The sequence below is a fragment of the Nocardia sp. NPDC059240 genome, assembly GCF_042753865.1.
In the GTDB taxonomy this organism is placed as follows: Bacteria; Actinomycetota; Actinomycetes; order Mycobacteriales; family Mycobacteriaceae; genus Nocardia.
In genome coordinates this window covers 57,479-112,411 of sequence record NZ_JBHZAC010000018.1, presented here as the reverse complement: position 1 = coordinate 112,411, position 54,933 = coordinate 57,479, and the positions used below count along the sequence as shown (strand labels likewise).

Genomic DNA, 54,933 nt, shown 5'->3' with positions numbered 1-54,933 from the left:
CAGCAGCCAGGTACCGCCGACGTCGGGGATGAAGCCGATGCCGGTCTCGGGCATGCCGACCATGGACCGCTCGGTCACGATGCGGTGCGAGGCGTGGCCGGACAGGCCGACGCCGCCGCCCATCACGATGCCGTCCATCACCGCGACGTACGGCTTGGGGTAGTTCTCGATCAGCGCGTTCAGGATGTACTCGTCGCGCCAGAACTTGCCGCTGGGCGAGTCTGCCGAGACTTCCGGCGAATCACCCTGGGCGACAGCGTGCTTGGCGTCGTTGTGGATGGCGACGATATCGCCGCCCGCGCACAGCCCGCGCTCGCCCGCGCCGGTGAGGACCACCGTGCGCACCTCGTCGTCGTCCGCCCAGGCCCGCAGCGCGTCCAGGATGGTCAGCGCCATCGGGTGGTTGAGCGCGTTGATGGCGCGGGGCCGGTTGAGCGTGATCAGGCCGAGCCCGTCCCGCTTCTCGACCAGAACCTCAGGTTCGTTCACACCTTCGCTCATGCTGCTCCTACCACCGAGCGGGCGACGACCACCCGCATGATTTCGTTCGTCCCCTCGAGAATCTGATGCACCCGCAGGTCGCGAACGATCTTCTCGATGCCGTATTCGGCCAGGTAACCGTAGCCACCGTGCAGTTGCAGGGCCTTGTTGGCCACCTCGAACCCGGCGTCGGTGGCGAACCGCTTGGCCATGGCGCAGAGTTCGACCTTGTCGTCGGCGTCGGCGTCCAGGGCGGCGGCCGCACGCCACAGCAGGGTGCGGGCCGCCTCCAGCGAGGTGCGCATATCCGCGAGTTCGAACTGCAGGGCGGTGTTGTCCAGCAGTCGCGACCCGAACGCCTTGCGCTGCGCCAGATACGACACGGTCCGATCCAGCGCCGCCTGCGCACCACCGAGCGAGCAGGCGGCGATATTGAGCCGCCCGCCGTTGAGCCCGTTCATGGCGATGCGGAAGCCGTCGCCCTCGTTGCCGAGCAGGTTGGCGGCCGGCACCCGGGCGTCCTCGAGAATGACCTGGCGAGTGGGCTGCGCGTTCCAGCCCATCTTGCGTTCGTTCGGCCCCACCGAGAGTCCGGGAGTGTCGGCCGGGACGATGAGCGCCGAGATGCCGCGCGCCCCGGCGTCTCCGGTGCGGACCATCATGACGTACACGTCATTGGCTCCGGCCCCGGAGATGAACTGCTTTGCGCCATTGAGGATGTAGTCCTCGCCGTCGCGAACGGCCTTGGTGCTCAACGCCGCCGCGTCCGAGCCCACCGAGGGTTCGGTGAGCGCGTAGGACGCGAGCAGATCCATCGAGGTCAGGCCCGGCAGCCAGCGATCACGCTGGGCCGCATTGCCGTACGTGTCGATCATCCACGTCGCCATATTGTGGATGGAGATGTAGGCGGCGATGGCCGGGCAGCCGGTGGAGAGCTGCTCGAAGATGCGCACGGCGTCGAGCCGTCGCAGCTCCGAGCCGCCCACATCCTCGCGCACGTAGATGCCGCCCATGCCGAGCTGACCCGCCTTGCGCAGCACGTCGACCGGGAAGTGCTTGCGCTCATCCCATTCCAGGGCATTGGGCGCGAGCAGTTCGTCGGCGAAGGAGCGGGCGGTCTCGACGATCGCCTTCTCGTCCTCGTCTAGTACGAACATGGTCAGTCCATGGTCGGGATCACGAAGGCGTTGGATTCCTTCTGTCCCGCGGGCCAGCGCTGCGTCACCGTCTTGGTCTTGGTGTAGAAGCGGATCGAGTCCGGGCCGTGCTGGTTGAGATCGCCGAAGCCGGAACGCTTCCAGCCGCCGAAGGTGTGGTACGCGATCGGCACCGGGATCGGGACGTTGATGCCGACCATGCCGACCTGCACGCGGGCGGCGAAATCGCGGGCGGTGTCGCCATCGCGGGTGAAGATGGCGACGCCGTTGCCGTACTCGTGCTCATTGGCCAGACGCAGGCCCTCTTCGTAGTCCTTGGCGCGCACGATGGCCAGCACCGGACCGAAGATCTCTTCCTTGTAGATGCGCATGTCCGCGGTCACATTGTCGAACAGCGTTGCGCCCGCGAAGAATCCGTCCTCGCCGCCCTCGACCACCAGGCCGCGACCGTCGATGACGAGTTCCGCGCCCTCGTCGACGCCGATCTGCACGTAGTTGTTCACGCGGTCCACGCCGTCGCGGCCGACCAGTGGGCCGAAGTCCGCGCCCGGGTCGTCGGAGACGCCGACATTGAGCTTGCCGATGCGCTCGATCAGCTTGGCGCGCAAGCGATCCGCGGTCTCCGCGCCGACCGGCACCGCCACCGAGATGGCCATGCAGCGCTCACCGGCCGAGCCGTAACCCGCACCGATCAGCTGGTCGGCGACATCGTCGAGGTCGGCGTCGGGCATGACGATGGCGTGGTTCTTGGCCCCGCCGAAGCACTGGGCGCGCTTGCCGTTCGCGGACGCGGTCTCGTAGATGTACTGCGCGATCGGGGTGGAGCCGACGAAGCCGACGGCCTTGATCCGGTCGTCGTGCAGCAGGGTGTCGACGGCGGTCTTGTCGCCGTGCACGACATTGAAGATGCCCGCGGGCAGTCCGGCCTCGAGGAACAGTTCGGCCAGGCGCAGCGGCACCGAGGGGTCACGCTCGGAAGGCTTGAGCACGAAGGCATTACCGCAGGCCAGCGCGGGCCCGGCCTTCCACAGCGGGATCATGGCCGGGAAGTTGAAGGGGGTGATGCCCGCGACGACGCCGAGCGGCTGCCGCATGGAGTACACGTCGATGCCGGTGCCGGCGCTCTCGGTGTACTCGCCCTTGAGCAGATGCGGGATGCCGCAGGCGAATTCGATGACCTCGAGGCCGCGCTGGATATCGCCCTTGGCGTCGGGGATGGTCTTGCCGTGCTCGCTGGACAGCAACGCGGCGAGGGAATCCATCTCGTCCTGCACCAGGGTCAGGAACTTCATCAGAATTCGCGCACGGCGCTGCGGGTTCATGGCGGCCCAGGCGGGCTGTGCGGCGGCGGCGTTGGCGATGACCGCCTCGACCTCACTCTTGCTCGCCAGCGGCACCTTGGCCTGAACCTGCCCGGTGCTCGGGTTGAACACATCGCCGAAGTTGCCGGAGGTTCCCGGAACGTGCTTGCCACCGACGAAATGAGTGAGTTCGCGAACCATGCCAGTCCTGTCTCGAAGCTGTCGACGCTTGCGCACGATTTGCGCGGTCTGTGGCGATCCTATAGTTGGACATCCAAGTATTGGGTGTGTGATAATTCACAGCAACTAACAGGCTCTCCGTGCGGAGGATGGCATGCCCGATTTGCATGTCCCGGTCAATCCAGTGCGGTTCGTTACCGCTGCTGCGCTCTTCGATGGCCATGACGCGGCCATCAACATCATGCGCAGAATCCTGCAGGCCCAAGGGGCCGAGGTGATTCATCTAGGGCATAACCGGGCCGTGCGCGAGGTCGTGGATGCGGCCGTGACCGAGGATGTGCAGGGCATCGCGGTCAGCTCGTATCAGGGCGGGCACATCGAGTACTTCGAGTACTTGGCGAAGGCATTGAAAGAGGCCGGGGCCGAGCACGTGAAGATCTTCGGCGGGGGCGGCGGGGTGATCATTCCCGAGGAGATCGCGCGGCTGGCGGCGTCCGGGGTGACCATCTTCTCCCCCGAGGATGGGCAGCGGCTCGGGTTACCCGGGATGATCAATCAGCTGATTTCCGCTTGTGACGTGGATCTTTCGCTGCAGCCCGCGCCCGTCGAAGCAGTGCTGAGCGGGGATCGTGCGGCCTTGGCGCGGACGCTGACCTGCCTGCAACAGGGCACCCTGCCGGACGAGGATCGGGCGACGCTGGCGGCCGCGGCCGCCGCTCGCCGCGTGCCCGTGCTGGGTATTACCGGCACCGGTGGATCCGGAAAGTCTTCTCTCACAGATGAACTCATTCGCCGACTGCGCACCGATCAGCAGGACAAACTGCGGGTCGCGGTGCTGGCGGTGGATCCGACCCGGCGGCGCGGCGGCGGCGCACTGCTGGGTGACCGGATCCGGATGAATGCGCTCGACGGTGAGCGGGTGTATTTCCGTTCGCTGGCCACGCGGGGCGAGCGGGAGTTGCCGAACGATATCGACACCATGGTGATCGCCTGCAAGGCAGCGGGATTCGATCTGGTGATCCTGGAGACCCCCGGCATCGGGCAGGGCGATGCAGCCGTCGCCGAGCACGTGGATGTCTCGCTGTATGTGATGACGCCGGAGTTCGGCGCCGCTTCCCAGCTCGAGAAGATCGACATGCTCGATTACGCGGATGTCGTGGCCATCAACAAGTTCGAGCGACGCGGAGCCGAGGACGCGCTGCGCGACGTCTCCCGGCAGTTGGTGCGCAATCGCGAGGACTTCCACGCCATGCCGGAGGACATGCCGGTATTCGGCACCAGCGCGGCCACTTTCAACGATGACGGGGTGACCGCGCTCTACCAGCACCTGGCCGGACTTCTCGGCGCTGCGGGGCTGCCACTGCAAGAGGGCGTGCTGCCACGTGTGGACACCCGCGCCTCGACCCGATTCGCCCAGATCATTCCGCCGCAGCGCGTGCGGTACCTGGCCGAGATCGCCGAGGCGGTACGGGACTACCACGCGGACACGGAACGACAGGTTGTTGCCGCGCAGCGCGTGCAGCGATTGGAGCAGGTCCTCGATGAATTGACCCCATCCGGAATGACGGAGGTGGCGGCACTGCTGGAAACCGCCCGCGCCGGCCTTGCGCCGGAAAACACTGCGTTGCTGGCAGAGTGGCCGTCGGTTGCCGAGTCGTACCGGGGTGACGAGCAGGTCGTTCGAGTGCGCGACCGTGAGCTGCGCACTGCTCTGCGCCGGGAGACCTTGTCCGGCAGTTCGATTCCCCGCGTCGCGCTCCCCCGGTTCACCGATCACGGTGAGCTGCTGCGGTTCCTGCGGGCGGAGAACCTGCCCGGCCGGTTCCCGTTCACGGCCGGGGTGTTCCCGTTCAAACGGGACAATGAGGATCCGGCCCGGATGTTCGCCGGTGAAGGGGATGCGTTCCGGACCAATCGGCGGTTCCAGGTGTTGTCGGAACATGCCGAGGCCAAGCGGCTTTCGACGGCGTTCGATTCGGTGACGCTGTACGGGCACGACCCGGCGGAGCGGCCGGACATCTACGGGAAGGTGGGGACTTCGGGGGTTTCCATCGCTTCGCTCGACGATATGAAGGTGCTCTACGACGGGTTCGATCTGGACTCGCCGACCACCTCGGTGTCGATGACGATCAACGGACCCGCGCCGACAATCCTCGCCTACTACCTGAATGCCGCGATCGATCAAGCAGTGCAACAGTTCTCGGACGCGGAGGGGCGGGAGCCGACCGCCGAGGAAGCCGCCGAGCTGCGGGCTCGCACGCTCGCCACCGTGCGCGGGACCGTGCAGGCCGACATTCTCAAAGAGGATCAGGGGCAGAACACCTGCATTTTCTCCACCGAGTTCAGCTTGCGCATGATGGCCGATATCCAGGAATGGTTCGTGCGCAACGGTGTTCGCAACTTCTACTCGGTGTCGATCTCCGGCTATCACATCGCGGAGGCCGGGGCGAACCCGATCAGCCAGCTGGCCTTCACGCTGGCCAACGGGTTCACCTACGTGGAGGCGTATCTGGCGCGCGGTATGGACATCGATGATTTCGCGCCCAACCTCTCGTTCTTCTTCTCCAATGGCATGGATGCCGAATACTCGGTGATCGGGCGGGTGGCGCGGCGGATCTGGGCGATCGCCATGCGCGACAAGTACGGCGCCAATGACCGTTCCCAGAAACTGAAGTACCACGTTCAGACTTCAGGGCGGTCGCTGCACGCACAGGAGATGAGCTTCAACGACATTCGCACCACCTTGCAGGCGCTGATCGCCGTCTACGACAACTGCAACAGCCTGCACACCAACGCCTATGACGAGGCCGTCACCACGCCCACCGAGGAATCGGTGCGCCGCGCCCTGGCGATTCAGCTCATCATCAACCGCGAGTGGGGTTTGGCGATGAACGAGAATCCGCTGCAGGGCAGCTTCATCATCGACGAGCTCACCGACCTGGTCGAAGAGGCCGTGCTGCGCGAATTCGAGCGCATCAGCGAACGCGGCGGCGTCCTGGGCGCGATGGAGACCGGCTATCAGCGCGGCCGCATTCAGGACGAGTCCATGCTCTACGAGCGCCGCAAGCACGACGGCAGTCTTCCGATCATCGGTGTCAACACCTTCCGCAATCCGCACGAGGAAGAACACCGCGTTCTGGAATTGGCGCGCGGCACCGAATCCGAAAAACAGTCTCAGCTGCAACGAGTCCGCGAATTCACCGATCGCCATCGCGACGAGGCACCCGCCGCGCTGGCTCGTCTCGCCGCGGCCGCATCCAGCGACGAGAACGTCTTCGAAGTTCTGATGGATGCCGCGCGAGTCTGCACCCTGCAACAGGTCACCGACACCTTCTTCACCGTAGGCGGTCAGTATCGACGCAACGTCTGAATAGACATAGCGAACAGCTATTAATTGTCTTGCGGGCGTGGGCAATTCACAGAATTCAAGTGCGCGCCAATTTCAGAAGGGCAGCAATTTCACAGCTATACCTGAATGATGATGCGCCAAACCACCCTCAGAACCACCGCAAAGCTGGCGGCCGCGGCCGTATCCCTCACCGCGGCAGCCACTCTCTTCGCAGGCACGGCGTCCGCCGAGGCACCGGACACCGCCGCCGTGCCGGTGCAGGTCACTCCGGTCGCCGGCGGCCTCCCGCTCGATGTGACCACCAACCCCAACGCCCAGTTCCCCGACCCCGCCCTCAACGGCGCAGCCGCGGGCGCGCTCACCGGTAGCGCGGGCGGAGCCGCCCTCGGCTCGGTCGTCGCCTCCGTCCCCGGCATGCTGGGCGGCTCGGCCCTGGGCGCGCTGATCGGCGGCGGTCTCGGCGCCCTGATCGGCCTGCTGAACCCCGACGCCATCCCCCAGATCCTGCCCTGACCCGGTCGGCCCCATCGGCCGCCGCCTGTGCCGCGCCCTCCTCGCCGGGGCGCGGCACAGCCGTTTCCGAAGGCCGAGTCGCCGGTGCGGCATGTCCGATTTCATGGCTGCGGCGGGGTGAGCGTGGAACAATCCGGACAGGCTGAACCCGACGGAAGAGACCTCATGGACCTTGCGGGAATGACTGTCGTGGACGCACACATTCATCAGTTCGATCCGCTGACGACGCCGCGCGAGTTCAGCGCGCTGGCGCGCCTGTTCCGGTATGTGCCGGTGCCGATCGACCTGGTCAAACGGATCGCGCCGCGGAAGGACCGGGAGTTCGTCGGGGATCCAACGCCGTTCGTTCATCCCTACCTGCCGCGCGACTATCAGGCCGATGCCGGAGAGGTGCCGGTCGAGGCGATCGTGCACATCGAGATGGAGTGGAGCGGGAAGGGGCCGCTGGCTTCCGCCGAGGAGACGCGGTGGGTGGCGAGTCTGCCGTTCGGCGTGGATACGCCCGCCCTCGGCGCGATCATGGGCGCGGGTGATCCCACGGCTCCCGATTTCGCCGCACTGCTGGACGCGCATCGGGCGGCCTCGCCGCGGTTCCGGGGCATTCGCGCCCGGGTGGAACAGCATCCGGATCCCGCCGTGCGCGCCATGGGCAAGGCTCCCGGCATTCTCACCTCGCCGGCCTTCCTCGACGGCTTCGGCGCGCTCGCGGATCGCGGGCTCGCCTTCGAAGCCTGGGTGTACTCGGGACAGCTGCCGGAGGTGGCGGCCTTGGCCGAGCGGTACCCCGAGACCACGATCGTGCTCAACCATCTCGGCACGCCCGCAGGGATTTTCGGGCCGGTCGGACGGAATACCGGGCAGCATCCGGGGCAGCGGCGGGAGTTGTTCGTGCGCTGGCGCGACGATCTCGCGGCGGTGGCCGCGCACACTCATGTGGTGGCCAAGGTCAGCGGGCTGATGATGCCGATCCTCGGGCATCCCGTGCCGAAGCGCGGCGAGCCGACTCCGGTTCCGGTACTGCTGGACCGGATTTCGCCGATGCTCGAGCACGCACTGGACGTGTTCGGGGCAGACCGGCTGGTCTGGGGCTCGAATTTTCCGGTGGACAAACCGATTACGAGCATCCCGAACGCGGCGGAGGCGGTGGCGACGGCGCTGGCCGGGCACGGGGCCGACGACAAGGCCATCGAGCAGATCTTCCGCCGCAATGCCGAACGGGTGTATCGGATCGACGTGCTCTGATTTGCCTTTGCCGGAGGGTCGCTGTGGCTATCGTGAAGCGCCATGGAGCGGATCCTGCGGATCGGCATGGGTTTCTGGGAGTCCCGGACCCTGCTCAGTGCCGTCGAACTCGGCGTGTTCACGGTGCTCGGGCATCGGCAGCTGACCGCCGAGCAATTGCGGCGGGAACTGGGTCTGCACCCGCGCTCCACGCGCGACTTCCTCGACGCGCTGGTTGCCATGGACATGCTGCGGCGCACCGACGATCGGTACGCGAACACCGCCGATACCGCCACCTACCTGGACAGCACCGGGAGCGAATACATCGGCGGCTTCCTCGAGATGGCGGCGGCCCGGCTGTATCCGTTCTGGGGTGGGCTCACCGAGGCGCTGCGCAGCGGGCAGCCGCAGAACGAGGCCAAGTACGGCGGCGACTTCTTCACCACCCTGTACCGGGATCCCCGGCGGCTCTACGACTTCCAGCGCGCCATGACCGGTCTGACGCTGCCCAGCGCGCACCCCATCGCCGAGCAGTTCCCGTGGCATCGCTGGAAGACGGTGGCCGATATCGGCACCGCGCAGGGGGCGCTGCTGCGCACCGTCCTGGAAACCAACCCGCACCTGTACGGCATCGGTTACGACCTGCCGCCGGTCGAGCCCATTTTCGCCGATTACAGTGCGCCGGTGGAGGATCGGATCAGCTTCCAGCCCGGCGACTTCTTCGAAGACGACCTCCCCGAGGCCGACGTCCTGGTTTTCGGGCACATCCTGCACGACTGGGATCTGCCCACCAAGCGGATGCTGCTGGAGAAGGCGTACCGCGCGCTGCCCGAGGGCGGCGCGGTCCTCGTCTACGAGTCCTTCATCGACGACGACCGCCGAAGCAATCTGCCCGGCCTCTTGATGAGCCTCAACATGCTCATCGAAACCCCTGGCGGCTTCGACTACACCGCCGCCGACCTGCGAACCTGGCTGGCCGACACCGGGTTTCAGGAACCGGTCACCGAGCATCTGGCCGGGCCGGAGTCGATGGTCTGGGCGGTGAAGTAGCTCAGTCCGGGAAGGCCAGGTACAGCGTTCCCAGGGCGTCGGCGGTGCGGCTCACGTGGTCGACGATGCGGGCCGGGTCGGCGTCGATGGCACCGGTACGCCAGGCCGTGAGCAGTTCGATGAAGCCGCCGATGCCCATGAGAACGCCCATGCGCAGGTCGGATTCGTCGACGCCCGGGCGGAGGTAGGGGCGGGCGGTGGCGATCAGCAGGTCCGTGGACTCCGTGAGCAGGGCGGTGCGGCGTTGCTCCAGCACCCGGCTGCCGGCGTGATCGCCGAACAGGATGCGGGCCGGTCCTTCCGTCTGCAGGGCGACGGCACGCGCGATGGCCAGGTGCAGGATGCCGAGCGCGGGGGACTCGAGATTCTCCGCGACCACGGCCGAGAGTTCGGCCAACGTCTGGAAACCGACCTCGTCGAAGACCGCGCCCAGCAGGTCGTCACGGTCGGTGAAGTGCTCGTAGAAGTAGCGGTCGTTGAGGCCCGCCCGGGTGCAGACCCCGCGCATGGTCACGGCGGCCCAGCCGCTTTCGAGCCAGATCTCCAGGGCGGCCGTGATCAGGCGCTCACGCCGTTCCGCGCGGCGCTCTTCCTGGGTGCGTCCACCCCAGGTTCCGCCGCGCCGGGCAGGCGGCGCGGTCACCTTCGCGGCCGTGCGTGCGGTCCCGTCCATAGTTGACAAAGTAGCGCACCGGGAGCCTAATTGGTGGCAGGTGCGGCCAGTGGTGGCATACGCCACCAATTGATCGCCCGGACGGCACGGCCCCGGGAGTTCCCATGCGACTCAACCCCTTCGGCGGATCCCGCCGCACCCAGCAGGCGGATGCGGTGGTGACCGGTGCGGGCAGCGGTATCGGCCGCGGTTTCGCCCTCGAGATCGGTCGGCGGGGCGGACGCGTCGTCTGCTCCGATATCGACGCCGAGCGCGCCCGCGAAACCGTCGAATTGGTCGCCGCCGCAGGCGGAAAGGCGTTCGACACGGTCTGCGATGTGCGCAGCCTCGACGATGTCAGCACGCTGGCGCACACCGCCGGGGAATGGTTCGGCAAGAGCCCGGACCTGGTGGTCAACAATGCCGGTATCGGGCGCGGCGGAGCCGTGATCGGCGAGGCACCGCCCGCCGAATGGCATCAGGTGCTCGACGTGAACCTGTGGGGAGTCATCCACGGCTGCCACGTCTTCACGCCGCTGCTGCGCGAGGCCGGGCACGGATCGATCGTGAATGTCGCCTCGGCCGCCGCCTTCGGTTCGGCACCGCGGATGGCCGCCTACAACGTGAGCAAGGCGGGGGTGCTGGCACTGTCGGAGACCCTCGCGGCGGAACTGTCCGGCACCGGCGTGACCGTCACCGTGCTGTGCCCGACCGGGGTGCGAACCAACATCCTGGAAGGCGTTTCGATCGGCGACGAGAACGTCCAGCAGTGGGGTGACCGCCTGCTGCGCTGGACCGGACGCCCGCCGGCCGCCATCGCCCGCACCACCCTCGACGCCGTGGACCGCGGCCAGCTGTACGTGGTCCCGCAAATCGAGGCCAAGGCCATCTGGCAGGCCAAACGACTGCTACCCGAGCCCTACACGCGCGCCGCCGGACTGTTGGAGCGGCTGGTGCGATAGTCACCGCAAGGAGTTGAACAATGGCGTTCACATACCCCGACATGCTCACCGTCATCCAGGAACGACAGTGGGCGCTGGCCGATATCGACTGGGACGCACCGGGAGCCGAGCTCATCACCGATGAGCAGCGGCCCGCACTGGCGAAATTCATGGCCGACCTGGTGTGGATCGAACACGTGGGCGCCCGGGGCTTCGCCGCGCTCACCCTGCACGCGCCAGACGGGCCGCTCAAGGAGATCTACCGGTACTTCCACGCCGAGGAGCAGAAGCACGCCAACGCCGAGCTGGCGTTGATGCGGCGCTGGGGCATGCTCGACGGGGACGAGATGCCGGTGCCCAACAAGAACATTCGGCTCGTCATCGAATGGTTGGACAAGTACGGGGACGGGCTGACCCTGCCGGTGCTGGGCACGGTGATCCCCTCGCTGGAGTGCGCGCTCGACGGCGCACTGGTGAAGTTCCTCCTGGACGAGGTGCGGGATCCGCTGTGCCACGAGGTGTTCCGGCACATCAACAGCGACGAGTCCCGGCATCTGGCCGTCGGCTTCCAGGTGCTCGAACAACTGGGCGCGGGACCGATGCGGCGCATCGCCATCGAGACGGCCGGATACGCACTGCGGCCCACCCTGCTGATGGGTGCGCTGCTGTACACACCGCTGCTGTCGCGCATGTCGACCAACATCATGGCGATGGGGCTGGACGAGGAGAAGCTCTGGAATGCCGTGCGGCGCTACGAGAAAGCCGGGGAACGCAGTCCCGACATCAAACGCGTTCCGCTGTTCCATGTGGTCCGGTTGCACGGCCGCGCCACCATCAACCGCCTGCAACCCATCCAGGGCATCAACGACGCGCTGAACAAGGCCATCGACCGCTTCCCGGTCCGCGTACTCGGCCGCACCCCATCCTGGTCCAAGGCCCTGACCTACGAGCCGGTGGCGAAATGACCTCCCCGATCCGCCGGAGCGACTCCCGCAGAGTCCGCGAAACCTACACCGGCCCAACGATTCACTGCACCCATTGGCGCGATCAGCACGAACTCGACCGGTTGCACGTCGCGGTCGTCGGCGGCGGCACCGCACTGGCCCGGATCGTGCCCCCGGTGGTCGAACAAGCCCGCCGGGTGACGGTCTTCCAGCACGACCCGATCTGGATCCTGCCGACCCCGCCGCTCCCGGGTGCCGGACTACTGCTGCGCCGGTTCCCGGCCGATGTCCTGGGCGCGCTGCCGAGCCCGACCTCATCCACCGATCCCGCCCTGCCCGCCGACGACCGAGCGCAGCACGGCGTGCTGCATCGGCTCGCCGCGGAGGTGCTTCGCCGCGCCGCCCTGGTGAATCTCCGCGCGCAGGTTGGCGATTCGTGGCAGCGGCGGCTGCTCACTCCGGACCGGGCCGCCGGGGTGCGGGTGCACGGCCGCTACTACCACGCCCTGCGGCAGCAGAACTGCACGCTCATCGCCTGGCCCATCGCCCGGCTCGCTCCGCTCGGGATTCGCACCGTGGACGGGGTCGAGCATCGGGTGGACTGCATCATCTACGCGGAGGACAAGCTGTGACCAGCACCGTGGTGAACCATGAGATCGTCATTGTGGGAGCGGGATTCTCCGGGATCGGGACCGCTATCGCCCTGCGCAAGGCGGGCTTCGACGATTTCATCATGATCGACGAGGCCGACGGGGTGGGCGGCACCTGGCATTGGAACACCTATCCCGGTATCGCCGTTGATATTCCGTCGTTCAGCTACCAGTACTCGTTCGAGAAGCAGCGGTCCTGGTCGCGGGTGTACGCGCCCGGCCGGGAGCTGAAGGCGTATGCCGAGCACTGCGTCAAGAAGTACGGGCTGCGGCCACGCATCCGCTTCGGGACCACCATCGAGCGCGCGGATTTCGATGACGACCTGCACCTGTGGCGGGTGCGGACCACCGACGGCGAGGAACTCACCTGCCGGTTCCTGATCGGCGCGACCGGCGTGCTGACTCGGCCGAAGCTGCCGGAAATCACTGGCGCGGAACGGTTCCGTGGCCTCACCATGCATACCGCGCGCTGGGATCACGACGTCGATCTGCGCGGCAAGCGGGTCGGCATCATCGGCACCGGCGCGTCGGCCATCCAGATCATTCCCGAGATCGCGAAGCAGGTGTCGGAACTCGTTGTCTTCCAGCGCACTCCGATCTGGTGCCTGCCCCGGCCGGACGCGCCCATGCCGCCCCCGGTCCAAGCGCTGATGCGGCTGCCCGGCGGGCAGTTCCTGACCCGGTGGCTGAGCCAGGCGTTCGTGGAGATCACGTTCCCGCTGTCGGCGCACTACTACAAGGTGCTGCCGGTGGTGAAGGTCGGCGAGCGGCAGGGGCTGGCGCATCTGCGTAATCAGGTGCACGACCCGGAGATTCGCGAGAAGCTCACGCCGAAGTACGCGCTGGGCTGCAAGCGACCGTCGTTCTCCAACGACTATCTGAAGACCTTCAATCGCGAGAACGTCACCCTGGACACCGATCCCATCACCGAGATCACCGCCAGTGGCCTGCGCACCACGAGCGGCCACCATCAGGTCGACGTGCTGATCATGGCCACCGGCTTCAAGGTCATGGAGTCGGGCAATATGCCGACCTTCGATCTGCACGGCAGTGGTGGTGTGCGACTGGAGGATTGGTGGGACACGCACCGCCTGCAGGCCTACGAAGGGGTGAGCGTCCCCGGCTTCCCCAACTTCTTCACCATCATCGGCCCCTACGGCTACAACGGCGCGTCCTACTTCACCCTCATCGAAATGCAGACCACCCATATCCTGCGCCTGCTCCGTAATGTCCGCCGCCGCACCGCGACTCGCATCGAGGTCACGCCCGAAGCGAATGACCGCTACTTCCAGGAGATGCTGTCGCGGCGCGGCACCCAGGTCTTCTGGCAGGACAGCTGCGCGCTGGCCAACTCCTACTACTTCGACAAGAACGGCGACGTCCCGCTGCGGGCCATGAGCACTCCCGAAGCCTCTTGGCGCGCAGCGCATTTCGACCTGAAGGACTACCGGTTCTCAGGGCCGTTCGTAGAACCCGTCGATCCGTCCGCGAGCGCTCGCCCGGGCGGCGGCGAGCACCTCGCGCGGCTTGGCGGACTCGAGTGATCTACCGCCACTGAGCGCGAGCGGCTCGGTCAGCGCGAAGAGCTCGAAGACGTAGCGGTGCGGGCCGTGACTCTTGATCGGGGACGGCCCCATGTACCCACGCCCCCAACCGGATCGCAGGACGGTCACGCCCTCGGCGGGTGCGTCGGCGGCGAGACCACCACGCGGCACCCCGGTGAGCGCCGGGTCCACCAGGGCCACACAGTGCACGAACGGGGTGGAGCCCGGGGCGTCGGGATCCTCGATCACCAGCAGCAGTCGCTCGGTGCCGGCGGGCACCTCCGCCCAGCTGAGTTCCGGCGAAAGATCCTCCCCGCCGATCCTCTTACCGGCATGCCGCAGAGCCAGCGTGCTCTCGTGCGCGAAGTCCGGGCTGGTGACCCGGAGGCTTTCGGCCCCCGCCAGGTTCGGCAGATTCCAGGCCAGCCCCTCCTCCCCTGCCCGCCAGTTCGACAGCAGCTTGCCGACGATTCCCATCGAATCTCCTTGATACGCCGCGAGATATACAGGTTGACTGCGCAGTCATGCTGTACTTTAGGGAGTTATGACCGGATCGACAAGTGACAACGAGAAGATCGCCGAAGAATTGCAGACCGTGGTCAGCGGCCTGGTCCGGCGCATGCGCGCGGTTTCCCCGTCCCGGGACGTCTCGCCCTCGCAGGTGTCGATCCTCAAACGCCTCGACCGCGACGGTCCGGCCACCGTCGCGGATCTGGCTCGCGCGGACCGGATCCGGCATCAATCGGTCGCGACCGCCGTGGCCGCCCTGGTCGAGCGCGGCCTGCTCAGCCGGACCGCCGACGAGCACGACCTGCGGCGGAAACTGCTGACCATCACCGAGACCGGGCGCACCCTGCTGTCGGAGCGCCGCGACGCGGGCCACGGACACATCGCCGAACTCATCGGCGAGCGGCTCAACGGCGAGGAACGCCGACAACTGTCGGACTCGCTGCCGCTGCTGCACCGGCTGATCCGCTGACGCCGCTCAGTCCTCCAGGGAGCGGTAGACGGCGCGCAAACGACGCAGCCCGGCCGCGACGGATTGCTCGTCCTCGGCGGTCATACGCAGGGCCTGACGCAGCAGGACAGCGTCGAGATCGTCGGGGGCCGGATGGAAATCGGGCTTCGGCAAGGCGGGGAGGGTGAGCTCGTCGCCGTACAGATCGGCGGAATCCGGTGGCAGACCCTGACTCTGGACATTGCCGATCAGGTCGTCGAGTTCGATGCCGCGCAGGGTCAGCAGATCGTTGGGGTGTTCGTCGAGGCGCTCGGCGATCACGTAGCAGACGGCGGCCACATGCTTGCAGGGCCAACCGGAATCGGGGCAACTACAGGAGAAGTCGAGCTCGGAGGCCGTCGTGGGGAGCAGCAGCGGCCCGAGCGCCTGGGGCAGCGTGCCCGCGGCGATCTCGCCCAGCATGCCCGGGGTGGCACGGACCTGGTCGACCAGTTCGTCGAGACGGTCGTCACGCAACTGGCGCAGCGTGAGCACGGCGACGAACGGACGCGGCTGGCTGCCTTGGACTTCCGCGCTCACCATGCCGGGTTCGAGGCGGTAGTTCACCACCTGGCCGGTGCGGGCGTACGAACGTCCCCGGGCCAGCCGACCCTGATCGGCGACCCCTTCGACCGCCTCCAGAAACGCGCGGCCCCACCAGGTCCGGGCGAACGCGGTGCCGCGCTGACTGCGGGCCCGCACTCCGCCGCGCACCGGCCGCCGCTCACCGAACTCGCCGAAATCGAGGTAGGTGTTCATTCGCCGACCGCCTCCGCGCCCAGCGCGAACAGCTCGCGCAGTTCGGCATCGCCGAGTTCGGTGATCCAGTTCTCGCCGGTCCCCACCGTCAGGTCCGCGAGTTGGCTCTTGCCCTTCAGCATGTCGTCCACCCGCTCCTCGATGGTGTCCACGCAAACCAGCTTGCGGACCTGGACATCACGGCGCTGTCCGATCCGGTAGGCGCGGTCGGTGGCCTGGTTCTCGACCGCCGGATTCCACCAGCGGTCCAGGTGCACCACATGATTGGCGGCGGTCAGATTGAGCCCGGTGCCACCGGCCTTGAGCGACAACAACAGCAGCGGCGGTCCTTCCTCGGACTGGAAGGTGGTGACCATATCGTCGCGCCGCTGCTTGCTCACCCCGCCGTGCAGGAACGGCGTCTCGGTGCCGAAACGCTCGGTCAGGTACGGGGCCAACAGGTTTCCGAACTCGGCGAACTGGGTGAACAACAGCGCACGCTCACCGTCGGCGATCACGGACTCCAGAATGTCCTCCACCAGCCCCAGCTTCCCGGAACGATGGTGGCCACGGCGCAGCACTCCGGAACCGTCGTTGAGGAAGTGCGCGGGATGGTTGCACACCTGCTTGAGCCGGGTCAGCGCGGCCAGCACCGCACCCTTGCGCTCCATCCCCTTCGCGTTCTTCAGTTTGGCCGACATATCGTCCAGCACAGCCTGATACAGCGCGGCCTGCTCGGCGGTGAGGTTGGCCCGCACCGTCATCTCGATCTTCTCCGGCAGATCCGAGATCACCGCCGGATCGGTCTTCACCCGGCGCAGCACGAACGGTGAGGTGATGGCGCGCAGGCGGGTGACGGCGTTCTCGTCGCGCTCGCGCTCGATCGGTACCGCGAAGCGGGCATGGAATTCCGACGCCTTGCCCAACAGCTTGGGATTGGCGAAGTCCAGGATCGAGCGCAGCTCCTCCAGGCGGTTCTCCACCGGGGTTCCGGTGAGCGCCAGGCGATGTCGCGCCGGTAGCAGTCGCGCCGCCCGCGCCTGCCGGGTCCCGGCATTCTTGATGTGCTGCGCCTCGTCCAGCGCCACCCGCTGCCAGTCCTGCCGCTTCAGCTCCTCCACATCCCGGGCCAGCAGCGCGTAGGTGGTGACCACCAGATCCGAATCCGCCACCGCCGCATCGAATTCCGCGCCCGACCGCCGCCCCGGCCCATGATGCACGAGGACCCGCAGGTCGGGCGCGAAGCGTTCGGTCTCGCGCTGCCAGTTACCGACCACCGACATCGGGCATACCAGCAGGGTCGGTCCGACGGATTCCGAATCGCCTGCGGCGGCGGCCTTTTCGCGCTCGTGCACCAGCAACGCCAGCACCTGCACCGTCTTGCCCAACCCCATGTCGTCGGCGAGGATCGCGCCACAGCCCAGCCTGCTCATGGTCGCGAGCCAGGTCAGCCCGCGCTGCTGATACGGGCGCAGCTGCGCTTTCAGCCCGACCGGGTCCGGCACCGGTTCGGTGTGCCGTTCACCGTCGAAAAGCTCTGCGGCCCAACCTGTCGCGCTGATCTCCTCCAGCGGCACCCCGATCACCGGGTGCGCGGAGAGTTCCGCGAACAGGCCGCCGATCGTCGTCTCGGTGGCATCGGTGCGGCCCGACACGTAGTCGGCGGCCGCGGCCAGCATGCGGCGATCGGCCTGCACCCATTCTCCGCGCAGCCGCACCAGATCCGATTTCGCGTCCACCAGCCGCGCCATCTCGGCGGGCGAGAGCACGGTGTCGCCGAGTGCCAGCTCCCACCGGAAGGACACCAAACCCTTGAGCCCGACCGCGGTTTCGGTCGCGGCCGGACTCTGCACCTGCAGCTTCATCGTCGGTGCGGCGACGCGCCAGGCGCGCGGCAGCATCAGCCGCACCCCCGTCGAGCGCAGCACGCCCGCCCCGTGCGCGACCAGATCCATCACCACCTCGGTGGGCAGGAACATGTCCATGCTGCGGGTATCGCCCGGCAGGTCACGCAGCCGCGGATAGGCGTGCTTGGCCGCGGTGAGCTTCTCCCCCGCGAGCCGCACCAATTGCGGATCACCGGGCAGCAGCACCGGTTGCGGCGCTTCACCTTCCGTGCGCAGGCAGACCTCGAGCCGCCACAGCTCGCCCGGCTCGTCACCGTCCGGTTCCAGCAGCCGCAGCACCAGTTCCGGCTCGTCCGCGGTCAGGCTGGTACGCCAATCCTCCAGCACCGCGGACACTCGATGCGAGCCCGACTCCAGCGGCTCGGCCGCGAGCAGGGCGGTGAGCAGTGGATGCGATCCGGTCTCGTCGTCCGGCTGCGCGGGGATGTGCAGGCGCGCGATCGGATCGGTCAGCTCCGCATTCAGATTCTCGAGCACTTCCGTCGGCCGCCCGCCCGCCTGCAACGCGGCGGGCATGGCCACCGCCAGTTCCGCGAGCCAGGCCCGCTGCCGCTGCCCGCCCAGCAGCCGCCACCGCGCCCACCATCGACCGTCATCGCGCCAGACCTCCGGCACGATCCGGCCCGCCCGCACCCAGCGCTCGATCCCGCGCGCGACATGCCCCAGGAATCGCAGATCCCCGGCGACCTCCCGGGCCGGAAGCTCCTGCAGCAGTACCCGGGCGGCCGACTCCGGGGCCAGCGCGTGCGCCCGGACCTGCAGTTGTTCGGGACCATAAGGTCCGGGCACCACGACCTGCGCCCGATGCCGCCATTTGGACGCCGCGAGGATCGAGCCCAATGGTTCGGGCAGCCGCACGGCAGCGGCGGCCGCGTCGGCGTCGCCCGGGTCGTGCCACAGCACCAACCCGGACCCCGGAGACCACAGTCCGTGCAGCATCCGACCATCCAACCAGCCCGCCCCGACAACACGGGATCGCGCGGACCTACTCGAGAGTCGGTTACCCCTTTATTTCTGTCCGGATACGGAACATACTGGATAAATCCGCAGGTCACCGCATAGGTCGGTGTCGGCTGTGTCCAGCGCACAACGGTGTCGTGCCCGGACCGCAGCCATGCGGGGCGCACCCGACAAATCACCGCGACTCAATCCGGAGCCGTGGCATTTTCGAGACCGTAGGGAGGCCGTGCAGATGACGATTCTGCTCCAAGTGCTCGAGCAGAGCTTCACGCCCACCACACCGTGGGAACGGCGGAAATTCACCTTCGTGGACACGACCAAGATCGTGGGGATGCGCCTGGACGGGCAGTCCGGAGTGTGGCTGGACCTGTCCCGGCCCGGCGAGTCACAGCGCCTCGCCCGCACCGCCGACCCGCGCGATTCCATCACCTTCCTGCTCACGGTGTTCGCGAAGATCGCCGAATGCGAAGAACGCGGTGGTGCGTGGCTCATCGGCCATGACGGCGCGCACGTGGATTCCATTGCCGCCACCCGCTATCCACCACAACTCACGGAGACCAACGCGGACGACATCCTGGCCCACGCCTGGCTTTGACCCTCGGTTCGGGGGTGCGAAGTTCGCATGATTGCGCGCCACCCGGGTGGCGCGCGGTACATGTATTGCCGTGTGGCCCAGGGGTGCAAGGTTGCTCGGTCTGCTCGGCGTTGTTGTCGTCCTGTTCGTGGTTCCGGGGTGCGAGTCCCTCGGGCGGGTGACACCGGCGCCGGGCAGCCCCGGGCGTGTTCAGCTCGAACGATTGCTGGCCGGGGTGCGGACCGTGCCGAAACGGCCGCGGCCCGGTGGGTACGAGCGTGGCTGCGGGGGCGGGCAGGGGTGCGTGTTCGGGCCGGCGTGGACCGATGATCATGACGGGCCGGGCGGGCACGACGGGTGCGACAGCCGCAATACCGTGCTGGCCAGGCAACTCAGCGGGGTGGTGCGGCGGGCCGGGGACGGGTGCGTGGTGGTCGCGGGGGCCTTGGACGATCCCTATACCGGGCAGCGCATCGCGTTCGCTCGGGCCGATGCCAAGGCCGTCCAGATCGATCACGTGTATCCGCTGGCGGCGGCCTGGGACCTGGGGGCTGCGGGCTGGCCGATGGCGCGGCGGGTGCGGTTCGCCAATGACGTGGACTACAACCTGCTGGCGGTGGACGGAAAGACCAACGAGGACAAGGGTGATCGGACACCCGGGGACTGGCTGCCGCCCGCCCGCGCCACCCACTGCTTCTACGCGGGCAAGTATCTGATGGTGGCGACCCGCTACGGGCTACCCGTCACCGCCGCCGACCGCACCGCCCTCGAACGCGTGGCCCGCGCCTGCCCATAGCGTCGCGAAGAGGCGGTACGCCTGCGTGGCATCGAGGTCCTGGCGCGGGTCCATGACCGATTCCAGCAAACCGTAAAGACCCCAGGACAGAAAAGTGATCGTGCCCGCCGCCGTCACCGGGTCCGGGCCGAGGCGCTCGCCCAGGTGCTCGGTGAGCAGTTCGGCGTACATCTGCCGGATCGACCGCAGCACAGTGCTGTTCGTGCGCGGCCCGACCAGCGGCCGGTACACCTCCGGATACGTGCCGGCCAGCCGGAACAGCATCTCGACCGGAGCCAGCGGCGACAGCTCGCCCGGCCCCCGGGCCGCCTGCGCCGCCAACTCGCCGCGCACATGCTCGATGCAGCTGACCAGCAGCAGATCGTCCTTGTCCCGGTAGTGCGCGTAGAAGGTGGAGCGGCCGACATCGGCGCGATCGATGATGTCGCGCACCGTGATCCGCGTGTACGGCTGCTGCTGCATCAGTTCGATGAGGGCGCGGTGCAGGGCCATCCGGGTGCGGCGCACCCGGCGGTCGCCGTCGGCCAGCGTTCCCGGACGGATCCCGCCGATGTGTCCGGAAACGGACGCATCCCCGGAAACTGCTTCTGGCCTGCCGTTTTCCATCCTTCGATGATTGACGACATGACCCAGAACAAGCAAGTGTCCGATATCGAACCCCAGTCCGTGGGCGGGCTCATCACCTGGCCGCGCGGCTACAAACTGCTCACCGACGTCTTCTTCCTCGGCCGCGGCGGGAGCCTGGTCCGGCATTTCGCCACCACCGTCGGCGTCCGGCCGGGCGATCAGGCCCTCGATGTCGGCTGCGGCCCCGGTCGGCTCGCGAATGAGCTGGCCCGCCAGGCCGGGCCGCAGGGCCGGGCCGTGGGCCTCGATCCGGCGTCACAGATGATCGAGTACGCCACCGCTCATGCCGCACCCACCGCCACCTTCGAGGTCGGTGCCGCACAGTCGCTGCCCTACCCGGACGCCACATTCGATGTGGTCACCTCGACCTTCGCCATGCACCACATCGCCGAAGCCGATCGAAACACCGCGTTGCGGGCCATGTTCCGGGTGCTCCGGCCGGGCGGGCGGCTACTGCTCGCCGACACCCATCCGACCACGGGCGGCGTGCGCGGGCTGCTCATTCGCGGCATGGCGAGCATGGCCGCGCACCGGGGCGGTGACGGTCATGATCATGAGGACGGCGGCCACAGCCATGACTCCGGGCTGTCAGCCGTCGACATCCGCCGTTATCGCGTACCGCTGTCGGAAATCGGTTTCACCGCAATCGAATTCCGCACCGGGCCGTACGCGACCGGCATCCTCACCGCGGTCCGGCCCGACTGATCAGGCCGGTTGCGCTCCGGTGGCGGCCGGACGCTTCGGGTCGTTGGACCACTGCGACCAGGAGCCGGGGTAGAGCGCGGCATCGATGCCCGCCACCGCGAGCGCGGCCACCTGGTGTGCGGCCGTCACGCCGGAACCGCAGTAGGCCGCGACCGGGCCGGAGCCCAATCCCGCGAAGCGGGAACGCAATTCGTCAGCCGACTTGAAAAGGCCGGCGGTGGTGAGGTTTTCGGCGGTCGGCGCGCTGACCGCGCCCGGGATGTGGCCCGCGCGCGGATCGATGGGCTCCACCTCGCCGCGGTAGCGCTCGCCCGCGCGGGCATCCAGCAGCAGGCCCTGCCAGCCGGCCGCGCCATCGGCGTCGACGGTCGGCATATTGCCCGGGGACAGCACCACGCTGCCGGGCTCCGGATCGGGTTCGTCGCCGGAACCGATTTTGCCACCGGCCTTTTCCCACGCGGGCAGGCCGCCGTCGAGGATGCGGACGTCGACGACGCCACCCCAGCGCAGCAACCACCAGCCCCGCGCGGCGGCCATGCCGCCGGTGGCGTCGTAGACGACCACGGTGTCCCCGTCGGATACGCCCCAGCTGCGCGCGCACTTCTGCAGATGCGCCAGCTCCGGCATGGGGTGGCGGCCCTTGGCGGCGGAGGCGGGCGCGGCCAGTTCGGTCTCCAGGTCTACGAATACGGCTCCAGGAATGTGCCCGTCCAGATAGTGCTGCGGCCCATCGGGATCCCCGAGTGCCCATCGCACATCCAGTAGCCGCACCCGGCTGCCGCCCGCGCTCAGCAACTCCTGAAGTTCCGCAACCGAGATCAGCACCGCGCTCAAGCCAACTCCTCTTCGCCGATTCACCACATCATGAAGCCGAACACCCCACCCTAACCACTGGCCGGGGGCAGGAACCAGCGGACCACCAGCCCGGCGACCAAGGCCCAGAAGGCCGCGCCGATGCCGAGCAGACCGATGCCCGAGGCCGCGACCAGGAAGGTGAGGGCGGCGGCGGTGCGGTGGGCGGCCGGTGCGAGGGCGGCGGTCAGGGCTCCGGCCAGGGTGGCCAGGAGGGCAAGGCCCGCAACGGTTTCCAGCACACCCTTCGGGGCGGCGGCCACCAGCATGACCAGCGCGCCCGAGGCCAGAGCGAGCACCAGATACGAGCAGCCCGCGGTAAAGGCCGCGATCCAGCGGCGCTTCGGGTCGGGATGCGCGGCGGGAGCGGCGGAGAGGGCCGCGCTGATGGCGGCCAGGTTGATGGCGTGCCCGCCCGCCATCGCGCCGAGCACGGTGCCCAGGCCGGTGACGGTCATGGCGGCTCGCCACGGCACCTGATAGTCGAAGGTGCGCATGACGGCGGTGCCCGGAATGTTCTGGGCCGCCATGGTCACGATGTAGAGCGGGATCGCGACGCCGATCATGGCCTGCCAACTCCAGTGCGGCACGGTCCATTCCACGCGCGGCACCATCGCCGACACGTCGAGGCGGCGATGCGTCACCGCGATGTCGATGCCCGCCCCGACCGCGGCCACGGCGAAGGCGGCCAGCACCGACCAGCGCGGCGCGAAGCGTTGCAGCACCAGCCAGGTGACGATGACCGGCACCACCACCGCCGGGCTCACCGGCAACGCCTTGGCCGGGGCCAGGCACAGCGGCAGCAGCACCCCGGCCAGCATGGCCTGCGCGATCTCCACCGGAATCGCGGCGATGAGCGCGCCGAGGCGCTGCCAGAAGCCGGTCAGCACAATGAGTCCGCCCGCGACCGCGAACGCACCCACCGCCGCCGCCCAGCCTCCCGCGACCGCCCCGGTGCTCGCCAGCAGGGCCGCGCCCGGCGTGGACCAGGCCAGTGTGATCGGCATGCGATAGCGGCGGCTCAGCACGATCATGCCCAGGCCCTGGGTGACGCAGACCGCCAGCAGGCCGGACGCCGCCTGCGCGGAGGTCGCGCCCATGGCGGTCAAGCCGGTCAGCACCACCGCGAAGGAACTGGTGAATCCGACCAGGGCGGTGACGATTCCGGCCCCGATGGGCTGGCCGAGGCCCGCCGCGGGCGGGCTCTCGACCGTCTCGAGGCCGGTGACGCTGGTGCTCATCGGGTCATCGTCCCGGTCCAGTCACCCCCGGGTCAGCGGCCAATCCGCCGAAACTGGACTGAAATTCGAGCGTTGATCACGGACCCGTGCCATTGGTCAGCCGATCCAGCAACGGCGTGATGCGGGGACCGACCAGCTGCTGCATCACCAGCGCCATATTGGTGCGTTCCACCCCCGGCACCTTCAGGATCCGACCGGTCAGGCGATACAGGTCCTCCGCGTCGACCGCGACCACCCGCACGGTCAGATCCGTCGTCCCGCTCACCCCGCAGACCTCGGTGACCTCCGGAATCTCGGCCAGCTCGGCAACCACCGAGTCGAGCCGATGCTGATCGACGATCACCGCCACGAAGGCTGCCAGCGAATAGCCCAGCGCGCGTGGATCCACCCGGCGTTCGAAGCTGGCGAGCACCCCCGCCGCCTCCCAGCGAGCCAGTCTGGCCTGCACGGTATTGCGTGAGAGGCCCAGTCGCGCGGCCAGTTCGACACCCGTGGCGCGGGGATTGGCCACCAGCTCCAGCAACAGTCTGGCATCGGTGGCATCCAGCGGGGCAGAAAGTGGCTCCCTGCTGCTCATGGGGATCAGTATGACACCCATGACCGGCGACCGACCGAGCATTCTGCACAGTTCGGCGCGCCTTACTTGCGCAGATCGTCAGTCGGAGGATGCTGTGTGGTACAGGACACACATCGGTTGCTCACGGGACACAATCCCCCGGCGATAACGGTGTAACCCGGTGTCAGGAGGCGATATCCATGCCCGAGAAGAACACCTATCCGGTGCAGCTCGTACAGCCCGACGGCCGACGCGTATTCGATCCCGTCCACGCCCCGCTGGTCGCCGATATCGGCGCGGCTCAACTGCGTGCCATGTACTCCGACATGGTCGTGGCCCGGCGCATCGATACCGAGGCCACCGCCCTGCAACGGCAGGGCCAACTCGGATTGTGGCCGCCGCTGCTGGGCCAGGAGGCCGCGCAGATCGGCTCGGCCCACGCCCTGAATCCCGACGACTACGCGTTCTGCAGCTACCGCGAAGCGGGTGTCGCACTCTGCCGCGGGGTCGCACCCGAGGACATGACCCGCCTCTGGCGCGGTGTCGCGCATTCCTGCTGGGACGCCGACGCGGTGAAGATGACCAATCCGGCGATCGTGGTCGGCGCGCAGGGTTTACACGCCACCGGGTACGCCTACGCCGCGCATCTGGAAGGTTCGGAGATCGCCACCATCGCCTACTTCGGCGACGGCGCGACCAGTCAGGGCGATATCGCCGAGGCGCTCGGCTTCGCGGCGAGCTGGTCGGCCCCCGTGGTGTTCTTCTGCCAGAACAATCACTGGGCCATCAGCGCGCCGGTGCGGGTGCAGTCCGCCACCCCGATCGCGCGGCGCGCCCTCGGCTACGGCATTCCCGGCGTCCAGGTGGACGGCAATGACGCACTCGCCGTGCTGGCGGTGACCCGGCAGGCGTTGCAGCACGCCCGGTCGGGCGCGGGACCCAGCTTCATCGAGGCCATCACCTACCGCATGGGTCCGCACACCACCGCCGACGACCCGACCCGGTACCGCACCGACGCCGAACTCGAGCTCTGGCGGCAGCGTGACCCGATCGATCGGATGCGACGGCTGCTGGAACGAGAACAGCTGTCCGACAGCGACTTCGAGACCGAGGTCGAGGTCCGCGCCGACGCGGTGGCCGCCCGCTTGCGCACCGCCACCCTCACCATGCCGGATCCCGAACCCGGCGACCTGTTCGAACACGTCTACGCCACACCGCACCGCCTGATCGAGGAGGAACGCCGCGCGTACACCGCCTATCTGGAGGGAGTGGGACGATGAAGACCACCTTCGCGGGAGCCATCAATCACGGATTGCGCCGGGCGCTCGAGGACGATCCCAAGGTCGTGCTCATGGGCGAGGACATCGGCCGCCTGGGCGGCGTCTTCCGGGTCACCGACACGCTGCAGAAGGATTTCGGCAACAACCGCGTGATCGATACTCCGCTGGCCGAATCCGGAATCGTCGGAACGGCTTTCGGTATGGCGTTGCGGGGACTGCGGCCGGTGATTGAAATCCAGTTCGACGGATTCGTGTATCCGGCCTTCGACCAGATTGTCTCGCAAGTCGCGAAAATCCATTTCCGCACCGGCGGAAAAGTGGTCGCGCCCATCACCATTCGCATTCCCTTCGGCGGCGGCATCGGCTCGGTGGAACATCACTCGGAATCCCCGGAGGCATATTTCGCCCATACCGCCGGACTGCGGGTGGTCGCGCCGAGCAATCCGGCCGACGCGTATCTGATGATCCGCCAGGCCATCGCGCTCGACGATCCGGTCATCTTCTTCGAACCGAAACGGCGGTACTGGGACAAGACCGAGGTGGACTTCGATCGCCTCGACCGGGACGGCGTTCCGGCGCTGGACCAGGCCCGGGTGTGCGCCAGCGGCGAGGACGCCACCATCGTCGCCTACGGCGGCACCGTGGCGACAGCGCTCACCGCCGCCGATATCGCGGCGTCGGAAGGGCATTCGATCGAGGTGATCGATCTGCGCAGCCTCTCGCCCATCGATTTCGACACCATCGAAACCTCGGTGCGGAAAACCGGCCGGCTCATCGTCGTGCACGAGGCGCCCGTATTCGCCGGGCTGGGAGCGGAAATCGCGGCCCGCATCACCGAACGCTGCTTCTACCAATTGGAATCGCCGGTATTGCGCGTCGGTGGCTTCGACATCCCCTATCCCCCCGCTAAGCTCGAACGGCATCACCTGCCCGACCCCGATCGCATTCTCGCCGCGGTCGATCGCACGCTCGCCGCTTGACCGTTACACGGAGGAAGCCCGGTGGAAGATCAGCAGCAGGTTCAGGAATTCCGTTTGCCCGATCTCGGTGAGGGATTGGCGGATGCGGAATTGGTGTCGTGGGCGGTCGCGGTCGGTGACACGGTGGCCTTGAATCAGGTCATCGCCGAGGTCGAGACCGCCAAGGCACAGGTGGCATTGCCGAGTCCGTACGCGGGCATGGTGCTGGAACTGCTGGCGCAGCCGGGCGATACGGTGCCGGTGGGTGCTCCCCTGATCCGGGTGGGCACCACCGCCCCGGCGGGGGCGGACAGCCCGGAGCGGCAGGCCGTGCTGGTGGGCTATGGCCCCGACCGTGAACCGGTGTCCCGGCGGGCTCGCGCGGCAGCCACGAAAACCACTGACGCATCGGGCAATTCCGGCAGTCGCGCCATGGGTTCCGACGGTGCGGAGGGGCTCGGCAGCTCCGCGCCCGCGGGCCGCCCCGCCGCGACCCCGGCCGCGCGAAAACTGGCGCGGGAGATCGGAATCGACCTGGGTGCGGTGATCGGCACCGGTCCGCAGGGCGCGGTCACCGTGGAGGACCTGCACGGGATGCGACCGGAATCGCTTGCCTCCGGCCATATTCCGATCCACACCGCGCCACCGGCCATGGCCCTGGCGCCGCTGCCCGCACCGCATCCCGCGCCCGCCGTGCCGCCCATGCACGCCGGCGGGCATCGGGCCGCCCCGATCGAGCGCGAGACCCGCACGCCCGTCGCGGGGATCCGCAAGCGGACGGCGGCGGCCATGGTGGCCAGCGCCCAGCACATTCCGCAGGCCAGCACGTTCGTGACGGCGGACTTCACCGCTTCGATGGAATTGATCGAGCATCTGCGGGCCACCCCCAGCTTCACCGGGCTGACCCTCACACCGCTGGCGCTGGTCGCGCGGGCGGTACTGGCGGCGCTGACCGAGTTCCCGGCGATCAACTCCTGCTGGGACGAGGCGAATCAGGAGATCATCACCAAGCACTACGTGAATCTCGGCTTCGCCGTCGCGACCGAACGCGGGCTACTGGTGCCGAATCTCAAGGAGGCGCAGGGGTTCACGCTGCGCGACCTGTGCCTGGAGATCGCCGGGGTGGCGGCCGGGGCGCGCGCCGGGACCTCCACGCCCGCCGACCTCACCGGGGGCACCTTCACCCTCACCAATGTGGGCGTGTTCGGCGTGGACAGCGGTGTGCCACTGGTGAATCCGGGCGAGGCGGCCATCCTGTGCCTGGGTTCGATCCGCAAACGGCCGTGGGTGCACCGCGACGAACTCGCGGTGCGCTGGGTGACCAGCCTCGGGCTGAGCTTCGATCACCGCATGATCGACGGCGAGCAGGGCGCGCGGTTCCTGGCCAGTGTGGCCGCGCTGCTGGAGGATCCGCTCACCCTGCTCGGTCGGGTCTAGTTCTCCGCGGACGCGGTGGTCAGCAGCGATTCGGCGGCCCGGCGGATCTCCGCCGGGATCGGCACCGGCTTGCGCGTCACCTCGTCCACGTAGACGTGCACGAAGGTGCCGGTCGCGGCCAGCTCCAGGCTGTGGCCGGTATCGCGGAAGATGGCCAGTTCGTAGCTGATGCTCGAATTGCCCAGCCGCTCGATGCGGATGCCGACCTGCAGCTGGTCCGGGAAGCTCAGCGAGTCCAGGAACTTGCAGGAGGTCTCGGCGACGATGCCGATGGCGGGCAGATCCCGGATATCGGTGCCGCTGGCGTGAATCAGCCACGCGTTCACGGCCGTATCGAAGTACGAGTAGTACGTCACGTTGTTGACGTGACCGTAGTGGTCGTTATCCGCCCAGCGCGTCGGCACCGGCCAGAGCACGGGGTATCCAGAGTCCTGCGTCACCCAGCGAACATTAGCCGCTCCGCCTGTGAGTGCTCTTCCGGTCAGGCGGAGCGTTCGTCAGGGGTGGCGCGATGGTCCCGGGGGCTGATGCCGTAGTGGCGTTTGAAGGCGGTGGACAGGGCGAAGGCGCTGCCGTAGCCGACCCGGCGGGCAATGGACTCCAGGGTGGCGTCGGATTCGTGCAGCAGGTCGGCGGCCAGGGCCAGCCGCCAATCGGTCAGGAAGGACATGGGCGGTTCGCCGACCAGTTCGGTGAACCGCCGCGCCAGCGCGGCCCGGGACACGCCGACCTCGGCGGCCAGCGAGGCGACCGTCCACGGCTGGGCCGGATTGTGCTGCATCAGGCGCAGCGCCTTGCCGACCAGCGGGTCACCGTAGGCGTGATACCAGGCGGGGGCGTCGGCGCGGGAGAACCAGGCGCGCAGGGCGGCGATCAGCAGCAGGTCCAATAGTCGGTCCAGCATGGCCCCCTGCGCGGGCAGCTCCTTGGCGGACTCGTCCACCAGCAGATCCAGCACCCGCGAATCGATTTCGCCACGGCTCAGCACCGCGACCGGGGGCAGCGCGCGCAGCAGCCGGCGACTGGCCGCCGACTCGTGCTCGTAGGTGCCGGTGACCAGCACCGTCTGGGCGTCGGCGCTGGTACCCCAGCTGCGCACGCCCAGACTCAGTGCCTCGCACAGCACTTCACCGTCCATGGTGGTGGTGATATTGCCGGGTTCGATGAGCACCTGCGGCGCGGTCGCCGGGTCGTCGGCCATCGTGTAGTGGTCGGGGCCGCGGAAGATCGCGATATCCCCGGTGCGGAGTTGTCGCGGGGCAACCGGCTTGCCGCCCTTGGGTTCCGGCAGCACCCAGCCGCCGCCGCGCACCACCGCCACCACGGTCAGCGGCGCTTCGTCGCGGATGCGCAGGGACCAGGGCGGGTCGAACGACGAGCGCATCACGAATGCCGCCCGTGCGCGTGGTCCTTCGAGCAGGCTGGCCAACGCATCCATAACTGAAGACGATGGCAAATGCGTGCGCGCTTCTCAACCATGTTCGCGCTCGCCGAATCCCGGTGTACTCGATACATGATCATCGAACACACTCCCAACAGCGAAAACACCGTTCTCGTGCTCGGCGCGACCGGAAAAACCGGACGCCGGGTTCTCGACCTGCTGACCGCCGCCGGGACGCGGGTGCGCGCCGGTTCGCGCTCGGCCGCGGTCCCGTTCGACTGGACCGACCGCGGCACCTGGGCGGCCGCACTGGCCGGCGTGAACGCCGTATACCTGTCCTATCAACCGGATCTGGCGGTACCCGGTGCACCGGCCGACATCAAGGCTTTCTGCGATGCGGCGGTGGCCGCGGGGGTGCACACCGTCGTGTTGCTGTCCGGTCGCGGGGAGCCCGAGGCACTGGAATGCGAAGCCATCGTGCGGGATTCGGGACTGCGCTGGACCGTGGTGCGGTGCTCCTGGTTCGCACAGAACTTCAGCGAGGGCGCGTTCGCCGATTCCATTGTCGCCGGGGAGGTCGCGCTGCCCGCCGGAGACGTACCGGAACCGTTCGTGCACGCCGACGATATCGCCGAGGTCGCGGTGGCCGCGCTGCTCGACGAGCGGCACGTGGGCGAGGTCTACGAACTGACCGGGCCGCGCGCGCTGTCCTTCGCCGAGGCGGTCGCCGAGATCGCGACCGAGACCGGTCGCGAGATCGCCTACATTCCGCTCACCCGAACCGATTTCGTGGCCGCGCTGACCTCCTACGGGGTGCCGGGCGATGAGATCAGCCTGCTCGACTACCTGTTCGGCACGGTCCTCGACGGGCGCAATTCCGCGACCGCCGACGGGGTGCGCCGGGCGCTGGGACGCGAGCCGCGCGACTTCGCCGAATACGCCCGCGACGTGGCGAAATCGGGTGTGTGGTCGGTCCCCGCGGACGCCTGACCTGTCGGTGCCCACGCCTAGAATGGGTATCAAACAGGTTGTACCGCACAAGATTCGGATCAACACCCGGAGCGTCGACGATGCCGCGAAAGGGTGAATGACGGGGAGCTGCCGGGTGCACCCGGTAGCGTCGTACCGATGGCCGCTACGACGCCCGCTCCCCCGATCCGGAAGGCGCGCCTGGCGCTGTTCGCGGTGTTCGGTCTCAACGGGATGCTCTCGGCCGTCTGGATCGTGCACATCCCCGCCGTCACCGCCCGCGCCGGCGTCGCACCCACCACCCTCGGCATGCTGATCCTGTTCATGGCGGGCTGCGCCATCCTCGGCATGCAGGCCGCCGGACCACTCGCCGACCGCTTCGGCAGCCGCACCCTCACCGCGGCCGCCGCGACCGTGCTGTCACTGGCCCTACTCGGCCCCGCCTTCGCCACCACCCCGCTCACCCTCGGACTCGCCCTGTGCGCCTTCGGTTTCGGCAACGGCGCGCTCGACGTCTCCATGAACGCCCAGGCCGTCCACGTGGAACGCGCCTACCCCCGCCCCATCATGTCCGCCTTCCACGGCTGCTTCTCCTGCGGCGGTTTCCTCGGCTCCGCCTACGGCGCCGCCACCCAGCACGCCCACTGGCCGATCCACCTCACCTTCGCCCTCGCGAGCGCGATCGGCGTCGCCACGGTGGCCACCGCCATCCCACGCCTGCTCCCCCATACCGCGACCCCGGCGACCGGCGACCAGCCCAGTCGGCCGGCGGCAACCGAAACGGTCGCGGGTATCGGACGGAAGGTGGTGGCGCTGGGGCTGATCGCGTTCGCGGTGCTGATGGCGGAGGGGGTCGCGGCGGATTGGAGTGCGCTGCAGGTGAAAGGGCGACTAGGGGTGGATGCTGGGACCGCGGCGCTGGCGTTCGCGGGGTTCTCGCTGACCATGACGCTCGGGCGGTTCGGGGCCGATCGGGTGAGCGGGCGGTTCGGGCGGGTGGCGATCGTGCGATGGGGAACGCTGGTGGCGGCCATGGGGTTCGGGCTCGTGGTGGCTTCGGGGTGGCTGCCGTTGACATTGCTCGGGTGGACGCTGTGCGGGATCGGGCTGTCCGGGGCCGTGCCGCAGGTGTTCACGGCCGCCGGCAATCTGGGGTCGGCGACGGCGGCCACCGATATGTCGCGGGTCTTCGGGCTCGGCTATGTGGGGCTACTGGCCGGTCCGGCGATCATCGGCTGGCTGGACAAGCTGATGCCGCTCACCGCGGCGATGGCCGTGCCGCTGCTGGCAATGCTGTTGTGCGCGTGGGGCGCTCGGGCGGTCGCGGTGACTCCGGTGGGCGTCGACCGATAGGGGTCAGGCCGTGTGTGTCGGCCTTTCGCGGGCCGTCGCGCCGTAGTCGCCGATGACCTCGGCGTGGTCGAGGAAGTCGTCGACCATGCGGTGGTTGAGGACGGCGAGGGCCTTCAGCTCCTCGGTGCTCCAGTCGGCCAGGGCATCTTGCATCCAGCCACGCATCACCCCGCGGATCGCGTCCATCGCACTGCGACCGGCCGCGGTGGGGCGGGCCAGCTGGGCGCGGCCATCGTCGGGGTCGGCGACCCGCTCGATATAACCGGCCTTCTCGAGCCGCTGGATCTGCCGCGTCACGTGCGGAGCCTCCACGTCGAGGCGAGTCGCCAACTCCCCCAATCGCATCGGCTCATCGGCGTCGGCGAGCAGGCGCAGCAGCGGCACGCTGGCCCGATCCATCGTCAGCCCGCACTTGACCATGGCCTGGTCATGGCGGCGGACCCGGGTCAACAGATAGGCGACGCGGGCCAGGGCGCGCTCCAGTTCCACGATGTGACCTGAGTCAACTTCACTGGCGGTTGTGGCTTCCGATCGCGGCATGTGGTTATCTTACGAAACCCATTTACTTAATTTTGGTAAGTAAACCAAAGGATCGCCGCCATGACTACGACCGCTGTCGGTCAGGTCGACGGGACCAAGCCCGACGATCATTCGAAGACCCATTTGGGGCTGACCCTGCTCGCGCTGTGCGCGGCCGGGCTCGTCGTATCGCTGCAGCAGACCGTCGTGATTCCGCTGCTGCCCCGCTTCATCACGCAGCTGCACACCGACGTCGCCGGCGTCACCTGGCTGTTCACCGCCGCACTGCTCTCGGGAGCCGTTGCCACGCCGTTGCTTTCGCGCTTCGGCGATATGTACGGCAAGAAGCCCATGGTCATGGTCACCATGGGCGTGCTCATCGTCGGCTCGGTGGTCTGCGCCTTCGCCACCACGCTGCCGGTCTACATCATCGGCCGTGCGCTGCAAGGCATCTCGTCGGCCATGATCCCGCTGGCCATCGGCATCATCCGCGATACGTTCCCGCGCGAACAGCTGGTCCGGGCCATCGGCGTCGTCTCCGGCACCATGGGCGTCGGCGGTACCGTCGGCCTGCTGGCCACCGGCATCATCGCCGACCACACCACGAATCCGCACCCGGTCTTCTGGCTGACCGCCGGTCTCGGTGTGATCGCCACCGTGCTGATCCAGGTGAGCGCGCAGAACAATGGTGTCCGCCACGGCGGCAAGCCCGATTACGTGGGCGCGGCCCTGCTGGCCGCCACGCTGGTCTGCCTGCTGCTCGGCATCAGCGAAGGCCCGCGCTGGGGCTGGGGCTCCGGTTCGACCATCGGACTGTTCGTCGCGGCCGCCGTCGTCGCGGCCATCTGGGTCTTCGTGGAGACCAAGGTGGAACAGCCGCTGGTGCGGCTGCAGTTGCTGGTCGGTCCGCAGTCGCTGTCGGCGAATGTGGCCTCGGCGCTGCTCGGCTTCTCCATGTTCGGCGCGTTCTCGCTGGTGTCCAACTTCATTCAGACGCCCGCGGACAAGGTCGGCTACGGCCTGTCCGGCACCGTGCTCTCGGTCGGCCTCTACGGCATTCCGAGCGCGGCGCTGATGACGTTCTTCTCCTTCAACACCGGGCGCATCTCCGCCAAGATCGGGCCCGCCTACACGCTGGCCATCGGCGCGGTGTTCGCCGGACTGTCCATGGGATGGCTGGCCATCTCGCACGACCACGGCTACGACATGATCATGGCGAATGTGCTGCAGGGCACCGGCTTCGGCATCGGCTACGCGGCCCTCGGCTCGCTGGCGGTGCAGCACGTGCCGATGAGCGAGAGCGGCATCGCCTCGGGCATCAACTCGCTGGTGCGAACCGCGGGCGGCTCGATCGCCGGCGCGATCACCGGGTCGATCCTCACCGCACACGTGCTGAAGCTCGGCACCCACGCGGTACCGACCGAAGGTGCCTACGTCGCGAGCTTCGCGACCCTGGCTATCGGCGCGTTCGGCGCGGCGGCAGTGGCTCTCGGCCACGGAATCCGCCACAAGGGGAAGTAACCCCTCGAGACTGAAAGGGCCTGCGCACACCGTGCGCAGGCCCTTTTTATGTCAGAACCTCGGTGCGGTCGCCGTCCACCACCACGACGTGGTCGTCAGTCAGCGCCCAGTGCGGGATACCCGCGGCGACGTACTCGCGCACCAGTTTCCGGGCGTGACCCGTCGGGTCGGTGGGTGAGTCCAGGTGCGGGACGATGCGGCGGTCGACGAGACCCAGTCCGTCCCAGCGGGGTTCGACGCCGCAGGCGGTGCGGACCTCGTCCGGGTCGTCCATGGATTCGATGCCGTGCAGGTCCGGGGTCAGGACGCAGGCTCCGGCGCTGTAGCCCGCGTAGACCAGGGCATCCTCGGCGAGGAGCTTGGTCAGGGCGAGATCGGCTCCGCTGCGGGCGAATTGGGCGCGCAGCACGAAGGTGTTGCCACCGCGCACCCACACCATCGGATACTCGCGCAGCCGCTGCTCGACCTCGGCCGGGCGGTCGATGTAGTCGCGCAGGTCGAGGACATCGGGCTGGAAGCCGGTGCGGCGCAGCGGAACCAGATCGCTGGTGACCGCGCCCTGCCAGGCCGAGGGCCAGGCATCGCAGGCATTCGCGATGACGGCCACCCGGCCGGGCGTGCCGACCAGCTCGAGGAGCCGCTGCTGGTGTGAGCCGAAGCGGTAGCTGGACAGGAACAGTCGCACGGAATCAGATCGTGAAGGCCAGGCTGCGGACCAGGCGGTTGCCGAGGTCCGTGTCACCGGTGACGGTGAACCGATCCGCGTGCGCGTCGGCCGTCGTGCGGCCACCGCGCAGGCGTGCGAACAGGCCGGAGTCGAGGCTGACCACGACGGTGGCCGGGGCATCGAGGGTTTCGACCAGGCTGGCCCGGCCGCCCTCGACCGCGATGTCGAGTCGCTGCGACACCGGACCGGTGACATCGAGCGTGAGCCGCGCGCCGTCGGGCGCACCCGCACCCTTGACCGCGGCACGGCCCAGCGCGGGCAGCAGTTCCTCGAAGGACCGCGTGCCACGGGTGCCGCCCTCATCGACGGAAACGCCCAGCGCATCGGCGATATCGTGCTCGTGCATCCAGCAGTCGAAGACGCGGATGCGCATGAACCGGCCGTACGGGGCCATGCCGACCGGGGTCGGGACCTTCGCCGCCCACGCCTCCGGGGTGGTCTGTTCCAGGGCCTTCAACCGGCGGCCGGTCACCTCCAGGAACCGTTCCAGCAGTTGAGAACCCGTCAGTGGCCGCAGAGCCGCGATCCACTTCTCGTTGAGCGCGCCGATCTCGTTGCGAATGTGCTCGCCGGACACCTCGATATCGGGGGTCGGCTCGCCCAGCAGCATCGATTCGGTGCCGATCACATGGGCGACCACGTCGAACACCGTCCAGCCCGGCAGCGGCGAGGCGGTGCGCCAGGCGTTTTCGTCCAGGCCGTCCACCAGCCGGGTAATCGCGTCCCATTGATCGGACAACAGGGCCGTGATCTCGGCGCGGTCGGGCACCGTGTCGGTCATGCGGTGGTCTCCCTTTCTTCGTCGGCGAGCCGGTCCAGACCGGATCGCAGGGCTGCGGCGGTGCGGTCGGTGTCGTGCGGGCGGCGCAGCACGAATCCCTTGGCGAAGCGCAGGATGTCGCCGTGGTGGCGCGGGATCACGTGCAGGTGCACGTGATGGACGGTTTGGAAGGCGGCCTTGCCGTCGTTGATCAGCAGGTTCGCGCCGTCGGCGGCGAGTCCGGCGCGGCGCATGGATTTGGCCAGGCGATGCCCGAAGGAGAACAGCTGCGCGCCCATGGCCGGATCGAGTTCGTCCAGGTCGGTGGCATGCCGTTTGGGAATGACGAGGGTGTGCCCGCGGGTGATGGGCCGGATATCGAGGAACGCCAGCAGGGCGTCGTCCTCGTAGATCTTGGTCGCGGGTGCGTCGCCCGCGACGATCCGGCAGAAAATGCAGCCACTCACCGTGCAGACATTACGGCGTACAAGTGATCTGCGACACCCCCTACCCGACCCCGAGGCGCGCCCAGCAGGACACATACCTAACGGTGTGTAGCTACCCCCGATTGTTGGTACTTGTCCACTACGGCACCCCGGCCGAGCATGGAGTTGTCCGGTTTTCTCGCCACACCATGTGATGGGCATCTCCGCTACGCTCACCGCGAACCAGGTACAGTTGCGAGAATTCTCACGAACTTACTGCAGAGTAAGTTCGGCCCACCGTTGGACCGGTGAATCGGCCCATACCGACAGGGTGGCCTGGGCTCACCACGAGAAGGAAGTTTGACAAGTGGACACAACGCAGAGCGCACAGACCGCTGCGCCCCGCGGTGCGCGTGTCGGAGTGGTTCGGGAGACGAACCCGGACGAACGACGCGTCGCATTGGTGCCGAAGATCATTCCGGCCCTGCTGAAGCAGGGCGTGGAAGTGATCGTCGAGGCCGGTGCCGGTCTGGGCGCATTGATTCCCGACGAGGCGTACACCGAAGCCGGTGCCACGCTGGGAGATCCGTACGCCGCCGATGTGGTCGTCAAGGTCGCTCCCCCGAATGACGCCGAGATCGCCAAGCTGCACTCCGGTCAGACACTGATCGGGTTCCTCGCGCCCCGCAACGCCGACACCAAGATCGGCGCTCTGAAGGCCGCGGGCGTGCAAGCCTTTGCGGTGGAAGCGATTCCGCGTATCTCGCGCGCCCAGGTGATGGACGCGCTGTCGTCGCAGGCGAACGTCGCCGGCTACAAGGCCGTGCTGCTCGCCGCCTCCGAATCCACCCGATTCTTCCCCATGCTCACCACCGCCGCCGGAACCGTGAAGCCCGCCACCGTGCTGGTCCTCGGTGTCGGTGTCGCGGGTCTGCAGTCGCTGGCCACCGCCAAGCGGCTCGGTGGCCGCACCACCGGTTACGACGTCCGCCCGGAGGTCGCCGACCAGGTGCGTTCCGTCGGCGCACAGTGGCTCGACCTCGGCATCGACGCCGCCGGTGAAGGCGGCTACGCCCGTGAGCTTTCCGACGACGAGCGGGCCCAGCAGCAGACCGCGCTGGAGAACGCCATCAAGGGCTTCGACGTGGTCATCACCACCGCCCTGGTGCCCGGCCGTCCGGCCCCGCGCCTGGTCACCGCCGCCGCTGTCGAGGGCATGAAGCCCGGCAGCGTGATCGTGGATATGGCCGGTGAGACCGGCGGTAACTGCGAGTTGACCGAACCCGGGAAAACCGTTGTGCGCCATGGCGTCACCATCGCCTCGCCGCTGAACCTGCCGGCCACCATGCCGGAGCACGCCAGCGAGCTGTACTCCAAGAACGTCGCCGCACTGCTCGAACTCATGTTGAAAGACGGTGCTCTGGCACCCGATTTCAGTGATCAGGTGCTGGCGGATTCCTGCGTCACGCGTGAGGTGGAAGCCTGATGTACACCCAACTGCTGGCGAATATCGCGATCCTGGTGCTGTCCGGGTTCGTCGGCTTCGCCGTCATCTCCAAGGTCCCCAACACCCTGCACACGCCACTGATGTCGGGCACCAACGCCATTCACGGCATCGTGGTGCTCGGCGCGCTGGTGGTGTTCGGCAAGATCCAGCACCCGTCGGTGCTGATGCAGATCATCCTGTTCGTCGCCGTCGTGTTCGGAACCCTGAACGTCATCGGTGGTTTCGTGGTGACCGACCGCATGCTGGGCATGTTCAAGGCCAAGAAGCCTGCTGCGAGCGAGAAGGCGAGCAAGTAAGCCATGGACAATCTCGTCAATATTCTCTACATCGTCGCGTTCGCACTGTTCATCTACGGTCTGATGGGCCTGACCGGGCCCAAGACCGCGGTGCGCGGCAACCTGATCGCCGCGGTCGGCATGGTCATCGCGGTCATCGCGACGCTCATCTCCATCCGCGACACCAATAACTGGATCATCATCGTCGCGGGCCTGGTCGTCGGTATCGGCCTGGGTGTGCCGCCCGCGCGGTTCACCAAGATGACCGCCATGCCGCAGCTGGTCGCCGCGTTCAACGGCGTCGGCGGTGGCACGGTCGCCCTCATCGCGTGGGCCGAATTCCTTGACACCAAGGGCTTCTCCAACGTTCACGAGTCGCCGTCGGTGCACATCGTGATCGGCTCGCTGTTCGCGGCGATCATCGGCTCGATCTCCTTCTGGGGCTCGATCATCGCCTTCGCCAAGCTGCAGGAGCTGCTCTCGGGCCGCCCGATCAGCGTCGGCAAGCTGCAGCAGCCGCTGAACCTGCTGCTGCTCGCGGGTGCCATCGCGGCCGCGGTCGTGATCGGCATCGGCGCGACCGACACCGGTGTGCCGCAGTACTGGATGATCGCGCTGCTGGTGCTCGCGGGCATCCTCGGCCTCATGGTCGTGCTGCCGATCGGCGGCGCGGACATGCCCGTCGTCATCTCGCTGCTCAACGCCCTCACCGGATTGTCGGCCGCCGCAGCCGGTTTGGCGCTCGACAACACCGCCATGATCGTGGCGGGCATGATCGTCGGCGCGTCCGGCACCATCCTCACCAACCTCATGGCCAAGGCCATGAACCGGTCCATCCCCGCGATCGTCGCGGGCGGATTCGGTGGTGGCGGAGCGGCTCCCAGCGGATCCGGCAGCGGCGAGCAGAAGCAGGCCAAGGCCACCTCCGCCGCGGACGCCGCCATCCAGATGGCCTACGCCAACCAGGTCATCGTGGTCCCCGGCTACGGCATGGCCGTCGCCCAGGCCCAGCACGCGGTCAAGGAAATGGCGGCCCTGCTCGAGGCCAAGGGCGTCGAGGTCAAGTACGCCATCCACCCCGTCGCCGGTCGCATGCCCGGCCACATGAACGTGCTGCTGGCCGAGGCCGAGGTGTCCTATGACGCCATGAAGGAAATGGACGACATCAACGGCGAATTCGCCCGCACCGACGTGGCTCTGGTCATCGGCGCGAACGATGTCACCAACCCGGCCGCCCGCGAGGACGCTTCGTCCCCGATCTACGGCATGCCGGTCCTCAACGTCGACCAGGCCAAGTCGGTCATCGTGCTCAAGCGCTCGATGAACTCCGGCTTCGCCGGCATCGACAACCCGCTGTTCTACGCCGACACCACCTCCATGCTGTTCGGCGACGCCAAGAAGTCCGTCGGCGCTGTCACCGAGGAACTCAAGGCGCTGTAAGGGATTCACCGAAGTACCCCGTTCTTGACCTGAGGGTCAAGAACGGGGTACTTTGCTTTCATGGGCAGGCCACGCAACTTCGAGGCGGACACCGTGGTGGATCGCGCGATGGAGGCGTTCTGGACCCATGGTTACGCGGGCTGCTCTCCGGCGCAGCTCGCGGAGGCCACCGGGATCGGAAAAGGCAGCCTGTACAACACCTTCGGCAGTAAGCGGGAGCTGTTCGACCTGGCCATGGCCCGGTACAACCGCATGGGAGCGGAGCTCGCGCGGGAGGTGCTGAACCAGCCGGGGTCGACCCGGGAGCGGTTTCGAGCCTGGATGCGGTTCACGGTGGACACCGAATTCGAGCCTCCGGTTCGACGCGGGTGCCTGCTCGTGAACACCGCCCTGGAGCTCGCCGGACACGACGCGGCAGCCACCAAGACAGTAAGCGACGGCTACGAGTACATGATCGAAGCGTTCACCGAACGGCTCGAGCAGGGGCGGCGCGACGGCGATGTCCGCACCGACCTCGACGCTCGGGCCTACTCCGAATTTCTGATGAATACCATTGGCGGACTTCGCATCACCGCCAAGGTGTCGGAAGCCGAAACCCTGTATCGGATCATCGACACCGCACTGTCCACCCTCTGAATCTCGGGCCGCGGTCTGCGGCCCTTTCTTCTACCCCAATTTTTGACCTGTAGTTCAAGAAAGGTTTGGATCATGGATCTCGGACTGAACGGCAAGACCGCGCTCGTCACCGGCGCGAGCCGGGGCATCGGGCTGGCCGTCGCCGACGAGCTGGCCGCCGAGGGCGTACGCGTTTTCGGGGTCGCCCGCAATATCTCTCCCGAGCTCGAAAAGGTCGCGGCGGGAACCGTTTCCGCCGACCTCAGCACCACCGAGGGCGCGGTCGCCGCGGTCGAGGCCGCACTGACCGAACTCGGCGGGATCGACATCCTGGTCAACAATGTCGGCGGTGGCGACGCCGACAAGCTGACGCTGGGCGGCTTCCTCGACACTCCCGAGGATCAGTGGCGAAAGCTGTTCGACCTCAACCTGTTCGGCGTGGTGACCGCGGTTCGCGCGGCACTGCCCAGCATTGTCGAGCGACGGGGCGCGATCATCACGGTGTCCTCGATCAACGCGCGGATCCCCGCGGCCGGGCCGGTGGGCTACAGCGAGGCCAAGGCGGCGCTCACCAACTTCGGCAAGCGGCTCAGCGAGGAGTTCGGGCCGCAGGGCGTGCGCGTCAACACCGTATCTCCCGGGCCGGTCGGCACCGATATCTGGCGCGGACCCAACCAGCTCGGCGCGAAACTCGCCGCCGCGAACGGTGTTTCGCACGAGGACTTCCTGGCCGCCATCCCGGGGCAGTTCAATATCGCGGCCGGGCGCATTGCCGAGCCCGCGGAGATCGCGGCGCTGGTGACCTTCCTGGCGTCCGAGCGGGCCGCCATCATCAACGGCTCGGACTACGTCATCGACGGCGGCATCCTGAAGAACGCCTGATCCGCACGGCAACGGCCCGCACCCGAAAGGGATGCGGGCCGTTGTTGTTTCGAGCTCTACAGGTACAGGCCGGTGCCATGCTCGGGGTGGGTGTTGGCGACGGCGTGCAGATCGCGTTCGCGCAGCACGTAGTACGCCTGCGCCTGGATCTCCACCTCGAACTGGTCGTCGGCGCTGAAGAGCACCTGATCACCGACACCTACCGCGCGGACGTGGGAGCCCACGCCGCACACCTCGCCCCACGACAGGCGCTTGGCCACCTGGGCGGTCGCCGGAATGAGAATGCCACCGCTGCTGCGCCGTTCGCCCGCCTCGGGGCTCAGCTTGACCATGACACGGTCGTGCAGCATCTGGATTTCTAGCTTGGCATCGGACACGGCGGCAGTGTACTGCGCCGCGAACGGTCGGTTACGCCCCGGTATCCGCAGCGGTATTCGGTGCGACGATGCGGCGGATGGCGTCCTTGATCCAGGCGCGCTGCGCCTCCGGATCGATATCGGGGCCGAGGGTGAACTCGGCGACCTGCGGGACCGCGAGCGGATAGTTGATCATCGACATCAGCAGCATCAGCACCTGACCGGGCGGCATATCCGCCCGCATCAGGCCCTTGCCCTGGGCCACCTCGACCTTCTGACGCTTTTCCAGGTAACGGCCGCAACGCAATTCACCCGCCGAGGCGTTCTCGCGGCCCAGTTCCAGGGCCTCCCACTGCAGCAGGCGCAGCAGTTCCGGATGCTCGCGGTGGTAGTCGATGTGCTGGTCGATCCAGGTGTCGAGGTCCTCGATATCGGTGGTCACCGAGGCCGCCACGGCCAGCATGGTCTTCTCCAGCACTTGGCGGAACAGCTTCTCCTTGTCGCCGAAGTAGGCGTAGATGAGCTGCTTGTTGGCCTTGGCGTTCCCGGCGATGCGGTCGACGCGCGCGCCCGCGATCCCGTATCGGGCGAATTCCGCGGTCGCGGCCTCGAAGATGCGCGCCTTGGTCGCCTCGGGATCCCTGGTGCCTGCCATGCCTTCGATGGTAACCAACTATCTGGTTGACAAGCGGGTGGCGTGGGTGGAATATCTGTAACCAACCGGTTAGTTACAAACCCTGTGCTTCCGGCGCAACGACGCGCCGCTCCCCCATCCCCCTTGCACGTTCGGGAGAACGACGTGACCATCCTCGAAAGCCGGACCGCCCCCGCGGTTCCCACCGGATTCGATGCCCGCTGGCGGGCCCTGCCCGTCATCCTCAGCGCCATGTTCATGGCGATGTTCGACTGGTTCGTCGTGAATGTCGCCGCCTCCTCGCTGCAGCACGACCTGCACGCCGGCGAAGCGGCACTGGAACTGATCGTCGGCGGCTACGGCTTCGCCTACGCCTCGGGCCTCATCACCGGCGGCCGCCTCGGCGACCTGCACGGACACCGGCGACTGTTCGTGATCGGCATGCTCGCCTTCACCGCCGCCTCACTGCTGTGCGGGCTGGCGCCCAATGCCTGGGCGCTGGTCGCCTTCCGCGTGCTGCAGGGCGGCACCGCGGCGCTGATGGTGCCGCAGATGCTGGCGCTCATCAACACCCTGTTCCCGCCGCACGAACGGCCCAGGGCCATGGCCGCATTCGGGGCCACCATCGGGCTCGGCGCGGTGTCGGGGCAGGTACTCGGCGGCGTGCTGCTCGACCTCGACCTGTTCGGCTGGGGCTGGCGCAGCATCTTCTACATCAACGTGCCGATCGGGCTGATCGCCGCCGCATTGGCTGCCCGCTGGCTGCCCCGGCACGAGCAGACCCATCGACCCAAGCTGGATCCGATTGGCGCACTGGGCATCTCGGCGGCGCTGGCACTGCTGCTGGTGCCCATCACCCTGGGCCGTCCCGAGGGCTGGCCGGTGTGGACCTGGGTCAGCATGCTCGCCTCGATCCCGGTGCTGCTGCTCACCCTGCGCTACGAGAACCGGCTGGAAAGCCGTGGCGGCGAACCGGTTCTGGACACCGGCATGGTGCGCGAACGCGGCTTCAGCCTCGGACTGGTCATCGCGGGCGGCTACCTGACCTTCTTCGCCGGGTTCATGCTGTGCCTGACCCTCATGCTGCAGAACGGGCTCGGATTGTCGCCGCTCACCGCGGGATTGGCCTTCGCGCCGCTGGGCCTGTGCTTCGCGGGCAGCTCATTCTTCCTCGCGCCCCGAGTGGCCGCGCGGATCGGCAACCGGGTGATGGTGCTCGGCACGCTGACCAGCCTGACCGGGCTCGCCATCACCCTCGCGGTGCTGGTCGGCATGGGCAGCGACGTCACCGCGCTGGCGCTGATCCCCGGCATGATGATCGTCGGCGCCGGCAACGGGCTCACCATTCCCTCGGTCGTCGGGGCGGTGCTGTCCTCGGGCATCCCGGCCCGGCAGGCGGGCATGGCGGCGGGCGTGCTCACCACCTCGCAGCAGTTCGGAAACGCCATCGGCGCAACGGTTCTCGGGGTGATCTTCTTCAGCGCGCTGGGTGCGCACCACGGGACCGGCGGGTACGTGACGGCCATGGAGATGGCGGCGCTGGGTGGAGCGGCGGTGTTGGTGGTCGTGCTGGCCGCGGCGCTCGCGCTCCCGAAGGCCACCGCGAAGGCCACCGCACCGGAGGCCGCGGTCGCCCACTGAGCGGTCGAACCAGAAGCTACGGGTTCCGGACAAACGCGGCCGGAACCCGTAGCTTCGGCATGTGGACATCGATCTCGACGGACTGCGTGGTCTCCTCCCCGACGGCATGGTGGTGACCGATCCCGATGTGCTGAACGGATATCGGCAGGATCGGGCCCTGGATCCGGACGCGGGCACCGCACTCGCGCTGGTACGCCCACTGACCACCGAGCAGGTCGCCGCGACCGTGCGCTGGGCGCACGAACACCGGGTGCCGATCGTGCCGCGCGGGGCCGGGACCGGACTGTCCGGCGGGGCCACCGCGCAAAACGGGGCGTTGCTGCTGAGCACCGAGAAGATGCGGGAGATCAGCGTCGACCCGGTGACGCGGACCGCCGTGGTGCAGCCGGGACTGCTCAATGCCGAGGTGAAGCGGGCCGTGGCCGCGCAGGGCCTGTGGTATCCGCCCGACCCGTCCTCGTTCGAGATCTGCTCGATCGGCGGGAACGCCGCCACCAACGCGGGCGGGCTGTGCTGCGTGAAGTACGGCGTCACCACCGATTACGTGCTCGGCATGCAGGTGGTGCTGGCCGACGGGACAGCGGTGCGGCTGGGCGGACCGCGACTCAAGGACTCGGCGGGGCTGTCGCTGACCAAGCTGTTCGTCGGCAGCGAGGGCACCCTGGGCATCATCACCGAACTGACGCTGCGGCTGCTGCCCGCGCAGCCGCCGCAGTCCACGGTGGTCGCCACCTTCGCGACCCTGAGCGCCGCGACCGACGCGATCCTGGCCATCACCGGCCGGTTACGGCCCTCCATGCTGGAATTCATGGACGCGGTGGCCATCAATGCCGTCGAGGACGAACTGCGGATGGGACTCGACCGGGAGGCCGCGGGCCTGCTGGTGGCCCGCTCCGACGCCCCCGGCGAACACGCCGGGCACGAGGCCGACATCATGCTCGAGGCCTGCGAGAAGGCCGGGGCCACCGAGGCTTTCCGTACCGACGATCCGGACGAGGGCGAAGCCTTCTGCGCGGCAAGACGATTCGCCATCCCGGCGGTGGAACGCAAAGGGCCGCTGCTGCTCGAGGATGTCGGCGTCCCGCTGCCGCGACTGGGCGAACTGGTCTCCGGCATCGCGGACATCGCCGCGCACCGGCGGGTGCTCATCTCCGTCATCGCGCACGCGGGCGACGGCAACACCCATCCGCTCATCGTGCACGACCCGGCCGACCCGGACGAGGCCGAGCGCGCGCACCTGGCCTTCGGCGAGATCATGGACCTGGCCATCGGTCTCGGCGGCACCATCACCGGTGAACACGGGGTCGGACGGTTGAAGAAGGCGTGGCTGCCCGATCAGCTCGGGCCGGACGTGATGGCACTCACGCAGCGGATCAAGGACGCGCTGGATCCACACGGAATACTCAACCCCGGGGCGGTGCTGTGACCGACATGCGCACGAAGCTGGAACACAATGCCGACGCCACCCGCTACGAGATCTACCTCGACGGCACGCTCGCGGGTTACGCCGACTACGCGGAGCGCCTCGACGGCGGCACCAAGATCCGCGACATCCAGCACACCCTCACGTTTCCCGAATTCCGGGGCCGCGGCGTGGCCGCCCAGGTCGTCGAGTTCGCGCTGAAGGATGCCCGCGCGGAAGGCTTCTCGATCATTCCCACCTGCTGGTATGTCGAGAAGTATGTGACCGAGCACCCCGAATACGCCGACCTGATGGCCTAATTCGACCGCGGGGCGTGGTGGCGCTGCCAGACCCGGAAATGCCGGTCGGCGCTGCCCTCCATGGCCGCACTCACCTTGGCGTCGTCGAAACCGGGCAGCGACTGCAGCTTTGCCAGGAAGGCGGTGTCGGCTGCCGAGTACGGCACCACACAGCCCTTGCCGGTCGCCCCGATCAGAACGAAGAACACATCACCGGCGAACGGCCCGTCCGCCGCCGTAATGATCCGCACCTCTGCCAGTTCCGTCCATGCGACCTCTTCCACCCGTCCGTCGGCCAGTGTGCGCCGGACGAAGGTGTCGTTGATTTCGACTCCGGCCATGGCTCCATAGTGCCCCCAGCATCCCTGCCCGAACAGTCCTCGAACCCTTGCTTTACCTGAGGAAGCCGTAAAGAAAAGGCCCGGCGAACCGCCCCGCCGCACATCGGCGGCGAACGCTCGAGCGGAGCAATTCTTCAGCTACTGAACAGAATTCGGCGCGCTGTGCGTGGCGACATTCCGGAACTGTCAGTCGGCTGTGAAAAGCCGGAATTTCATAGATTTGCGGTGCACGGCCCCGTTAGGGTCCGAAAGCCCCTCGACCCAGGGGTTTTCACCAACTGGGAGATATTGACCTTATGAAGAAGTCGGTCCTCGCTCGCTCCGGAGCCGGAATCGCCGGAGCGGTCGCCGTTGCCGGGCTCACCATCGCGATGGCTCCCGCCGCCTCGGCACAGCTGGCCATCACGTCCTCCACGGCCTACTGCGTCAGCACCACCTACTCGATCACCTTCCCGTCGGCCGATGCCGCGCAGATGGTGTCGCAGTCCAACGCCACCAGCTTCGTGCTGGAAGCCACCAACACCAGCACCAACCAGACCTGGTGGTCCGCCCCGGTGACCTACACCCAGGGCACCGACATGACCTTCCAGTGGACCCCGTCGCAGTCGGTGACCGGCTCGCAGAGCGCCGTCGGCAACTGGAACCTCTTCGTCACCGCGTCCGGCGTGGCCGGCGTCGCCGAGGGCCCGCTCGCGGTCAACGTCGTGCAGACCGCCCCCTCCGGCACCACCTGCAGCCCGTCCGCCCTCGGCACCGGCAGCGCGAACATGACTGTCGGCTCGCTGCTGAGCAGCCTGCTCAGCAGCCTGTCCGCCGCGGCGCAGCAGCCGTCGCAGTAGCGACCGCCCGAAATACGAAGGAGGCGGCCCGAGTTCGGAACTCGGGCCGCCTCCTCCTGTGTTCGGCGGATCGGGAATCGATCAGCGCAGGATCTGACGCGACATCACGACGCGCTGGATCTGGTTGGTGCCCTCGTAGATCTGGGTGATCTTGGCGTCGCGCATCATGCGCTCCACCGGGAAGTCGGTGGTGTAGCCCGCGCCACCGAAGAGCTGCACGGCGTTGGTGGTGACCTCCATGGCCACATCCGAGGCGAAGCACTTGGCGGCCGCGGAGATGAAGCCCAGGTTCTTCTCGCCACGCTCGGCGCGAGCGGCCGAGGTGTAGACCATGAGGCGGGCGGCCTCGATCTTCATGGCCATATCGGCCAGCATGAACTCGGTGTTCTGGAACGACGCGATGGTCTTGCCGAACTGCTTGCGGTCCTTGGTGTAAGCGATCGCGGCGTCCAGGGCGCCCTGCGCGATACCGACGGCCTGCGCGCCGATGGTCGGGCGGGTGTGGTCCAGGGTCTGCAGCGCGGTCTTGAAACCGGTGCCGGGCTCGCCGACCATGCGGTCGCCGGGGACCTTGCAGTTCTCGAAGTACAGCTCGGCGGTCGGGGAACCCTTGATGCCCAGCTTGTGCTCCAGCGGGCCGACCACGAAGCCCTCGTCGTCCTTGTGGACCATGAACGAGGAGATGCCGTTCGCGCCCTTCTCGGCGTCGGTGACGGCCATGACGGTGTACCAATCGGACTTGCCGCCGTTGGTGATCCAGCACTTGGAGCCGTTGATGATCCAGCTGTCGCCGTCGGCCTTGGCGCGGGTGCGCATGGAGGCGGCGTCGGAGCCGGCCTCACGCTCGGACAGCGCGTAGGAGGCCATCTTGCCCGCGACGATGTCGGCGAGGACCTTGGTCTTGAGCTCCTCGGAACCGTTGAGGATCAGGCCCATGGTGCCGAGCTTGTTGACGGCGGGGATCAGCGAGGACGAACCGCAGACGCGGGCGACTTCCTCGATCACGATGCAGGTGGCGACCGAGTCGGCACCCTGGCCGCCGTACGCCTCGGGCACGTGCACGGCGTTGAAGCCGGCCGCGTTGAGGGCGGTCAGCGCCTCCTCGGGGAAGCGGGCGTTGCCGTCCACATCCTTCGCGTAGGGGGCGATCTCCTTCTCGGACAGGCCGCGGATGGCCTCGCGCAGCTCGTTGTGGAAGTCCTCGAGCTGGAACAAGTTGAAATCGGGGTTGCCCGCCATGGGGAGTCTCCTGGTCGTTGTGCGGCACTCAGTGCCAATCGCAGCCAACTATACGCCGCAATATCGCGGCCACGTGCAGGTACTTGCTCACACATCCGTGGCACGCAGTGTCATTTATGCCACTTCGGACAACTCACAGCCTATCCAGGCGACTGGCTAGCAGGTCGGCGACCTGCCGGGGCGAGAGATCACGAGGGAACACCGCCACCACCATCTCGCCCGAGGCCGCGGCGGCCTCGCGACCCCCGCGCGGAATCGCCGCCAGTGCCGCGCGCAGATCCGCCGGACTCGCCGCCGACTCCCCGCGCACCATGCGCCGCAGCAGATAGTTGTGGGTCGCGGTCACCGCCGCCGTGAACTGCACCAGCGCCAGATCCGCGGTGCCGCGCAACCGCCCGCGCAGGAAGTCGGTGAACAACCGCTCGTACCGGAACACCGTCACGATCTCGCGCTCCCGCAGGGTCGGCACCTGCCGCACCACCTGGTAGCGCCGCGCCGCGATCTCCCGCCACTGCGTGAACCGCTCGAACACCTCCACCACGGCCTCGCACACGGCATCCCACGGATCCCCCTGCACCGCATCGAGAAACACCCGCGCCTGCGCCAGCTGTGACTCGTGATCGGCGAACACCACATCCTCCTTCGACCGGAACTGCCGGAAGAAGGTGCGCCGCGAAATCCCCGCCGCCTCCGCGATCTCATCGACCGTCGTTGCCTCGTAACCCTTTTCGGCGAACAACCGCAACGCCTGATCCACCACGGTCAGACGGCGTTCGGTCGAATCCACGTCGGCGCGCGGCCGCGCGGGCTGGTCACTGGGCATCCGACAACGGTATCGCTACGCTCGGGCCACGATGAGCAGCGAGTACGAAGAAGTGCCCGGCACCGACGTCACCCCCGCCGGATTCCACTGGAGCCTGTGCTGGCCGCCCGCCAAGCCGTCCGGTCCGGGCGGAATCGTTGTCGCCGTCCTGCTCACCGCGGCCTTCGCCGGCGTCACGCTGCTGTCCATCGCAGCGCATTCCGATGGCGCGCCCGCCGGGATGATCGTGATGTTCGGCGCGTTCACGCTGTGCATCCCGCTCATGATGTTCGTCGGCCGCAATCCGGTGCGGATCGAACGGATCGAAGGCGGCGTGGCGGTGCTTCGGGTGCCGTTGAAGCAGCCGAGTTTTCTCATCGGGGTGCCGACGCTGCTGGCCGTCGGGATCGGAATCCTGATGATCGGACTCGAAGTCCATGCCATCGTCTTCACCGTCTTCGGGGCTGCGATGACCGCGCTGGCGGCATTCGTGGGCGTGGCCGGTCTGGCGAATCGCCGTCCCCTCATCCTCACGAACGACCGTTTGAAATGTGGTGACTCCTTGTCGGTCGACTGGCAGGAGATCAGGGTGCTGCGGGCCAAGACCACCGCGGGCCGATCACCCCAGCCCTATGTCAGCTTCCGGAGAGCCGACCCGACCACCTACTCGGGCGCGAGCGACAAGCGCATCACGGTCACGCCCGGCGTCTGGAGTCTCGACCCCAACGGCCTGATCTCATTGATCGAGTTCATGGTCGAGAACCCCTCGGTCCGTGCCGGTGTCACCCCGGCACAGTTCGAGGCGATGCTTGCCGGACCGCCTCGCCCCTCCGGCAAGTGGTGGGACTAGCCCAGCAGCTTGTTACGCAGCGCTTCGTCCTTCTCCAGCACCATCTGCTCCAGGCTCGCCTGGAAACGCTCCATGCGGGAACGCAATTCGGGATCGGCGGAGGCGAGGATGCGGACGGCGAGCAGGCCCGCGTTGCGGGCGCCGCCGATGGAGACGGTGGCGACCGGGACACCGGCGGGCATCTGCACGATCGAGAGCAGGGAGTCCATGCCGTCGAGGTACTTCAGCGGGACCGGGACACCGATGACCGGCAGCGGTGTCGCGGAGGCGACCATGCCGGGCAGGTGAGCCGCGCCGCCCGCACCCGCGATGATCACCTTGATGCCGCGGTCGGCAGCGTTCTTGGCGTAGTCGAGCATGCGCTGCGGGGTGCGGTGGGCGGAGACCACGCCGACCTCGAAGCGAATGCCGAACTCGGCCAGGGCTTCCGCGGCGGCTTCCATGGTGGGCCAGTCGGAGTCCGAGCCCATGATGAGGCCGACCTGGGCAGTTTCAGTCATGGTGGTGATCCCATCCGTCGGTCCAAATGGCGTGCGACATCCAATAGGCGGCGCGCTCGGCCTTTTCGCGGGTCTCGACGGGGTCGTCGCCGAGGATGTTGATGTGCCCGATCTTGCGGTCGGGACGCTCGCCCTTGCCGTACAGGTGCACCTTGGCGTCGGGGATGCGGGCCGAAAGATGGTGCAGGCGTTCGTCCATGGACATCTCGGGGGCTTCGGCGGCACCCAGGATATTGGCCATGACGGTGACGGGGGCCAGCGGCTTGGTGCTGCCCAGCGGGTAATCCAGGACGGCCCGCAGGTGCTGTTCGAACTGGCCGGTGCACGCGCCGTCCATGCCCCAGTGGCCGGAGTTGTGCGGGCGCATGGCGAGTTCGTTGACCAGCAGGTCGCCGGAGTGGGTTTCGAAGAGCTCCACGGCCATCGCGCCGGTGACGCCGAGTTCGGCGGCCAGTCGCAGCGCCAGCGCCTCGGCCTCGGTGGCCTTGTCGGCGCTCAGGTCCTGGGCGGGCGCGATGACGATCGCGCACTGGCCGTTGCGCTGCACGGTCTCGACCACCGGCCAGGCGGCGGCCTGACCGAACGGGGAGCGCGCCACCATGGCCGACAGCTCGCGCTTCAGATCCACCTTGGTCTCGGCCATCAGCGAGACGCCGTGCGCCAACTGGTCTTCGATGATCGGGGCGGCCTCGGCGGCGTCGGCGGGCATCCAGACGCCGCGGCCGTCGTAACCGCCGCGCACCGCCTTGAGCACGAACGGCCAGCCGTGCTGCTCGGCGAAGTCCACCGCGTCCGCGACCGAGGTGACCTCGGTGTAGGCGGGGATCGGCACACCCAGCTCGGCGAGCTTGCGGCGCATCCGCAGCTTGTCCTGGGCGTAGATGAGCGCCTGCGGCGGCGGCTGCACGTTCACCCCCTCGGCGATGAGCGCCTCGAGGTGTGCGGTCGGCACGTGCTCGTGATCGAAGGTCAGGGCGTGCGAACCGACCGCGGCCTTGCGCAGCGCGGTCAGATCGTCATGACTGCCCAGCACCACATCGGGCGTGACCTGGGCGGCGGGATCGTCGGGGTGCTCGGCGAGCACGCGCAACCGCTGACCGAGCGCGATGGCCGCCTGATGGGTCATACGCGCAAGCTGGCCACCGCCGATCATGGTGACGGTCGGCATCGCGGCGGAATCGAAGGAACGGGCGCTCACGCTGGACAATGTTGTCATGGCACCCGGTGGCCACCGACCGGCGGGTCGCATGACAGGTATCCGCCGGGTCCGCAACCGCAATGAGCCCCCATTTGTACCGGGGGTACACGGCCAGGAGCGGAGACGTAGACTCGCTACGTGTCATTTGTCGATGAAGTGGTCAATCGCCTGCCCGCACCGCTGCGGGACCTCGCGGACCGCCATTACGAACTGCTGAAGTTCGCGATTGTCGGTGCGACCACGTTCGTCATCGACCTGGGCATTTTCTACATCCTGAAATTCACCATCATGGACACCAAGCCGACCGTGGCCCGCATCATGTCGGGCACCATCGCGGTCATCGTGTCCTACATCCTCAACCGGGAATGGACCTTCGACAAGCGCGGCGGCCGCGAGAAGCATCACGAAGCGCTGCTGTTCTTCCTGGTCAGTGGCATCGGTGTCGGGTTGGCCGCGCTGCCGCTGTGGGTCTCGAGCTACGTGTTCGACCTGCGCACACCCAATGTGAGTTTCACCGTCGAGAACATCGCCGACTTCGTCAGCGCCTTCATCATCGGCAATCTGCTGCAAATGGCATTCCGTTTCTATGCCATGAAGAAGTGGGTCTTTCCGGACGAAATGCAGGAACTGCAGGACGAATTCGAGGATCTGGTCACCGAGAACGAAGAGCAGCTCGGTCACAGCTGAGGGTGATCCGCAGGCGGACACCGCCTTCCGGGCTTTCCTCGATAGTCGCGGCACCACCGTGTAACCGGGCCTGCTGGGCGACCAACGCCAGACCCAGACCGCTGCCGGGGGTAGCGCTCGCGCGGTAGAAGCGCTCGAAGACGCGCTCCCGCTCCGCCTCGTCGATACCGACGCCGTTGTCGTCGATGGTCAGTACGACCTGGTCTCCCGCACTGCGCGTGGCGATTTCGATCCGATCCGCCCGGCCGTGCCGCACCGCATTGGTGATCGCGTTCTCGACCACCGACCGCAACCCCGCCGCCAGGCCACGCACCCGCACGGGTTCCGCTTCCACCGCGATCATCGTCACACCCGGATGCGTCCGGCGCGCGTCGTCCACCACCTGATCGATGAGCTGACCCAGATCCAGGTCCTCCCAATCGGATTCGGTGGTCAGATCGCCGACCGCCAGCCGTTCCAGCGCATGGAGCGTGGTCTCCAGCGCAGTCTGGGTGGTGAGGATCTCATCGACGATCTCCGCCCGCTCGGCCTCCGACAGCGGCATCGACCGCAGCACCTGCAGATCGGTCCGCATGGCGGTCAAGGGAGTTCGCATCTCGTGGGCGGCCGTGGCGGCGAAATCCCGTGCCGTGACCAGGGCTTCATCGGTGTGCCTGCGCTCGGTGGCGATCCGGCCGAGCATGGTGTTCATGGCGTCGGCCAGGTCGGTCGTCTCGCTGGCGACTGGGTGACGCGGCGTCTCCAGCTCCAGGCTCTCCCCCAGCCCGGCGGTCGCCGCGGTCAGTCGCCGCAACGGCACCACCGCACGGTGCGCGAAGAACCAGCCCAGCACGGCCGCCAACGCCACCGCCACCAGCCCGATCCCCAAGATCCGAAGCCGCTGCTGGGTAGCCGAATCCGAAACGACCTCGCTGGGCACGGTCACCGCGACCGGGTCGCCGTTCAACACCACCGTGCGCGTGTACCCGAGCTCCGCGCTGTCCGGGTCCAGCTGCCTGATGATCACTCCCGGCGACGGGGCCACCGGCGATTCCGCCGGGTCCGCAGGAGCGATCAGGGCCGGTGCGGGCAGGGCCGGTGTGGCCGGATGCGCACCGTCGGGAACGGGTTGCGCAGGCGAGGCCGGAGTCCCCTGAGCCGGCGTGAGCGCGATCGCGCTGATCACCCGGCCCGCCTGGCTCGCCGCATCATTCGACGCGGTGGCCAGCAACGCCACCGACATGGCCCCGACCACCACCGCCGCGGTCGCCGCGCTGGCCAACGCGACCCGCGCACGGAGGGAAATCGGCCGTCGCGGCAGGTATTTCATGATTCGATCCGCAATACGAATCCGACGCCACGGACGGTGTGGATGAGGCGCGGCGTACCCGTTTCCTCGAGCTTGCGGCGCAGATAGGAGACGAACACGTCGACCACCTTGGTCTGGGTTTCGAAGTCGTAGCCCCAGACCCGGTCGAGCAGTTGGGCTCTGGAGAAGACCTGACCGGGAGCGGAGGCCAGCGCCGCCAGCAGGTCGAATTCCCGTTTCGTGAGGTCGAGCGGGTTGCCGTTGATCGAGGCTCGGCGAGCGCCGGGCTGGACGAGCAGCGGGCCCACGGTGATGCGGTCGTCGTCGACGTGGGTGGGCGCGGGGGCGCGGCGCAGCATGGCGCGCAGCCTGGCCACCAGCTCGCCCAGGTCGAAGGGCTTGGTCAGGTAATCGTCGGCCCCGGCCTCGAGGGCGTCGATGCGGTCGGTGACCTCCGCGCGGGCGCTCAGCACGCAGATCGGAATGTCGTTGCCCAGTGCGCGCAGGGCCGTCACCACCTGCACGCCGTCCAGATTCGGCATGTTCAGGTCCAGCACCATGGCCTGCGGGGCGGCGGTGCCGATATGGCGGAGCGCGGCGGCCCCGTCCGCCGCGGTCTCGACCTCGAAACCAGACATCCGGAGCCCCCGCGCCACCGAAGTCAGCACCCTGACATCGTCGTCCACAATCAGAATCCGGGGACCCGTCACGAGATCAGACGATACTGACGCGACCTGAGGACGAGGCTCAGCGAGCCGGGTCCAGGATGATCGTGTGCGACGGGTCCCCGTAGCCGCCGCGATCGTCCTGAATGATGACGTGCTGACCGGGCTGCGCCGGCTGGGCGGGCTGCAACGGAGTCGCGGGGATCGCGTTGCCGGGCAGGCCGGGCTGTGCGGGCACCACGGTCACGTTCCCCTGGTCGTCACGGGTCACCAGCACGCCCGGGTCCTGGGCGACCGCCGGGCCGGAGCTGCCGGTATCGGCCAGGGATGCAATCGAATCGGGGGCGGCGGCATTCGCGACGGCCGGCATGGCCAGCACACCCAGGGCGGCCGCTCCGATGAAGCCCGCGGCGACAGTACGGCGGACGGTGAACTTCGGCATGACATCTCCTACTTTCGGTTCCGGTTGACGAGACCCGAAGGTAGAAAGCGAGTTATCGGTGCCCACTAACAAACAGTTAGAGAACTGATAGAAGATCAGCGCGGCTCGGTACCTACCGCGATCGGGCGGGATGCCACACCGGAGGAACCCAGGAACACCGCGAACAGGGCCGGGCGGCGACGCTGCAATTCGAGGCGGCCACCGTCCGCTTCGATCAGCGCGCGGGCCAGCGCCAGACCGACACCGGTCGACCCGGCGGCGGAGAAGCCGCGGTCGAAGATGTGTGGTGCCAACTCATCTCGCACGCCGTCGCCCTCGTCGGCGACCTCCACCACCACCAGCGGCTCACGATCATCCATGCGGCCCGCGACCGTGCGCACCGACACCGTGCAGGTGCCCGCGCCGTGCATGAGCGCATTGTCGACCAGCACCGCCAGCGCCTCGCGCAGGCGCGAACCCGTCACGGGCGCTTTGAGTGTCGGGTCGCCGAGCAGCACCAGTTTGCGGCCCGCCTCCGCGAAGGGATGCCGCCATTCCGCGACGACACTGCGCAATTCGGCGACCACCGGGACCGGATCGCGTTCGGCCGCACCCTCGTCGCGCGAGGCGCGCACCAACTCGTCGATGGCGTCGGTGAGCCGATCCACCTGTGCCATGGCCTCTTCCGCCTCGTGCACCACCTCCGGATCGGAGTGCGTGGACAACTCGTCCAGGCGCAGACGCACCGCCGTCAGCCGACTGCGCAGCTGATGTGAGACGTCGGCGACCAGCGCGTGCTCGCGCTGCAGGCGACCCGCGATTTCCACGGTGGCCGAATCCAAGACGTCCGACACCCGATCCAGCTCGGTGATGCCGTGGCGGCGCGGATCGGCGCGGAAGTCGCCCATGGCCAGCCGGGCCGCGCGGGCCGCGACATCCCGCAGCGGATCGGCCACCCGGCGCGCGGTCACCACCGCCACCGCGATGCCCGCGCCCAGCGAGATCAGCACCAGGCCCAGCACCGCGCCCAGCGCCTGCCGCTGCATGGAATGCATTGGGGCGGAAGGAACTTCCAGCCGAAGCGAACCGTCGGTGCCCATCGACAACGATTCCGACAGCGGATCGGCCACGGTGTCCGCGCCCAGATCTATCCGCTTGTTCTGCTCCGTCACGGTCGGATAGATGATGGTCAGCTTGCCGTTGACCGGGATCAGCAGGCGCACCGCCTTGGGGTCCAGTTCGCCGTGCACCACGCCGTCCCGCTCCTGCCGCGTCACCTCCTCGGAGATGCCGTTGAGCCGGTTGCGCAGTTCGTTGCGATTGATGTCCTCGACCCACTGCCAGGCCGTGAAGGCCAGCGGCACACCGAGAATCAGCGTGGTGAGGGTCAACGCGGCCACCATGGACAGCAAGATCCTGCGTCTCATCGTCGAGATGCCTCGCTTCGCCGAGCCTTCGGGGTCGGGGGTTTGACGCGCACGGAAGAGCACAACTGATCGGTTCAAGCGCTGAGCTAGTCGGTATTGAAGCGGAAGCCTACGCCGCGGACCGTCACGATGCGGCGCTCCGCCACCGGACCCTCGTCGCCGATCTTGCGGCGCAGCCACGACATATGCATATCCAGCGTCTTGGAGCCGCGCAGGTCGGCGTCACCCCACACCTCACGCAGAATGGTCTCGCGCGAGACCACCTGCCCGGCCCGGTCGATGAGCACCTTCAGCAGTTCGTACTCCTTGTTGGCCAGGTTGACCTCGACCCCGTTCACCAGCACCCGGCGCGCCGCCGG

The 54,933-nt window shown here is 67.9% G+C and carries 57 protein-coding genes and 1 pseudogene (2 of these 58 only partly in view); 29 read left to right on the top strand and 29 right to left on the bottom strand.

Annotated elements, in window-relative coordinates; translation table 11 throughout:
* The 3 genes in view from ACFXHA_RS42205 to ACFXHA_RS42195 are tightly spaced (at most 2 nt apart) and all read right to left on the bottom strand, a layout consistent with a single transcriptional unit that may run on beyond the window.
* Positions 1-501 carry the 5' portion of an enoyl-CoA hydratase/isomerase family protein gene (locus ACFXHA_RS42205; RefSeq protein ID WP_379366505.1) on the bottom strand. The gene continues 579 nt to the left of window position 1, outside the view, so only the first 501 of its 1,080 coding nucleotides appear in the window; it begins with the start codon at positions 499-501; its stop codon lies beyond the left edge, outside the window.
* Positions 498-1,637 (bottom strand): acyl-CoA dehydrogenase family protein, encoded by a 1,140-nt coding sequence (locus ACFXHA_RS42200; protein WP_379366503.1) that lies wholly within the window; start codon positions 1,635-1,637, stop codon positions 498-500. The genes ACFXHA_RS42205 and ACFXHA_RS42200 overlap by 4 nt, the downstream gene beginning before the upstream one ends.
* Before the next feature lie 2 nt (positions 1,638-1,639).
* On the bottom strand, positions 1,640-3,139 hold the full coding sequence (locus ACFXHA_RS42195) for a CoA-acylating methylmalonate-semialdehyde dehydrogenase (protein WP_379366502.1): 1,500 nt from the start codon (positions 3,137-3,139) through the stop codon (positions 1,640-1,642).
* A 133-nt stretch (positions 3,140-3,272) separates the two neighbouring features.
* On the opposite strand from ACFXHA_RS42195, the gene icmF reads away from it, so the two are divergent.
* The 4 genes from icmF (at position 3,273) to ACFXHA_RS42175 (ending at position 9,251) form a co-directional block, all read left to right on the top strand.
* Positions 3,273-6,488: a fused isobutyryl-CoA mutase/GTPase IcmF gene (gene icmF / locus ACFXHA_RS42190; RefSeq protein WP_379366500.1), complete on the top strand. Its 3,216-nt coding sequence runs from the start codon at positions 3,273-3,275 to the stop codon at positions 6,486-6,488.
* Between the two features lie 108 nt (positions 6,489-6,596).
* Complete coding sequence (locus tag ACFXHA_RS42185; RefSeq protein ID WP_379366498.1) at positions 6,597-6,980, top strand: hypothetical protein; 384 nt, start codon at positions 6,597-6,599, stop codon at positions 6,978-6,980.
* Between the two features lie 180 nt (positions 6,981-7,160).
* Positions 7,161-8,222, top strand: coding sequence for an amidohydrolase family protein (locus ACFXHA_RS42180; protein ID WP_379366496.1), 1,062 nt, complete (start codon positions 7,161-7,163; stop codon positions 8,220-8,222).
* Between the two features lie 42 nt (positions 8,223-8,264).
* Positions 8,265-9,251 (top strand): methyltransferase, encoded by a 987-nt coding sequence (locus tag ACFXHA_RS42175; RefSeq protein ID WP_379366494.1) that lies wholly within the window; start codon positions 8,265-8,267, stop codon positions 9,249-9,251.
* 1 nt (position 9,252) lies between these two features.
* On the opposite strand, the gene ACFXHA_RS42170 is transcribed toward ACFXHA_RS42175, so the two are convergent.
* Positions 9,253-9,924, bottom strand: a complete 672-nt coding sequence (locus ACFXHA_RS42170; RefSeq protein WP_379366492.1) for a TetR/AcrR family transcriptional regulator — start codon at positions 9,922-9,924, stop codon at positions 9,253-9,255.
* Positions 9,925-10,028: 104 nt separating this feature from the next.
* On the opposite strand from ACFXHA_RS42170, the gene ACFXHA_RS42165 reads away from it, so the two are divergent.
* From ACFXHA_RS42165 to ACFXHA_RS42150, 4 genes and pseudogenes are all read left to right on the top strand, one after another.
* Positions 10,029-10,865, top strand: a complete 837-nt coding sequence (locus ACFXHA_RS42165) for an SDR family NAD(P)-dependent oxidoreductase (RefSeq protein WP_379366490.1) — start codon at positions 10,029-10,031, stop codon at positions 10,863-10,865.
* 20 nt (positions 10,866-10,885) lie between these two features.
* A complete protein-coding gene (locus ACFXHA_RS42160; protein ID WP_379366489.1) occupies positions 10,886-11,809 on the top strand; it encodes a ferritin-like domain-containing protein in 924 nt (307 codons plus the stop codon).
* Positions 11,806-12,420: a hypothetical protein gene (locus ACFXHA_RS42155; protein ID WP_379366487.1), complete on the top strand. Its 615-nt coding sequence runs from the start codon at positions 11,806-11,808 to the stop codon at positions 12,418-12,420. The genes ACFXHA_RS42160 and ACFXHA_RS42155 overlap by 4 nt, the downstream gene beginning before the upstream one ends.
* Positions 12,417-13,895 (top strand): annotated as a pseudogene (locus tag ACFXHA_RS42150) (flavin-containing monooxygenase); the annotation flags it as partial. The gene ACFXHA_RS42155 and the pseudogene ACFXHA_RS42150, both read left to right, overlap by 4 nt.
* Here ACFXHA_RS42150 and ACFXHA_RS42145 read toward each other — a convergent pair.
* A complete protein-coding gene (locus ACFXHA_RS42145) occupies positions 13,893-14,459 on the bottom strand; it encodes a YbhB/YbcL family Raf kinase inhibitor-like protein (RefSeq protein ID WP_379366485.1) in 567 nt (188 codons plus the stop codon). The pseudogene ACFXHA_RS42150 and the gene ACFXHA_RS42145 overlap by 3 nt on opposite strands.
* Positions 14,460-14,526: 67 nt before the next feature.
* Here ACFXHA_RS42145 and ACFXHA_RS42140 point away from each other — a divergent pair, with 67 nt between their 5' ends.
* Positions 14,527-14,961 (top strand): MarR family winged helix-turn-helix transcriptional regulator, encoded by a 435-nt coding sequence (locus tag ACFXHA_RS42140; RefSeq protein WP_379366483.1) that lies wholly within the window; start codon positions 14,527-14,529, stop codon positions 14,959-14,961.
* A gap of 6 nt (positions 14,962-14,967) precedes the next feature.
* On the opposite strand, the gene ACFXHA_RS42135 is transcribed toward ACFXHA_RS42140, so the two are convergent.
* Together ACFXHA_RS42135 and ACFXHA_RS42130 are read right to left on the bottom strand one after the other, a co-directional pair.
* The gene (locus tag ACFXHA_RS42135) at positions 14,968-15,738 is read right to left on the bottom strand and encodes an SWIM zinc finger family protein (protein ID WP_379366481.1); all 771 of its coding nucleotides are present in this window, start codon (positions 15,736-15,738) and stop codon (positions 14,968-14,970) included.
* The gene (locus ACFXHA_RS42130; protein ID WP_379366479.1) at positions 15,735-18,563 is read right to left on the bottom strand and encodes a DEAD/DEAH box helicase; all 2,829 of its coding nucleotides are present in this window, start codon (positions 18,561-18,563) and stop codon (positions 15,735-15,737) included. Before ACFXHA_RS42130 ends, ACFXHA_RS42135 begins: the two co-directional genes overlap by 4 nt.
* 253 nt (positions 18,564-18,816) lie before the next feature.
* Here ACFXHA_RS42130 and ACFXHA_RS42125 point away from each other — a divergent pair, with 253 nt between their 5' ends.
* Positions 18,817-19,179: a hypothetical protein gene (locus tag ACFXHA_RS42125; protein ID WP_379366478.1), complete on the top strand. Its 363-nt coding sequence runs from the start codon at positions 18,817-18,819 to the stop codon at positions 19,177-19,179.
* A 91-nt stretch (positions 19,180-19,270) separates the two neighbouring features.
* Positions 19,271-19,954 carry an HNH endonuclease family protein gene (locus ACFXHA_RS42120; RefSeq protein ID WP_379366476.1) on the top strand — a complete coding sequence of 228 codons (684 nt, stop codon included), beginning with the start codon at positions 19,271-19,273 and terminating at the stop codon, positions 19,952-19,954.
* Here ACFXHA_RS42120 and ACFXHA_RS42115 read toward each other — a convergent pair.
* A complete protein-coding gene (locus ACFXHA_RS42115) occupies positions 19,895-20,560 on the bottom strand; it encodes a TetR/AcrR family transcriptional regulator (protein ID WP_379366474.1) in 666 nt (221 codons plus the stop codon). The genes ACFXHA_RS42120 and ACFXHA_RS42115 overlap by 60 nt on opposite strands.
* Positions 20,561-20,578: 18 nt before the next feature.
* Here ACFXHA_RS42115 and ACFXHA_RS42110 point away from each other — a divergent pair, with 18 nt between their 5' ends.
* Entirely contained in the window at positions 20,579-21,286 is a 708-nt protein-coding gene (locus ACFXHA_RS42110) for a class I SAM-dependent methyltransferase (RefSeq protein WP_379366472.1), read from the top strand.
* Here ACFXHA_RS42110 and ACFXHA_RS42105 read toward each other — a convergent pair whose 3' ends face one another.
* The 3 genes from ACFXHA_RS42105 to ACFXHA_RS42095 form a co-directional block, all read right to left on the bottom strand.
* Positions 21,287-22,108, bottom strand: coding sequence for a sulfurtransferase (locus ACFXHA_RS42105; RefSeq protein WP_379366596.1), 822 nt, complete (start codon positions 22,106-22,108; stop codon positions 21,287-21,289). It lies immediately after the preceding gene.
* 62 nt (positions 22,109-22,170) lie between these two features.
* Positions 22,171-23,379, bottom strand: a complete 1,209-nt coding sequence (locus ACFXHA_RS42100; protein ID WP_379366470.1) for a benzoate/H(+) symporter BenE family transporter — start codon at positions 23,377-23,379, stop codon at positions 22,171-22,173.
* Positions 23,380-23,455: 76 nt separating this feature from the next.
* Positions 23,456-23,956 carry an Lrp/AsnC family transcriptional regulator gene (locus ACFXHA_RS42095; protein WP_379366468.1) on the bottom strand — a complete coding sequence of 167 codons (501 nt, stop codon included), beginning with the start codon at positions 23,954-23,956 and terminating at the stop codon, positions 23,456-23,458.
* Positions 23,957-24,135: 179 nt separating this feature from the next.
* On the opposite strand from ACFXHA_RS42095, the gene pdhA reads away from it, so the two are divergent.
* The 3 genes from pdhA to ACFXHA_RS42080 are packed head-to-tail and all read left to right on the top strand — an operon-like array spanning position 24,136 to position 27,611.
* Positions 24,136-25,215, top strand: a complete 1,080-nt coding sequence (pdhA, locus tag ACFXHA_RS42090) for a pyruvate dehydrogenase (acetyl-transferring) E1 component subunit alpha (RefSeq protein WP_379366466.1) — start codon at positions 24,136-24,138, stop codon at positions 25,213-25,215.
* Positions 25,212-26,195, top strand: coding sequence for an alpha-ketoacid dehydrogenase subunit beta (locus ACFXHA_RS42085; RefSeq protein ID WP_379366464.1), 984 nt, complete (start codon positions 25,212-25,214; stop codon positions 26,193-26,195). The genes pdhA and ACFXHA_RS42085 overlap by 4 nt, the downstream gene beginning before the upstream one ends.
* 21 nt (positions 26,196-26,216) lie before the next feature.
* Positions 26,217-27,611, top strand: coding sequence for a dihydrolipoamide acetyltransferase family protein (locus ACFXHA_RS42080; RefSeq protein ID WP_379366462.1), 1,395 nt, complete (start codon positions 26,217-26,219; stop codon positions 27,609-27,611).
* On the opposite strand, the gene ACFXHA_RS42075 is transcribed toward ACFXHA_RS42080, so the two are convergent.
* Complete coding sequence (locus ACFXHA_RS42075; protein ID WP_379366460.1) at positions 27,608-28,051, bottom strand: acyl-CoA thioesterase; 444 nt, start codon at positions 28,049-28,051, stop codon at positions 27,608-27,610. The two genes, ACFXHA_RS42080 and ACFXHA_RS42075, sit on opposite strands and share 4 nt — an antisense overlap.
* A 41-nt stretch (positions 28,052-28,092) precedes the next feature.
* Entirely contained in the window at positions 28,093-29,049 is a 957-nt protein-coding gene (locus tag ACFXHA_RS42070) for a cupin domain-containing protein (RefSeq protein WP_379366458.1), read from the bottom strand.
* Positions 29,050-29,124: 75 nt separating this feature from the next.
* Between ACFXHA_RS42070 and ACFXHA_RS42065 the strand changes: the two genes are divergently transcribed.
* Together ACFXHA_RS42065 and ACFXHA_RS42060 are read left to right on the top strand one after the other, a co-directional pair.
* Positions 29,125-29,982 carry an NAD(P)H-binding protein gene (locus tag ACFXHA_RS42065; RefSeq protein ID WP_379366456.1) on the top strand — a complete coding sequence of 286 codons (858 nt, stop codon included), beginning with the start codon at positions 29,125-29,127 and terminating at the stop codon, positions 29,980-29,982.
* 138 nt (positions 29,983-30,120) lie between these two features.
* Positions 30,121-31,314, top strand: a complete 1,194-nt coding sequence (locus ACFXHA_RS42060; protein WP_379366454.1) for an MFS transporter — start codon at positions 30,121-30,123, stop codon at positions 31,312-31,314.
* Positions 31,315-31,317: 3 nt separating this feature from the next.
* On the opposite strand, the gene ACFXHA_RS42055 is transcribed toward ACFXHA_RS42060, so the two are convergent.
* Positions 31,318-31,803: a MarR family winged helix-turn-helix transcriptional regulator gene (locus tag ACFXHA_RS42055; RefSeq protein ID WP_379366452.1), complete on the bottom strand. Its 486-nt coding sequence runs from the start codon at positions 31,801-31,803 to the stop codon at positions 31,318-31,320.
* A 111-nt stretch (positions 31,804-31,914) separates the two neighbouring features.
* On the opposite strand from ACFXHA_RS42055, the gene ACFXHA_RS42050 reads away from it, so the two are divergent.
* A complete protein-coding gene (locus ACFXHA_RS42050) occupies positions 31,915-33,354 on the top strand; it encodes an MFS transporter (RefSeq protein ID WP_379366450.1) in 1,440 nt (479 codons plus the stop codon).
* A 46-nt stretch (positions 33,355-33,400) separates the two neighbouring features.
* On the opposite strand, the gene ACFXHA_RS42045 is transcribed toward ACFXHA_RS42050, so the two are convergent.
* The 3 genes from ACFXHA_RS42045 to ACFXHA_RS42035 are packed head-to-tail and all read right to left on the bottom strand — an operon-like array spanning position 33,401 to position 35,308.
* Entirely contained in the window at positions 33,401-34,039 is a 639-nt protein-coding gene (locus tag ACFXHA_RS42045) for a Type 1 glutamine amidotransferase-like domain-containing protein (protein ID WP_379366449.1), read from the bottom strand.
* Between the two features lie 4 nt (positions 34,040-34,043).
* Positions 34,044-34,862 carry a maleylpyruvate isomerase family mycothiol-dependent enzyme gene (locus ACFXHA_RS42040; protein WP_379366447.1) on the bottom strand — a complete coding sequence of 273 codons (819 nt, stop codon included), beginning with the start codon at positions 34,860-34,862 and terminating at the stop codon, positions 34,044-34,046.
* The gene (locus ACFXHA_RS42035) at positions 34,859-35,308 is read right to left on the bottom strand and encodes an HIT family protein (protein WP_379366446.1); all 450 of its coding nucleotides are present in this window, start codon (positions 35,306-35,308) and stop codon (positions 34,859-34,861) included. Before ACFXHA_RS42035 ends, ACFXHA_RS42040 begins: the two co-directional genes overlap by 4 nt.
* Positions 35,309-35,633: 325 nt before the next feature.
* Between ACFXHA_RS42035 and ACFXHA_RS42030 the strand changes: the two genes are divergently transcribed.
* From ACFXHA_RS42030 to ACFXHA_RS42010, 5 genes are all read left to right on the top strand, one after another.
* The gene (locus tag ACFXHA_RS42030) at positions 35,634-36,752 is read left to right on the top strand and encodes a Re/Si-specific NAD(P)(+) transhydrogenase subunit alpha (protein WP_379366444.1); all 1,119 of its coding nucleotides are present in this window, start codon (positions 35,634-35,636) and stop codon (positions 36,750-36,752) included.
* Positions 36,752-37,069, top strand: a complete 318-nt coding sequence (locus tag ACFXHA_RS42025) for an NAD(P) transhydrogenase subunit alpha (protein ID WP_379366442.1) — start codon at positions 36,752-36,754, stop codon at positions 37,067-37,069. The genes ACFXHA_RS42030 and ACFXHA_RS42025 overlap by 1 nt, the downstream gene beginning before the upstream one ends.
* Positions 37,070-37,072: 3 nt before the next feature.
* On the top strand, positions 37,073-38,488 hold the full coding sequence (locus ACFXHA_RS42020; RefSeq protein ID WP_379366441.1) for an NAD(P)(+) transhydrogenase (Re/Si-specific) subunit beta: 1,416 nt from the start codon (positions 37,073-37,075) through the stop codon (positions 38,486-38,488).
* Between the two features lie 60 nt (positions 38,489-38,548).
* On the top strand, positions 38,549-39,124 hold the full coding sequence (locus ACFXHA_RS42015) for a TetR/AcrR family transcriptional regulator (protein ID WP_379366439.1): 576 nt from the start codon (positions 38,549-38,551) through the stop codon (positions 39,122-39,124).
* Positions 39,125-39,196: 72 nt separating this feature from the next.
* Entirely contained in the window at positions 39,197-39,985 is a 789-nt protein-coding gene (locus tag ACFXHA_RS42010; protein ID WP_379366438.1) for an SDR family oxidoreductase, read from the top strand.
* Positions 39,986-40,041: 56 nt separating this feature from the next.
* Here ACFXHA_RS42010 and ACFXHA_RS42005 read toward each other — a convergent pair whose 3' ends face one another.
* Complete coding sequence (locus tag ACFXHA_RS42005; RefSeq protein WP_357097676.1) at positions 40,042-40,362, bottom strand: co-chaperone GroES; 321 nt, start codon at positions 40,360-40,362, stop codon at positions 40,042-40,044.
* Positions 40,363-40,393: 31 nt separating this feature from the next.
* Positions 40,394-40,996 (bottom strand): TetR family transcriptional regulator, encoded by a 603-nt coding sequence (locus ACFXHA_RS42000; protein WP_379366436.1) that lies wholly within the window; start codon positions 40,994-40,996, stop codon positions 40,394-40,396.
* 144 nt (positions 40,997-41,140) lie between these two features.
* Here ACFXHA_RS42000 and ACFXHA_RS41995 point away from each other — a divergent pair, with 144 nt between their 5' ends.
* The 3 genes from ACFXHA_RS41995 (at position 41,141) to ACFXHA_RS41985 (ending at position 44,338) form a co-directional block, all read left to right on the top strand.
* Complete coding sequence (locus ACFXHA_RS41995) at positions 41,141-42,616, top strand: MFS transporter (RefSeq protein ID WP_379366434.1); 1,476 nt, start codon at positions 41,141-41,143, stop codon at positions 42,614-42,616.
* Positions 42,617-42,722: 106 nt separating this feature from the next.
* Positions 42,723-44,042 (top strand): FAD-binding oxidoreductase, encoded by a 1,320-nt coding sequence (locus tag ACFXHA_RS41990; RefSeq protein WP_379366594.1) that lies wholly within the window; start codon positions 42,723-42,725, stop codon positions 44,040-44,042.
* A 5-nt stretch (positions 44,043-44,047) separates the two neighbouring features.
* Positions 44,048-44,338: a GNAT family N-acetyltransferase gene (locus ACFXHA_RS41985; protein WP_379366432.1), complete on the top strand. Its 291-nt coding sequence runs from the start codon at positions 44,048-44,050 to the stop codon at positions 44,336-44,338.
* On the opposite strand, the gene ACFXHA_RS41980 is transcribed toward ACFXHA_RS41985, so the two are convergent.
* On the bottom strand, positions 44,335-44,658 hold the full coding sequence (locus ACFXHA_RS41980) for a hypothetical protein (RefSeq protein WP_379366430.1): 324 nt from the start codon (positions 44,656-44,658) through the stop codon (positions 44,335-44,337). The two genes, ACFXHA_RS41985 and ACFXHA_RS41980, sit on opposite strands and share 4 nt — an antisense overlap.
* A gap of 296 nt (positions 44,659-44,954) precedes the next feature.
* On the opposite strand from ACFXHA_RS41980, the gene ACFXHA_RS41975 reads away from it, so the two are divergent.
* On the top strand, positions 44,955-45,497 hold the full coding sequence (locus tag ACFXHA_RS41975) for a hypothetical protein (protein ID WP_379366428.1): 543 nt from the start codon (positions 44,955-44,957) through the stop codon (positions 45,495-45,497).
* 81 nt (positions 45,498-45,578) lie between these two features.
* Here ACFXHA_RS41975 and ACFXHA_RS41970 read toward each other — a convergent pair whose 3' ends face one another.
* Together ACFXHA_RS41970 and ACFXHA_RS41965 are read right to left on the bottom strand one after the other, a co-directional pair.
* Positions 45,579-46,736, bottom strand: coding sequence for an acyl-CoA dehydrogenase family protein (locus ACFXHA_RS41970; RefSeq protein ID WP_379366427.1), 1,158 nt, complete (start codon positions 46,734-46,736; stop codon positions 45,579-45,581).
* 133 nt (positions 46,737-46,869) lie between these two features.
* Positions 46,870-47,559, bottom strand: a complete 690-nt coding sequence (locus ACFXHA_RS41965) for a TetR family transcriptional regulator (RefSeq protein WP_379366426.1) — start codon at positions 47,557-47,559, stop codon at positions 46,870-46,872.
* A 31-nt stretch (positions 47,560-47,590) separates the two neighbouring features.
* Between ACFXHA_RS41965 and ACFXHA_RS41960 the strand changes: the two genes are divergently transcribed.
* On the top strand, positions 47,591-48,388 hold the full coding sequence (locus ACFXHA_RS41960) for a hypothetical protein (RefSeq protein ID WP_379366425.1): 798 nt from the start codon (positions 47,591-47,593) through the stop codon (positions 48,386-48,388).
* Here the strand turns inward: ACFXHA_RS41960 and purE are convergent.
* Positions 48,385-48,888, bottom strand: a complete 504-nt coding sequence (gene purE, locus ACFXHA_RS41955) for a 5-(carboxyamino)imidazole ribonucleotide mutase (protein ID WP_379366423.1) — start codon at positions 48,886-48,888, stop codon at positions 48,385-48,387. The two genes, ACFXHA_RS41960 and purE, sit on opposite strands and share 4 nt — an antisense overlap.
* On the bottom strand, positions 48,881-50,104 hold the full coding sequence (locus ACFXHA_RS41950) for a 5-(carboxyamino)imidazole ribonucleotide synthase (RefSeq protein ID WP_379366421.1): 1,224 nt from the start codon (positions 50,102-50,104) through the stop codon (positions 48,881-48,883). The genes purE and ACFXHA_RS41950 overlap by 8 nt, the downstream gene beginning before the upstream one ends.
* Positions 50,105-50,224: 120 nt before the next feature.
* Here ACFXHA_RS41950 and ACFXHA_RS41945 point away from each other — a divergent pair, with 120 nt between their 5' ends.
* Complete coding sequence (locus ACFXHA_RS41945) at positions 50,225-50,773, top strand: GtrA family protein (protein WP_379366419.1); 549 nt, start codon at positions 50,225-50,227, stop codon at positions 50,771-50,773.
* On the opposite strand, the gene ACFXHA_RS41940 is transcribed toward ACFXHA_RS41945, so the two are convergent.
* The 5 genes from ACFXHA_RS41940 to ACFXHA_RS41920 form a co-directional block, all read right to left on the bottom strand.
* Complete coding sequence (locus tag ACFXHA_RS41940; protein ID WP_379366417.1) at positions 50,739-52,082, bottom strand: sensor histidine kinase; 1,344 nt, start codon at positions 52,080-52,082, stop codon at positions 50,739-50,741. The genes ACFXHA_RS41945 and ACFXHA_RS41940 overlap by 35 nt on opposite strands.
* Positions 52,079-52,771, bottom strand: coding sequence for a response regulator transcription factor (locus tag ACFXHA_RS41935; protein ID WP_379366415.1), 693 nt, complete (start codon positions 52,769-52,771; stop codon positions 52,079-52,081). The genes ACFXHA_RS41940 and ACFXHA_RS41935 overlap by 4 nt, the downstream gene beginning before the upstream one ends.
* A 37-nt stretch (positions 52,772-52,808) precedes the next feature.
* Entirely contained in the window at positions 52,809-53,168 is a 360-nt protein-coding gene (locus ACFXHA_RS41930) for a hypothetical protein (protein WP_379366413.1), read from the bottom strand.
* Positions 53,169-53,263: 95 nt separating this feature from the next.
* Positions 53,264-54,574, bottom strand: coding sequence for a sensor histidine kinase (locus ACFXHA_RS41925; protein ID WP_379366411.1), 1,311 nt, complete (start codon positions 54,572-54,574; stop codon positions 53,264-53,266).
* 86 nt (positions 54,575-54,660) lie between these two features.
* Positions 54,661-54,933, bottom strand: the 3' portion of a protein-coding gene (locus ACFXHA_RS41920) for a response regulator transcription factor (protein WP_364697701.1). Its footprint extends 405 nt past the window's final position; the window shows 273 of its 678 coding nt (coding positions 406-678); its start codon lies beyond the right edge, outside the window — the gene reads right to left on this strand; it ends in the stop codon at positions 54,661-54,663.

Bases quoted from the DNA above. Each gene is read 5' to 3' on its own strand.
- ACFXHA_RS41975 (WP_379366428.1), top strand. From the start codon at position 44,955: ATGAAGAAGTCGGTCCTCGCTCGCTCCGGAGCCGGAATCGCCGGAGCG.
- ACFXHA_RS41990 (WP_379366594.1), top strand. From the start codon at position 42,723: ATGGTGGTGACCGATCCCGATGTGCTGAACGGATATCGGCAGGATCGG.
- ACFXHA_RS41980 (WP_379366430.1), bottom strand. From the start codon at position 44,658: ATGGCCGGAGTCGAAATCAACGACACCTTCGTCCGGCGCACACTGGCC.
- ACFXHA_RS42165 (WP_379366490.1), top strand. From the start codon at position 10,029: ATGCGACTCAACCCCTTCGGCGGATCCCGCCGCACCCAGCAGGCGGAT.
- ACFXHA_RS42185 (WP_379366498.1), top strand. From the start codon at position 6,597: ATGATGCGCCAAACCACCCTCAGAACCACCGCAAAGCTGGCGGCCGCG.
- ACFXHA_RS42040 (WP_379366447.1), bottom strand. From the start codon at position 34,862: ATGACCGACACGGTGCCCGACCGCGCCGAGATCACGGCCCTGTTGTCC.
- ACFXHA_RS42110 (WP_379366472.1), top strand. From the start codon at position 20,579: ATGACCCAGAACAAGCAAGTGTCCGATATCGAACCCCAGTCCGTGGGC.
- ACFXHA_RS42050 (WP_379366450.1), top strand. From the start codon at position 31,915: ATGACTACGACCGCTGTCGGTCAGGTCGACGGGACCAAGCCCGACGAT.
- ACFXHA_RS42200 (WP_379366503.1), bottom strand. From the start codon at position 1,637: ATGTTCGTACTAGACGAGGACGAGAAGGCGATCGTCGAGACCGCCCGC.
- ACFXHA_RS42175 (WP_379366494.1), top strand. From the start codon at position 8,265: ATGGAGCGGATCCTGCGGATCGGCATGGGTTTCTGGGAGTCCCGGACC.
- ACFXHA_RS42085 (WP_379366464.1), top strand. From the start codon at position 25,212: ATGAAGACCACCTTCGCGGGAGCCATCAATCACGGATTGCGCCGGGCG.
- ACFXHA_RS42060 (WP_379366454.1), top strand. From the start codon at position 30,121: ATGGCCGCTACGACGCCCGCTCCCCCGATCCGGAAGGCGCGCCTGGCG.
- ACFXHA_RS41965 (WP_379366426.1), bottom strand. From the start codon at position 47,559: ATGCCCAGTGACCAGCCCGCGCGGCCGCGCGCCGACGTGGATTCGACC.
- ACFXHA_RS42115 (WP_379366474.1), bottom strand. From the start codon at position 20,560: ATGGAAAACGGCAGGCCAGAAGCAGTTTCCGGGGATGCGTCCGTTTCC.
- pdhA (WP_379366466.1), top strand. From the start codon at position 24,136: ATGCCCGAGAAGAACACCTATCCGGTGCAGCTCGTACAGCCCGACGGC.
- ACFXHA_RS42140 (WP_379366483.1), top strand. From the start codon at position 14,527: ATGACCGGATCGACAAGTGACAACGAGAAGATCGCCGAAGAATTGCAG.
- ACFXHA_RS42065 (WP_379366456.1), top strand. From the start codon at position 29,125: ATGATCATCGAACACACTCCCAACAGCGAAAACACCGTTCTCGTGCTC.
- ACFXHA_RS41985 (WP_379366432.1), top strand. From the start codon at position 44,048: ATGCGCACGAAGCTGGAACACAATGCCGACGCCACCCGCTACGAGATC.
- ACFXHA_RS42195 (WP_379366502.1), bottom strand. From the start codon at position 3,139: ATGGTTCGCGAACTCACTCATTTCGTCGGTGGCAAGCACGTTCCGGGA.
- ACFXHA_RS41970 (WP_379366427.1), bottom strand. From the start codon at position 46,736: ATGGCGGGCAACCCCGATTTCAACTTGTTCCAGCTCGAGGACTTCCAC.
- ACFXHA_RS42070 (WP_379366458.1), bottom strand. From the start codon at position 29,049: ATGGATGCGTTGGCCAGCCTGCTCGAAGGACCACGCGCACGGGCGGCA.
- ACFXHA_RS42000 (WP_379366436.1), bottom strand. From the start codon at position 40,996: ATGGCAGGCACCAGGGATCCCGAGGCGACCAAGGCGCGCATCTTCGAG.
- ACFXHA_RS41925 (WP_379366411.1), bottom strand. From the start codon at position 54,574: ATGAGACGCAGGATCTTGCTGTCCATGGTGGCCGCGTTGACCCTCACC.
- ACFXHA_RS41940 (WP_379366417.1), bottom strand. From the start codon at position 52,082: ATGAAATACCTGCCGCGACGGCCGATTTCCCTCCGTGCGCGGGTCGCG.
- ACFXHA_RS42145 (WP_379366485.1), bottom strand. From the start codon at position 14,459: ATGGGAATCGTCGGCAAGCTGCTGTCGAACTGGCGGGCAGGGGAGGAG.
- ACFXHA_RS42100 (WP_379366470.1), bottom strand. From the start codon at position 23,379: ATGAGCACCAGCGTCACCGGCCTCGAGACGGTCGAGAGCCCGCCCGCG.
- ACFXHA_RS42180 (WP_379366496.1), top strand. From the start codon at position 7,161: ATGACTGTCGTGGACGCACACATTCATCAGTTCGATCCGCTGACGACG.
- ACFXHA_RS42010 (WP_379366438.1), top strand. From the start codon at position 39,197: ATGGATCTCGGACTGAACGGCAAGACCGCGCTCGTCACCGGCGCGAGC.
- ACFXHA_RS41950 (WP_379366421.1), bottom strand. From the start codon at position 50,104: ATGACAACATTGTCCAGCGTGAGCGCCCGTTCCTTCGATTCCGCCGCG.
- ACFXHA_RS42025 (WP_379366442.1), top strand. From the start codon at position 36,752: ATGTACACCCAACTGCTGGCGAATATCGCGATCCTGGTGCTGTCCGGG.
- ACFXHA_RS42130 (WP_379366479.1), bottom strand. From the start codon at position 18,563: ATGCTGCACGGACTGTGGTCTCCGGGGTCCGGGTTGGTGCTGTGGCAC.
- ACFXHA_RS42160 (WP_379366489.1), top strand. From the start codon at position 10,886: ATGGCGTTCACATACCCCGACATGCTCACCGTCATCCAGGAACGACAG.
- ACFXHA_RS42095 (WP_379366468.1), bottom strand. From the start codon at position 23,956: ATGAGCAGCAGGGAGCCACTTTCTGCCCCGCTGGATGCCACCGATGCC.
- ACFXHA_RS41930 (WP_379366413.1), bottom strand. From the start codon at position 53,168: ATGCCGAAGTTCACCGTCCGCCGTACTGTCGCCGCGGGCTTCATCGGA.
- ACFXHA_RS42155 (WP_379366487.1), top strand. From the start codon at position 11,806: ATGACCTCCCCGATCCGCCGGAGCGACTCCCGCAGAGTCCGCGAAACC.
- ACFXHA_RS42015 (WP_379366439.1), top strand. From the start codon at position 38,549: ATGGGCAGGCCACGCAACTTCGAGGCGGACACCGTGGTGGATCGCGCG.
- icmF (WP_379366500.1), top strand. From the start codon at position 3,273: ATGCCCGATTTGCATGTCCCGGTCAATCCAGTGCGGTTCGTTACCGCT.
- ACFXHA_RS41960 (WP_379366425.1), top strand. From the start codon at position 47,591: ATGAGCAGCGAGTACGAAGAAGTGCCCGGCACCGACGTCACCCCCGCC.
- ACFXHA_RS42170 (WP_379366492.1), bottom strand. From the start codon at position 9,924: ATGGACGGGACCGCACGCACGGCCGCGAAGGTGACCGCGCCGCCTGCC.
- purE (WP_379366423.1), bottom strand. From the start codon at position 48,888: ATGACTGAAACTGCCCAGGTCGGCCTCATCATGGGCTCGGACTCCGAC.
- ACFXHA_RS42135 (WP_379366481.1), bottom strand. From the start codon at position 15,738: ATGAACACCTACCTCGATTTCGGCGAGTTCGGTGAGCGGCGGCCGGTG.
- ACFXHA_RS42125 (WP_379366478.1), top strand. From the start codon at position 18,817: ATGACGATTCTGCTCCAAGTGCTCGAGCAGAGCTTCACGCCCACCACA.
- ACFXHA_RS42020 (WP_379366441.1), top strand. From the start codon at position 37,073: ATGGACAATCTCGTCAATATTCTCTACATCGTCGCGTTCGCACTGTTC.